This window comes from Micromonospora sp. C51, assembly GCF_018070435.1.
GTDB classification, from domain to species: Bacteria; Actinomycetota; Actinomycetes; order Mycobacteriales; family Micromonosporaceae; genus Micromonospora; species Micromonospora sediminimaris.
In genome coordinates, this window is record NZ_JAGPXQ010000001.1 from 1 (window position 1) to 57,258 (window position 57,258).

General features: G+C 72.1%; 51 protein-coding genes and 1 pseudogene (1 of these 52 only partly in view). 31 read left to right on the forward strand and 21 right to left on the reverse strand.

All coding sequences use genetic code 11. From position 1 onward, the window contains the following. On the reverse strand, positions 1 to 1,824 hold a 1,824-nt coding region (locus KBX50_RS00005), incomplete at its 3' end, for a sulfatase-like hydrolase/transferase (protein WP_374224560.1). Then, positions 1,821 to 2,642, reverse strand: a complete 822-nt coding sequence (locus KBX50_RS00010; RefSeq protein ID WP_210933501.1) for a CDP-alcohol phosphatidyltransferase family protein — start codon at positions 2,640 to 2,642, stop codon at positions 1,821 to 1,823. The genes KBX50_RS00005 and KBX50_RS00010, both read right to left, overlap by 4 nt. Positions 2,643 to 2,738: 96 nt before the next feature. Between KBX50_RS00010 and KBX50_RS00015 the strand changes: the two genes are divergently transcribed. The 7 genes from KBX50_RS00015 to KBX50_RS00045 all read left to right on the forward strand — a co-directional run bounded on the left by KBX50_RS00015 (position 2,739) and on the right by KBX50_RS00045 (position 8,402). Next, positions 2,739 to 3,719: a zinc-binding alcohol dehydrogenase gene (locus KBX50_RS00015; RefSeq protein WP_210933503.1), complete on the forward strand. Its 981-nt coding sequence runs from the start codon at positions 2,739 to 2,741 to the stop codon at positions 3,717 to 3,719. 3 nt (positions 3,720 to 3,722) lie between these two features. Further along, on the forward strand, positions 3,723 to 4,154 hold the full coding sequence (locus KBX50_RS00020) for a 6-carboxytetrahydropterin synthase (protein ID WP_093402329.1): 432 nt from the start codon (positions 3,723 to 3,725) through the stop codon (positions 4,152 to 4,154). Then, complete coding sequence (locus KBX50_RS00025; protein WP_307870769.1) at positions 4,138 to 5,190, forward strand: glycosyltransferase family 4 protein; 1,053 nt, start codon at positions 4,138 to 4,140, stop codon at positions 5,188 to 5,190. The genes KBX50_RS00020 and KBX50_RS00025 overlap by 17 nt, the downstream gene beginning before the upstream one ends. Further along, positions 5,187 to 6,011 (forward strand): class I SAM-dependent methyltransferase, encoded by an 825-nt coding sequence (locus KBX50_RS00030; protein WP_210933504.1) that lies wholly within the window; start codon positions 5,187 to 5,189, stop codon positions 6,009 to 6,011. Before KBX50_RS00025 ends, KBX50_RS00030 begins: the two co-directional genes overlap by 4 nt. A 62-nt stretch (positions 6,012 to 6,073) precedes the next feature. After that, positions 6,074 to 7,036 carry a lysylphosphatidylglycerol synthase domain-containing protein gene (locus KBX50_RS00035; RefSeq protein ID WP_307870770.1) on the forward strand — a complete coding sequence of 321 codons (963 nt, stop codon included), beginning with the start codon at positions 6,074 to 6,076 and terminating at the stop codon, positions 7,034 to 7,036. An 11-nt stretch (positions 7,037 to 7,047) separates the two neighbouring features. Continuing rightward, positions 7,048 to 7,689 (forward strand): GTP cyclohydrolase II, encoded by a 642-nt coding sequence (ribA, locus tag KBX50_RS00040; protein WP_210933505.1) that lies wholly within the window; start codon positions 7,048 to 7,050, stop codon positions 7,687 to 7,689. Next, positions 7,686 to 8,402, forward strand: a complete 717-nt coding sequence (locus tag KBX50_RS00045) for a dihydrofolate reductase family protein (protein WP_307870771.1) — start codon at positions 7,686 to 7,688, stop codon at positions 8,400 to 8,402. The genes ribA and KBX50_RS00045 overlap by 4 nt, the downstream gene beginning before the upstream one ends. Here KBX50_RS00045 and KBX50_RS00050 read toward each other — a convergent pair. The 5 genes from KBX50_RS00050 to KBX50_RS00070 all read right to left on the reverse strand — a co-directional run bounded on the left by KBX50_RS00050 (position 8,360) and on the right by KBX50_RS00070 (position 13,868). After that, a complete protein-coding gene (locus tag KBX50_RS00050) occupies positions 8,360 to 8,938 on the reverse strand; it encodes a GNAT family N-acetyltransferase (protein ID WP_210933506.1) in 579 nt (192 codons plus the stop codon). The two genes, KBX50_RS00045 and KBX50_RS00050, sit on opposite strands and share 43 nt — an antisense overlap. Continuing rightward, positions 8,931 to 10,973 (reverse strand): penicillin acylase family protein, encoded by a 2,043-nt coding sequence (locus KBX50_RS00055; protein WP_210933507.1) that lies wholly within the window; start codon positions 10,971 to 10,973, stop codon positions 8,931 to 8,933. The genes KBX50_RS00050 and KBX50_RS00055 overlap by 8 nt, the downstream gene beginning before the upstream one ends. Beyond that, complete coding sequence (locus KBX50_RS00060) at positions 10,970 to 11,779, reverse strand: ABC transporter ATP-binding protein (RefSeq protein ID WP_210933508.1); 810 nt, start codon at positions 11,777 to 11,779, stop codon at positions 10,970 to 10,972. Before KBX50_RS00060 ends, KBX50_RS00055 begins: the two co-directional genes overlap by 4 nt. A gap of 113 nt (positions 11,780 to 11,892) precedes the next feature. Continuing rightward, positions 11,893 to 12,915: an iron chelate uptake ABC transporter family permease subunit gene (locus KBX50_RS00065; RefSeq protein WP_210933509.1), complete on the reverse strand. Its 1,023-nt coding sequence runs from the start codon at positions 12,913 to 12,915 to the stop codon at positions 11,893 to 11,895. Continuing rightward, positions 12,912 to 13,868: an iron ABC transporter permease gene (locus tag KBX50_RS00070; RefSeq protein ID WP_247672905.1), complete on the reverse strand. Its 957-nt coding sequence runs from the start codon at positions 13,866 to 13,868 to the stop codon at positions 12,912 to 12,914. Before KBX50_RS00070 ends, KBX50_RS00065 begins: the two co-directional genes overlap by 4 nt. Before the next feature lie 225 nt (positions 13,869 to 14,093). On the opposite strand from KBX50_RS00070, the gene KBX50_RS00075 reads away from it, so the two are divergent. The 5 genes from KBX50_RS00075 (at position 14,094) to KBX50_RS00095 (ending at position 20,509) form a co-directional block, all read left to right on the forward strand. Beyond that, positions 14,094 to 15,122 carry an ABC transporter substrate-binding protein gene (locus KBX50_RS00075; protein WP_210933513.1) on the forward strand — a complete coding sequence of 343 codons (1,029 nt, stop codon included), beginning with the start codon at positions 14,094 to 14,096 and terminating at the stop codon, positions 15,120 to 15,122. 143 nt (positions 15,123 to 15,265) lie between these two features. Beyond that, positions 15,266 to 16,816, forward strand: coding sequence for an aspartate aminotransferase family protein (locus tag KBX50_RS00080; protein ID WP_210933516.1), 1,551 nt, complete (start codon positions 15,266 to 15,268; stop codon positions 16,814 to 16,816). Positions 16,817 to 16,851: 35 nt separating this feature from the next. After that, on the forward strand, positions 16,852 to 18,132 hold the full coding sequence (locus tag KBX50_RS00085) for a lysine N(6)-hydroxylase/L-ornithine N(5)-oxygenase family protein (RefSeq protein ID WP_210933518.1): 1,281 nt from the start codon (positions 16,852 to 16,854) through the stop codon (positions 18,130 to 18,132). Then, positions 18,129 to 18,707, forward strand: a complete 579-nt coding sequence (locus tag KBX50_RS00090) for a GNAT family N-acetyltransferase (RefSeq protein ID WP_210933520.1) — start codon at positions 18,129 to 18,131, stop codon at positions 18,705 to 18,707. The genes KBX50_RS00085 and KBX50_RS00090 overlap by 4 nt, the downstream gene beginning before the upstream one ends. Further along, the gene (locus tag KBX50_RS00095; RefSeq protein ID WP_210933521.1) at positions 18,704 to 20,509 is read left to right on the forward strand and encodes an IucA/IucC family siderophore biosynthesis protein; all 1,806 of its coding nucleotides are present in this window, start codon (positions 18,704 to 18,706) and stop codon (positions 20,507 to 20,509) included. Before KBX50_RS00090 ends, KBX50_RS00095 begins: the two co-directional genes overlap by 4 nt. Positions 20,510 to 20,583: 74 nt before the next feature. On the opposite strand, the gene KBX50_RS00100 is transcribed toward KBX50_RS00095, so the two are convergent. The 6 genes from KBX50_RS00100 to KBX50_RS00125 form a co-directional block, all read right to left on the reverse strand. Then, the gene (locus KBX50_RS00100; protein WP_210933522.1) at positions 20,584 to 21,435 is read right to left on the reverse strand and encodes an oxygenase MpaB family protein; all 852 of its coding nucleotides are present in this window, start codon (positions 21,433 to 21,435) and stop codon (positions 20,584 to 20,586) included. An 81-nt stretch (positions 21,436 to 21,516) separates the two neighbouring features. Next, a complete protein-coding gene (locus KBX50_RS00105; RefSeq protein ID WP_210933523.1) occupies positions 21,517 to 22,554 on the reverse strand; it encodes an aminoglycoside phosphotransferase family protein in 1,038 nt (345 codons plus the stop codon). A 133-nt stretch (positions 22,555 to 22,687) separates the two neighbouring features. Continuing rightward, positions 22,688 to 23,911, reverse strand: a complete 1,224-nt coding sequence (locus KBX50_RS00110) for a hypothetical protein (RefSeq protein WP_210933525.1) — start codon at positions 23,909 to 23,911, stop codon at positions 22,688 to 22,690. A 45-nt stretch (positions 23,912 to 23,956) separates the two neighbouring features. Continuing rightward, on the reverse strand, positions 23,957 to 24,811 hold the full coding sequence (locus KBX50_RS00115; RefSeq protein ID WP_210933527.1) for a phosphotransferase: 855 nt from the start codon (positions 24,809 to 24,811) through the stop codon (positions 23,957 to 23,959). Between the two features lie 33 nt (positions 24,812 to 24,844). After that, on the reverse strand, positions 24,845 to 26,371 hold the full coding sequence (locus KBX50_RS00120; RefSeq protein ID WP_210933529.1) for an alpha-N-arabinofuranosidase: 1,527 nt from the start codon (positions 26,369 to 26,371) through the stop codon (positions 24,845 to 24,847). 129 nt (positions 26,372 to 26,500) lie between these two features. Continuing rightward, on the reverse strand, positions 26,501 to 27,517 hold the full coding sequence (locus KBX50_RS00125; protein ID WP_210933530.1) for a LacI family DNA-binding transcriptional regulator: 1,017 nt from the start codon (positions 27,515 to 27,517) through the stop codon (positions 26,501 to 26,503). A 317-nt stretch (positions 27,518 to 27,834) separates the two neighbouring features. On the opposite strand from KBX50_RS00125, the gene KBX50_RS00130 reads away from it, so the two are divergent. The 3 genes from KBX50_RS00130 (at position 27,835) to KBX50_RS00140 (ending at position 31,048) form a co-directional block, all read left to right on the forward strand. Next, entirely contained in the window at positions 27,835 to 28,986 is a 1,152-nt protein-coding gene (locus KBX50_RS00130) for a Gfo/Idh/MocA family protein (RefSeq protein WP_210933531.1), read from the forward strand. Next, on the forward strand, positions 28,983 to 30,173 hold the full coding sequence (locus KBX50_RS00135; protein WP_374224553.1) for a dihydrodipicolinate synthase family protein: 1,191 nt from the start codon (positions 28,983 to 28,985) through the stop codon (positions 30,171 to 30,173). Before KBX50_RS00130 ends, KBX50_RS00135 begins: the two co-directional genes overlap by 4 nt. A gap of 77 nt (positions 30,174 to 30,250) precedes the next feature. Next, a complete protein-coding gene (locus KBX50_RS00140; protein WP_210934331.1) occupies positions 30,251 to 31,048 on the forward strand; it encodes a sugar phosphate isomerase/epimerase in 798 nt (265 codons plus the stop codon). A 61-nt stretch (positions 31,049 to 31,109) separates the two neighbouring features. Here KBX50_RS00140 and KBX50_RS00145 read toward each other — a convergent pair whose 3' ends face one another. Next, positions 31,110 to 32,018, reverse strand: coding sequence for a 5'-3' exonuclease (locus KBX50_RS00145; RefSeq protein ID WP_210934332.1), 909 nt, complete (start codon positions 32,016 to 32,018; stop codon positions 31,110 to 31,112). Positions 32,019 to 32,125: 107 nt separating this feature from the next. Here KBX50_RS00145 and KBX50_RS00150 point away from each other — a divergent pair, with 107 nt between their 5' ends. Further along, positions 32,126 to 32,506 (forward strand): VOC family protein, encoded by a 381-nt coding sequence (locus tag KBX50_RS00150; RefSeq protein ID WP_210933532.1) that lies wholly within the window; start codon positions 32,126 to 32,128, stop codon positions 32,504 to 32,506. Between the two features lie 13 nt (positions 32,507 to 32,519). Here the strand turns inward: KBX50_RS00150 and KBX50_RS00155 are convergent, their stop codons facing one another. Then, positions 32,520 to 32,747: a hypothetical protein gene (locus KBX50_RS00155; RefSeq protein WP_210933533.1), complete on the reverse strand. Its 228-nt coding sequence runs from the start codon at positions 32,745 to 32,747 to the stop codon at positions 32,520 to 32,522. 175 nt (positions 32,748 to 32,922) lie between these two features. On the opposite strand from KBX50_RS00155, the gene KBX50_RS00160 reads away from it, so the two are divergent. The 5 genes from KBX50_RS00160 to KBX50_RS33485 all read left to right on the forward strand — a co-directional run bounded on the left by KBX50_RS00160 (position 32,923) and on the right by KBX50_RS33485 (position 39,130). Beyond that, positions 32,923 to 34,038, forward strand: a complete 1,116-nt coding sequence (locus tag KBX50_RS00160) for a Xaa-Pro peptidase family protein (RefSeq protein ID WP_210933534.1) — start codon at positions 32,923 to 32,925, stop codon at positions 34,036 to 34,038. Continuing rightward, positions 34,035 to 35,177, forward strand: a complete 1,143-nt coding sequence (locus KBX50_RS00165; RefSeq protein WP_210933535.1) for an acyl-CoA dehydrogenase family protein — start codon at positions 34,035 to 34,037, stop codon at positions 35,175 to 35,177. Before KBX50_RS00160 ends, KBX50_RS00165 begins: the two co-directional genes overlap by 4 nt. An 86-nt stretch (positions 35,178 to 35,263) precedes the next feature. Further along, complete coding sequence (locus KBX50_RS00170) at positions 35,264 to 35,773, forward strand: Lrp/AsnC family transcriptional regulator (RefSeq protein ID WP_210933536.1); 510 nt, start codon at positions 35,264 to 35,266, stop codon at positions 35,771 to 35,773. A gap of 316 nt (positions 35,774 to 36,089) precedes the next feature. After that, positions 36,090 to 37,436, forward strand: coding sequence for a polysaccharide pyruvyl transferase family protein (locus KBX50_RS00175; protein WP_210933537.1), 1,347 nt, complete (start codon positions 36,090 to 36,092; stop codon positions 37,434 to 37,436). 38 nt (positions 37,437 to 37,474) lie between these two features. Next, positions 37,475 to 39,130 (forward strand): CDP-glycerol glycerophosphotransferase family protein, encoded by a 1,656-nt coding sequence (locus KBX50_RS33485; RefSeq protein WP_210933538.1) that lies wholly within the window; start codon positions 37,475 to 37,477, stop codon positions 39,128 to 39,130. Between the two features lie 107 nt (positions 39,131 to 39,237). Here KBX50_RS33485 and KBX50_RS00185 read toward each other — a convergent pair. Continuing rightward, a pseudogene (locus KBX50_RS00185) lies at positions 39,238 to 39,849 on the reverse strand (histidine phosphatase family protein). A gap of 308 nt (positions 39,850 to 40,157) precedes the next feature. Here KBX50_RS00185 and KBX50_RS00190 point away from each other — a divergent pair. Next, entirely contained in the window at positions 40,158 to 40,352 is a 195-nt protein-coding gene (locus KBX50_RS00190) for a CsbD family protein (RefSeq protein ID WP_210933539.1), read from the forward strand. Positions 40,353 to 40,455: 103 nt separating this feature from the next. Here KBX50_RS00190 and KBX50_RS00195 read toward each other — a convergent pair whose 3' ends face one another. Then, positions 40,456 to 41,859 carry a KamA family radical SAM protein gene (locus KBX50_RS00195; RefSeq protein ID WP_210933541.1) on the reverse strand — a complete coding sequence of 468 codons (1,404 nt, stop codon included), beginning with the start codon at positions 41,857 to 41,859 and terminating at the stop codon, positions 40,456 to 40,458. A 93-nt stretch (positions 41,860 to 41,952) separates the two neighbouring features. On the opposite strand from KBX50_RS00195, the gene KBX50_RS00200 reads away from it, so the two are divergent. The 9 genes from KBX50_RS00200 (at position 41,953) to KBX50_RS00240 (ending at position 52,525) form a co-directional block, all read left to right on the forward strand. Further along, the gene (locus KBX50_RS00200) at positions 41,953 to 43,062 is read left to right on the forward strand and encodes a zinc-binding alcohol dehydrogenase (protein WP_210933543.1); all 1,110 of its coding nucleotides are present in this window, start codon (positions 41,953 to 41,955) and stop codon (positions 43,060 to 43,062) included. Between the two features lie 4 nt (positions 43,063 to 43,066). Continuing rightward, positions 43,067 to 44,635 carry an amidohydrolase gene (locus KBX50_RS00205; RefSeq protein WP_210933544.1) on the forward strand — a complete coding sequence of 523 codons (1,569 nt, stop codon included), beginning with the start codon at positions 43,067 to 43,069 and terminating at the stop codon, positions 44,633 to 44,635. Next, positions 44,632 to 46,236 carry a lysine 5,6-aminomutase subunit alpha gene (locus tag KBX50_RS00210; protein WP_210933545.1) on the forward strand — a complete coding sequence of 535 codons (1,605 nt, stop codon included), beginning with the start codon at positions 44,632 to 44,634 and terminating at the stop codon, positions 46,234 to 46,236. The genes KBX50_RS00205 and KBX50_RS00210 overlap by 4 nt, the downstream gene beginning before the upstream one ends. After that, positions 46,233 to 46,988 (forward strand): OAM dimerization domain-containing protein, encoded by a 756-nt coding sequence (locus KBX50_RS00215; protein WP_210933546.1) that lies wholly within the window; start codon positions 46,233 to 46,235, stop codon positions 46,986 to 46,988. The genes KBX50_RS00210 and KBX50_RS00215 overlap by 4 nt, the downstream gene beginning before the upstream one ends. Then, on the forward strand, positions 46,985 to 47,377 hold the full coding sequence (locus KBX50_RS00220) for a hotdog domain-containing protein (protein WP_210933547.1): 393 nt from the start codon (positions 46,985 to 46,987) through the stop codon (positions 47,375 to 47,377). Before KBX50_RS00215 ends, KBX50_RS00220 begins: the two co-directional genes overlap by 4 nt. Then, complete coding sequence (locus KBX50_RS00225) at positions 47,374 to 48,705, forward strand: glutamate mutase L (RefSeq protein ID WP_210933548.1); 1,332 nt, start codon at positions 47,374 to 47,376, stop codon at positions 48,703 to 48,705. Before KBX50_RS00220 ends, KBX50_RS00225 begins: the two co-directional genes overlap by 4 nt. A gap of 668 nt (positions 48,706 to 49,373) precedes the next feature. Beyond that, positions 49,374 to 51,011 (forward strand): apolipoprotein N-acyltransferase, encoded by a 1,638-nt coding sequence (gene lnt / locus KBX50_RS00230; RefSeq protein WP_374224561.1) that lies wholly within the window; start codon positions 49,374 to 49,376, stop codon positions 51,009 to 51,011. 41 nt (positions 51,012 to 51,052) lie between these two features. Next, positions 51,053 to 51,832: a polyprenol monophosphomannose synthase gene (locus KBX50_RS00235; RefSeq protein ID WP_210934334.1), complete on the forward strand. Its 780-nt coding sequence runs from the start codon at positions 51,053 to 51,055 to the stop codon at positions 51,830 to 51,832. Between the two features lie 135 nt (positions 51,833 to 51,967). Then, a complete protein-coding gene (locus KBX50_RS00240; protein WP_210933549.1) occupies positions 51,968 to 52,525 on the forward strand; it encodes an FxsA family protein in 558 nt (185 codons plus the stop codon). Positions 52,526 to 52,579: 54 nt separating this feature from the next. On the opposite strand, the gene KBX50_RS00245 is transcribed toward KBX50_RS00240, so the two are convergent. The 4 genes from KBX50_RS00245 to KBX50_RS00260 form a co-directional block, all read right to left on the reverse strand. Further along, positions 52,580 to 52,921 (reverse strand): RNA polymerase-binding protein RbpA, encoded by a 342-nt coding sequence (locus KBX50_RS00245; RefSeq protein ID WP_046564157.1) that lies wholly within the window; start codon positions 52,919 to 52,921, stop codon positions 52,580 to 52,582. A gap of 274 nt (positions 52,922 to 53,195) precedes the next feature. Next, the gene (locus KBX50_RS00250; RefSeq protein ID WP_210933550.1) at positions 53,196 to 53,789 is read right to left on the reverse strand and encodes a pyridoxamine 5'-phosphate oxidase family protein; all 594 of its coding nucleotides are present in this window, start codon (positions 53,787 to 53,789) and stop codon (positions 53,196 to 53,198) included. A 139-nt stretch (positions 53,790 to 53,928) separates the two neighbouring features. Further along, the gene (locus KBX50_RS00255; RefSeq protein ID WP_210933553.1) at positions 53,929 to 55,086 is read right to left on the reverse strand and encodes a hypothetical protein; all 1,158 of its coding nucleotides are present in this window, start codon (positions 55,084 to 55,086) and stop codon (positions 53,929 to 53,931) included. Between the two features lie 57 nt (positions 55,087 to 55,143). After that, positions 55,144 to 57,258 carry the 3' portion of a glycoside hydrolase N-terminal domain-containing protein gene (locus KBX50_RS00260; RefSeq protein ID WP_210933555.1) on the reverse strand. Its footprint extends 84 nt past the window's final position, so only the last 2,115 of its 2,199 coding nucleotides appear in the window; the start codon falls outside the window, past its right edge — the gene reads right to left on this strand; it ends in the stop codon at positions 55,144 to 55,146.

A 57,258-nucleotide genomic window follows, 5' to 3' on the forward strand; every position in this document is an offset into this window, starting at 1 on the left:
GGGTTGGGCTTGGGGGCGGGATCCGGTGGGGCCGAAGGCGGTGAGGAAGCGGTCGCGGAACTCGTTCATCGGCCAGACCGGTGCGTTCGGGTCCGGGGTCAGGCCGTCCTGCCAGCCCCAGTCGTCGGTGCGTTGCAGCACCGACGGGTCCTTGGTCACGATGTGGATCGGCACGTCGTGGCTCGGGTTCTCGCCGGTGACCACCGGCGCGGGCTGGTGGTCACCGACGAAGACCAGCACCGTGTCGTCGTCGCCGTACCGTTCCACGTAGGAGATGAGGGTACGCAGCGTGTAGCTGACCGAGTGCCGGTAACCGGTGCGGGCCTGCGCCGTCGGCGTACCGATGATGCCCCGCCGGAACACCTCGCCGTCGTCGATGGTGTCCCAGTCGACAAGCGACGGCACCTTCGTCCAGGGCGAGTGGCTGGAGACCAGGGCCAGCTCGGCCATGACCGGACGATCCTGTTGCCCGGCCAGCTCCCGCTGATGGAACTGGTGGATGGCGAACTGGTCAGGCATCGGGGCGAAGGCGAACTTGGGGCCCTGGTAGCCCAGGTCGGGACCGCTGTAGAACTGCTCGTAACCGTAGAAGGCGCCCTCCGGCCATGCCTGGTTGACCGCCGGCATCACCCCGACGGTACGCCAGGAGGCGCGCCGGAACGCGTCGCCGAGGGTGAACCGGTCGGTGGCGAGCAGGTTCCGATAGCGCTGGTTGTTGTCGACCCACAAGCCGGACAGCAGAGTGGCGTGCGCCAACCAGCTCGCCCCGCCGATGGTCGGCGAGGTGAGGAAGCCGCTGCGGGTGGCGAACCCGGCCGTGGCCAGCCGGTCGGCGCTTTCGTCGAGCATCCGGGGGATGGACGCGAACTCGGCGTCGGTGACCGCGTCGCGACCGTAGCTCTCCACGAACGCGATCAGCACATCCTTGCCGCGCAGGCCGGTGAGCAGCTGGTCGGCGGGCACGTCCCGGAACGGGTCCACCCCGACCTCGCTGGCGAACGCCTGGCGGTCGTACAGCCGGTCCCGGACCTCGGCGGCATGCTCCTGAACGAGGATGGTGGCGTTGGTGTCGGCCATCGGCATGGCGGGCACGATCCGCGCCCCGAAGGCGGCCAGCACCGCCCAGACCACCACCAGCGTGGCAACCGCCCGGGTGCTGCCGGTGCGGTGCCGGGTCAGCAATCCGGACAGCCGTACCGCGGACAGGGCGGTCAGCAGCGGAACGGTCAGCAGTAGCAGCCCGATGCCGAGCGCGATGGCTATCGCGCCTGGCCGGCCGATCGACTCGGCCACGAAGGTGAACGCCTCGTCCAGCAGCGACCAGTCCAGCACCAGGTCGAACGGGCGACCCAGCGAGGAGTAGAAGCCCAGGTCACCGACCTTCACCACGGCGACGAGCCCGAGCAGTCCACCGGCCAGCGCGGCCACCACCCGGCGGGGCCGACCGGGCAGCGCGAGCAGCAGCGCCGCCAGCAGCAGCGCCTCCAGCGGGATTCGCAGGAACGCGCCGGGTTCCAGCTGCCACGGCCGGTTGGGCAGGGTGAACGTGACAAGCACCAGCAGCGCGGCGAGGGCCGTGGCCACCCGCGCGAGGATCCGTCGGCGCAGGGTGACCGGCGCTGGCCGGGACGCGGCGTCATCCGCCCCGGCCTGGCGCGACGCGACGGTCCCGTTCCCGGGCGCGTCGGTATCGCGCGCCTCGATCACCTCGGACGGACCCGCTGCGGCGGCGTGATCGTGGGGGGCGGTGGCGGTGCGCGGATTCTGGTCGGCGTCGGGCGTGGACGCCGGGTCGGCGATCGACAACTGGGTCTCCCGGGTCAGCGCAGCGACAGGACGGGGGCGGTGGACAGGTCGCGCTCGTCGACCCGATCGGCCCGCCGCACGCCGATCGGCACCGTCGGCATGGTCGGCACCGCCGGCACCACCAGTGCCGGCACGGTCCGGACGGGTCGGTGCCGGAACAACCAGCTGACGTCCCGCCCGAACGACTCGACCAGCAGGCCGATCGCGGCCACCAGCACAACCGTGGTCAGCATCCCGGGCAGCACCTGGGCGGCGGCGACCGCGAGCATGATCCCCTGGACCGCGGCGACCACCTTACGCCAGTACCGGTGCGGCAACTGCGCGTTCATCCAGGGCAGCACCCAGCCGGCGACCAGGAAGACATACCGCATCAGGCCGATGGCGAGCACCCAGGCGCCGACCGAGGGGGCGACGTAAAGGCTCAGCATCAGCACCAGGAACGAGTCGACCTCCATGTCGAACCGGGCGCCGAGGGCGCTTGTCGTACCGGTGCGGCGGGCCACCTTGCCGTCGACCGCGTCGAGTGCCAGGGCCACCGCGGTCATCGCCACCAGCAGCGCCACCGGCGCGGGGCGACCGCCGGTCAGCGAGTCGGCGATCAGCGCGGTCACCGCCCCGACCAGCAGGCCGCGACCCATCGTCACCCAGTCGGCCGGTCCCAGCCGGGTCGAGCCCGCGTGACGCAGCCCACGCACGAGCGCCACGCAGGTCACCGCCCCGTACGCCAGCCCAGCCAGCCAGCCCGCGACACCGAGACCGACCGTCGCGGCGAGCACCGCCAGCAGCACGATCTGGACGATCAGCCCGATTTGCGGACCGGTTCGAACTGTGGACACCGTGCCTCCGTGTTTATGATCGACGACCCCTGCCAGGGAACTACGGAAAATACGACGGATCGGTTCGGTCTGGACGCAGGTAAGGAGAAAAATCCGGTGACGCGTACCGCCCACGCCTTCTGGCTCCGGGCTCCCGGTGCGGGTGAGATCCGTCCGGTGACGTTGCCGGAACCGAACGCCGACGAGGTCCTGGTGCGCAGCCGGTACTCCGGGGTCAGCCGGGGCACCGAGACTATGGTCTTCACCGGGGGCGTGCCCGCCAGCCAGTACGCCGCCATGCGCGCCCCGTTCCAGGATGGCGACTTCCCGGCCCCGGTCAAGTACGGCTACCTCAGTGTCGGCGAGGTCGAGCAGGGCCCGGCGCACCTGCTCGGGCGTACGGTGTTCTGCCTGCACCCGCACCAGAGCGCGTACGTGGTGCCGGCGGAGGCGGTGACCGTCGTACCGGCGCAGGTGCCGGCGGCCCGTGCCGTGCTGGCCGGCACGGTGGAGACCGCCGTCAACGCGTTGTGGGACGCCCCGCCCCTGGTCGGCGACCGGGTGACCGTGGTCGGGGGTGGCATGGTCGGCTGTGCGGTGACCGCCCTGCTGGCCCGCTTCCCCGGGGTACGGGTGGAACTGGTCGACACCGATCCGTCCCGCGCCGAGGTGGCCGCCGCGTTGGGTGTCGACTTCGCTGACCCCGAGACCGCCAGCGACGGCCGTGACCTGGTGCTGCACGCGAGCGCCAGCGCCGCCGGCCTGCAACGCGGCCTGGACCTGCTCGCGCCGGAAGGCACCCTGCTCGAACTGAGCTGGTACGGCGACCGACCGGTGCAACTGTCCCTCGGCGGCGCGTTCCACTCCGGACGACTGACCATCCGCAGCAGCCAGGTCGGCATGGTGGCGCCGGCGCGACGCGGCAGTCGCAGCTACGCCGACCGGATGGCGCTCGCCCTGGACCTGCTTGCCGACCCGGCGTTCGACGTGCTGATCACCGGCCGGTCGCCGTTCGCGGAACTGCCCGACGTACTCGCCCGACTCAGCGGGGGCGACCTGCCCGCGCTGTGCCACCTCATCACCTACGACGGGGAGTGAACCGTGTTCAGCGTGACCGTCCGTGACCACATCATGATCGCGCACAGTTTCCGTGGCGAGGTCTTCGGCCCCGCCCAACGGCTGCACGGCGCGACGTTCGTGGTCGACGCCACCTTCCGCCGACCGGACCTCGACGACGACGGCATCGTGGTCGACATCGGACTGGCCACCGAGCAGCTCAAGGCGGTGCTCGGCGAGCTGAACTACCGCAACCTCGACGACGAACCCGCGTTCGCCGGGCAGAACACCACCACTGAGGTGCTGGCCCGCACCATCGCCGACCGGCTCGCCGAGCGGGTGGCCGCCGGTCAACTCGGCGGCGGTGCCCGGGGCCTGACCGGGATCACGGTCACCCTGCACGAGTCGCACGTGGCGTGGGCCAGCTACGAGCGGGCGCTGCCCGGCTCGACCGCCGTCGGTGAGGGCACCGCCTGACGTGCCGACCCTGCACGTGATCCTGCCGGGCGACATCGACGACCCGGCGTCACCCAGCGGCGGCAACGGTTACGACCGGCGGATCTGCGCCGGGCTCACCGTCGCCGGCTGGTTGGTCCGCGAGCACGGCGTGGCCGGTGACTGGCCGCGACCGTCCCCGGCGGCGCAGGCTGCGTTGGCGCGGGTGCTGGCCGGTACGCCGGACGGTGCGCTGGTGCTGGTCGACGGCCTGGTCGCCTCGGTGGTGCCGGACGTGCTCGCCGCGCACTCCGGGCGGTTGCGCCTGGTCGCACTGGTGCACCTGCCCCGGGAAGACGACACCGAGGCCCGGGCGCTGGCCACGGTCACCGCCGTGGTGGCCACCAGCGCCTGGACCCGTGACGCGTTGCTGCGGCGGTACCCGCTGCCCGCCGAACGGGTGCACGTGGCGCCGCCCGGGGTGGACCCGGCATCGCCGGCGACCGGCTCGGCGACCGGTTCGGCCCTGCTCTGCGTCGCGGCGGTCGCCCGGCACAAGGGACACGACGTCCTGGTCGAGGCAGTGACCATGGTGGCCGACCGGCACTGGACGTTGACCTGCGTCGGACCGCTGCACCGGGAGCCGGAGTTCGTCGACCGGCTGCGGGAGCGGATCACCGCCGGGCGGCTCACCGACCGGATCCGGCTGACCGGGCCGTTCGCCGGCGACCGGCTCGCCGCCGCGTACGCCGCCGCCGACCTGCTGGTGCACCCGTCGCGCGGTGAGACGTACGGGATGGTGGTCACCGAGGCGCTGGCGCGCGCCGTGCCGGTGCTCGCCACCGCCGTCGGCGGAGTGCCCGACGCCCTCGGGCGCACGGCGACGGGCGACCGGCCGGGTCTGCTGGTGCCGCCCGACGACCCGACCGCGCTGGCCAGGGCGTTACGCCGCTGGCTCGACGACGCGGCCCTGCGTGAGCAGTTGCGGCACGCCGCCGTCCAGCGACGGGACACCCTCGCGGACTGGGACAGCACGATCGCCCGGATCACCACCGCCCTGAAGGAGGCGTCGGCATGAGCATCGATCTCCCGCCCGATTTCGCGAAGTGGCTCGCGCTGCGGGAACCCGCCGACGTGGCGGCCCGGTCCACCGACCTTGTCGACACGCTTAGTGCGACGCTGCGCGCCCCCGGGCCCCTCGTGATTCATGATCTCGGTGCCGGGACCGGCTCGCTGGCTCGCTGGCTGGCCCCGCTGCTGCCCGGCGCGCAGCACTGGATCCTGCACGAACAGGACCCCGACCTGCTGGCCCGGGCCCGCGCCGGCATGCCCGCCACCGCCGCCGACGGCGCCCCGGTGACCGTCGAGACGCGCCAGGGCGACCTGACCCGCCTGACCGCCGCCGAGCTGGCCGACGCCGCACTGGTCACCGCCTCCGCCCTGCTCGACATGCTGACCGTCGAGGAACTCGACAGACTGGTCGCCACCTGTGCCGAGGCCGGGTGCCCGGCCCTGTTCCTGATCTCCGTGACCGGCACCGTGCGGTTGACCCCGGCCGACCCGCTGGACGACGAGGTCGCCGCCGCCTTCAACGCCCACCAGCGGCGTACCGTCGGTGGTCGGCGGCTGCTCGGGCCGGACGCGGTCGACGCCTGCGCCGCCGCCTTCGCCCGGCACGGGGTGGACGTGGAACGACGCCTCAGTCCCTGGCTGCTCGGTCCGGAACAGGCCGCCCTGGTGGCGGAGTGGTTCACCGGATGGCTCGACGCGGCTCGGGAGGAACGTCCCGAGCTGACCGCCCTTACCGATGAGTACGCACCCCGTCGGCTGGCGGAGGCTGAAACCGGTCGGCTCGGGGTACTGGTCGGTCACGTCGACCTGCTGGCGCTGCCCCGTTGAACCGGCAGCCCACCAGCTGCGTGCGTACAGTCAGGGAAGATCGTCATGCCGGGGAGGCACGAGTGGGGGATGAAGCTGGCGGCGCCGCGCCCACGGCGACCCCGGTGGGCCGGTCGTTCTGGGGCTGGGCCCGTCTGGTGCTGGGACTGGCCGTCCTCGTCGGGCTGCTCTGCTGGTTCGGCACCGGTCCGTTCCTGGCCGGACTGCGGCTGATCGACGCGCCGGCCCTGGCCGCCGCGCTCGCCATCGGCGTCCTCACCACCGTCTGCGCCGCCTGGCGGTGGAGTCTCGTCGCGGGTGGGCTCGGCGTACGGCTGCCACTGCGGGAGGCGGTCGCCCACTGCTACCGGGCGATCTTCCTGAACGCGACGCTGCCCGGCGGAATCCTCGGTGACGTGCACCGCGCGGTGCGGCACGGCCGCGACGTGGGTGACGTCGGACGCGGCATCCGGGCGGTGGTGTGGGAGCGGATGGCCGGGCAGGTGGTGCTGGTCGCGGTGGCAGCGGTGCTGCTGTTCGCCTTCCCGTCGCCGGTGCGTCCGTTCCTGCCGGTGGCGACCGCCGTGGCGGTGGCGGTGCTGGTCGCCGTGGTGCTGGCCGCCCGGCTGCTGCCGCAGTCCGGTGCCTCCCGGTGGGCGCGCGCGTTGGGCACCGCCGTCTCGGACGTCCGACGCGGGCTGCTCGGCCGGCGTACCTGGGCCGGGGTGCTGTTCGCCTCGGCGCTGGCCGTCGCCGGGCACCTCGCCACCTTCCTGGTGGCGGCACGCACTGCGGGTTCCACCGCCCCGTTGACCCTGCTGCTGCCTTTGACCCTGCTGGCCCTGCTCGCGATGGGGGTGCCGGCCAACGTCGCCGGGTTCGGCCCCCGCGAGGGGGTGGCCGCGTGGGCGTTCGCCGCCGCCGGCCTGACCGCCGCCGAGGGGGTGGCTACCGCGACGGTGTACGGCGCCCTGGTGCTCGTCGCGAGCCTGCCCGGAGCCGCCGTGCTGCTGGCCCGACGTATCCGTGTACCCGCCACCGTCTGACGAGGAGACCCATGTCCGAATCACTGCCTGTCGCCACCATCCGGACGCAGGTCACCGTGCCGCTGCGGTTCCCCGACGGTTACACCACCACGGCCCGGCTGTTCACCTTCGACGGGCTGGTCGACGGCCGGGAGCACCTCGCCTTCGCCCTCGGCGACACCGCCGCGGCCGAACGCGGCGGGAACGTGCCCCTGGTCCGCCCGCACAGCGAGTGTCTGACCGGCGACGTGTTCGGCAGCCAGCGCTGCGACTGCGGGCCGCAGTTGCGCGAGGCGGTGCAGCGCATCGCCGACGTCGGCGGCTACCTGCTCTACCTGCGCCAGGAGGGCCGGGGCATCGGGCTGTACGCCAAGCTCGACGCGTACGCCTTGCAGGACGCGGGGCTGGACACCTTCGAGGCCAACGTCGCGCTCGGTCACGCCGAGGACGAACGGGACTACACCGTCGCCGCGCAGATGCTCGCCGCGCTCAGCGTCGGACCGATCGCGGTGCTGAGCAACAACCCGGAGAAGACCGATCAGTTGGGTCGGCTCGGGATCACCGTGACCGAACAGGTGCCCACCGGCGTGTTCCTGTCCCCGGCCAACGCCGACTACCTCGCGGCGAAGGCCAGCCGCGCGGCCCGCACCGCCGACCTTCCCTGCGTCCGGTGACCGGCCCGCCCGGGGTGGCCCGGCCGTACGTGCTGCTCAGCTGCGCCACCTCGATCGACGGCTACATCGACGACGCCACCGAGGAGCGGCTGCTGCTGTCCAACGACGCGGATCTCGACCGGGTGGACGAGGTCCGCGCCGGCTGCGACGCGATCCTGGTCGGCGCCGGCACCGTCCGCCGTGACGATCCCCGGTTGCTGGTGCGCTGCGAACGGCGCCGGGCCGCGCGCGTCGCCCGTGGCCTGCCGGCGTCGCCCACCCGGGTGACCGTGACCGGCTGCGGCGACCTGGATCCGCAGGCCCGGCTGTTCACCGTCGGCGACACCGAGCGGATCGTCTACAGCGCCAGCGGCGCGGTCGAGAAGACCCGGCACCGGCTGGGCGGGCTGGCCACCGTGGTCGACGCCGGTGACCCGGTCGACCTGGTGCGGATGCTGGCCGACCTCGCCGAACGGGGCATCGGCCGGCTGCTGGTGGAGGGCGGCGCGGGCGTGCACGGACAGTTCCTCGCGGCGGGGCTCGCCGACGAGTTGCACCTGGTGGTGGCCCCGTTCTTCGTGGGTGACCGGCGGGCACCGCGGTTCGTCGGCGAGGGCAGCTTTCCGTGGCACCCGGGTCGGCGGGCACAGGTGGTCGAGGCGCGTCAGATCGGTGACGTGGTGCTCACCCGCTACGCCCTGTCCGAACGCTGCGAACCGACGCCGGCCGACTGACGGTCGAGGAACATCAGTCGGGCTCGCTTGTCGGCCAGATCGATCAGCGGGCCGTCGACGAAACCGGCCCGCCGCAACCGGGTGATCGCCTTGTCGTTGCGGGCGTCCGGCTCCATCACCAGACGTAGTCGGCTGCGGTCGGTGAAGACGAAGGAGACGAACTCGCCCAGCAGCGTGCCGGTGAACCCCGGTTCCGGCCGTACCGGGGTGCCGATCAGCAGGTGCCCACCGTGGTCACCGGGGCGCACCGGGTAGCACTCGCCGACCGGGTCGTGCTCGGGTTCGTAGGTCTGGAACAGCGCCACCGGGTGCCCGTCGCGCAGGGTGAGGTACGCGTGATGGGTGGAGAGCGAGCCCACGTACCGGTAGATCTCGGCGACCTGCTCCCGGTCGGCGTCGCGCATCCCCCAGAACCGGGCCCGCTCCTGACTGACCCAGGAGTGGATGACGTCGGCGTCGGTGTCGGGCTCGACCGGCCGGAAGGTGACCACACCGAATCGGGGCACGTGTCGTTCGTAGTGGTGACCGTCAGTCATCATGCTCCTCGGTCAGCCGGTCCCAGTCACAGCCGGTCTGGATCAGGTCGCCGCCCAACCACAGCGGCAGTTGGTCGTCGCGGTGCGGTCCGCTGCCGGTGGCGCCGAGCGGCACCACCCAGCGGCTGTCGTCCCGCCGGGCCAGGTCCCACACGTAGCGGGCCGCCGGCCCGCGCAGGCACAGGTCGGTGACTCCGGGGACGCTGGAGGTGGCCAGCACACAGTCGTGGTCGCCGGAGAGCTGCGGACCCGGCGGCGCGGCCGGCTCGGGCAGCGCCTGCCACGGCAGGAGCCGGTGCCGTTCGCCCCAGCACGGAGGGTCGCCGTCGGCGGCCACCTCCGTCAGGGCCTCGCTCAGCAGGTCGGCCCGATCGAGGCCGGGCAGGTCGGCGTGCAGCAGCGGGGTCACCGCGTACCCGACCCGGGGCAGCAGGGCCAGCCACGGCCGGAACACCTCGGGATAGGCGGGTGGTTCGGCCAGCACCGCCAGCGCGGGGTGGGCGGCGAGCCGACGAGTCACGGCGGCCCGCAGGTCGGCGAAGGCGGCGGCGTCCACGCTGTCGGCGGTCATCCGGCGATCCCAGGCCCGCAGACGTTCCCGCAGCCCGGCGGCGGCCGGGCCGAGCCCGTCCAGCGTGGCGAGCAGGTCCAGCAGCGGCGCGGCGGCGGCCAGATGAGTGTCGGTGTGCACGGTCGCCAACTGCTCGGCACGCCAGTCGTCGGTGGCGTCCAGCAGTTGGCGGATCCGGTCGGCCCGGTATGGCGGCGCGAACTCCACCCCGAGTTCGGCGGCGATGCCACGGTCGTTGGCCATCACCGCCACCCGGTCGACCGGTGCCTTCGGCATGTCGTGCCAGCCCTGCCAGGCGTGGCTCGCCTCCCAACCGGGGACCACCCGCAACCCGTTGTCCGGGTGGCGACGCGGCACCCGGCCGGCCACCCGGTGCAGCAGCCCGCCGGCCGTGTCGGCCGCGAGGACCACGTTCACCGGTTCGACCCAGCCGTCCAGTGCCGCGTCGACGTCGTCGACGGTCCGTGCCCGCAGCAGCGCCGGCAGGACGCTGAAGCCCAGCTCACCGAGGACGCGGGGCGGATGGCGCAGGCTGACCGTGACGGCCGGGTCGTCGTCGGGCCCACCGGAGATCAGCGGTCCCCGGTCGGTCTCGATCACCTCGACCTCGACCGGTTCGGCTCCGGCCACCTCGATCGTCTCGACGTGCCGGTGCGCGAGCCGCCACCCGTCCGGCCCGTACGCCTCGACCCGGTCGCCCCGGCGGCGCAGCCGTTCGGCGTACCCGTCCTGGTAGTCGGCCATCGCGTTGGTGATCGCCCAGGCGACGCGGCCGGCATGACCGAAGTGGGGGATGCCCGGAACGCCGGGCACGGCGAACCCGAGCACGTCGTACTCCGGGCAGGCGAGGCGGATCTGCTGGTAGATGCCGGGCGCCTCGATGATCCGGTGCGGATCGCCGGCGATCAGGGCGGCCCCGGTGGCGGTGCGGTCGGCGGCGAGCAGCCAGCCGTTGCTGCCCGAGGTGACGTGGTTGTCGACGGCGAACAGGCCGGTGGCCCGCACGCCGAGCCGACGTGCGACGTGGTCGCGCCAGAGTTTGGTGCCGAAGCCCGCGAAGAGCACGTGGTGACCGAGCCAGATCGCCAGCGGCGTCCACGGCTGCCAGCGGCCCGGTCGCAGGCCGGTGGCGGCGAACTCCGGAGCCTGCGCCGCAGCGGCGGCCAGCGCGTCGTTGACCCCGTCCACGTAGCGACCCACCCATTCGGCGGTGGCCGGGTCGAGGGCGGCGTGGCAACGTCGCGCGGTGTCGTCGAGCCGCACCCGGCGGGCGAAGCTGTCCCAGGCCACCGCGTCGGCGCCGAGGAACGAGGCGGAGGTGCCCTGGGACCGGTGCCGTTCCACCTCGAGCTGCCAGGCCCGGTCCAGGGCGGTGACCCGGCCCTGGGCGTAGGCCAGCGAGAGATGGTCGTCGGCGCGCAGGTGCGGGACGCCGTAGTCGTCGCGGTAGCGGCGGGCGCTCACCGCGCCACCGTACCGGCTCGGGCGCGGGCTGCCGGAACCACGAGCGGAGTACCCGTCTCCGGATCGTCGATGACCCGGCAGGGCAGGCCGAAGACCTCCTCGACCAGCTCGGCGGTGACGATCCGGCGGGGTTCGCCGGCGGCCACCACCCGGCCATCGCGCATCGCGATCAGGTGGGTGGCGTAGCGGGCGGCGTGGTTGAGGTCGTGCAGCACCGCGACAAGCGTGCGGCCCTGCTCTTCGTGCAGCCGGGCGCACAGGTCGAGGACCTCGATCTGGTGGGCGATGTCGAGGTACGTGGTCGGTTCGTCCAACAGCAGCAGGGGCGTCTGCTGGGCCAGCGCCATGGCCAGCCAGACCCGCTGCCGCTGGCCACCGGAGAGTTCGTCGACCAGCCGGTCGCCGAGGTCGTCGACGCCGGTGGCGGCCATCGACTCGGCGACGATCCGCTCGTCGTCGGGGGACCACTGCCGTAGCAGTCCCTGGTGCGGGTAGCGGCCCCGGGCCACCAGTTCGGCCACCCCGATGCCGTCGGGGGCGATCGGCGACTGGGGCAGCAACCCGAGCGTACGGGCCACGGCTCGGGCGGGCAGCCGACGGATGTCCGCGCCGTCGAGCAGCACGGCCCCGGCGGCCGGCTTCAGCAGCCGCGACAGCGCCCGCAGCAGCGTGGACTTACCGCACGCGTTCGGGCCGATGATGACCGTGAAGGAGCGGTCGGGCACGGCAACGGTGAGGTCCTCGGCGACGACGCGTCGGTCGTAGGCGAGCCGCAGCCCGTTGCCACCGAGCCGGGAGGTCGACATGCTGGTTGCTCCGTTCTCGGGTGTCGTGGTCGGGACCGTTGTCGTGATCGGGAACGGTGTCATGGTCGGGAACGGCACGGTGTTCGGCTGCGGTTCGCGGGACGGTCCGGGCATCACAGCCGGCCCGCCCGGCGCTCGGTGGCCAGTAGCCACACCAGGTAGCCGCCGCCGATCACGCCGGTCACCACGCCGACCGGGAGCTGGCCGGGGAGGGCGCGCAGCGCGACCTGATCGGCGACGACGGTGATCAGCGCGCCGATGAGCGCCGCCGGCAGCAGGGTGACCCCGGGTGCCCGGGTGAGCCGGCGGGCGAGGTGGGGGGCGGTGAGGGCGACGAACGGCACCGGCCCGGCGGCGGCTGCGGACAGCGCCACCAGCAGCACCGCCCCGGCGAGCAGCAGCATCCGCATCCGGTGCACGCTCACCCCCAGCCCGCTGGCGGCGTCGTCGCCCAGCTCGGTCATCCGCAGCGCCGGAGCGCAGGCCAGCAGCGCCGGCACCAGCACCACGAGGGCGACCAGCAGCGGCACGGCGTCGGACCAGCCGCGGCCGTCGAGGCTGCCGGTGAGCCAGAGCATCGCCCGGGAGGCGCTCATCAGCGGCACCCGGGTCATCAGGTAGCCGTTGACGCCGGTGAGGATGGCCGACATGCCGATGCCGACCAGGACCAGCCGGTAGCCGTGCACGCCGCGCCGCCAGGCGATCAGGTAGATGAGCAGGCCGGTGACCACACCGCCGAGGGCCGCGGAGCCGGCGAGGGCGGCGCTGCTGCCGCCGACGGCGACCACGACGAGTGCGCCGGTTGCCGCGCCCTGGGTGAAGCCGAGCACGTCCGGGCTGCCCAACGGGTTGCGGACCAGCGCCTGGAAGACCGCTCCGGCCAGACCGAGGGCGGTGCCCACGGCCAGGCCGGTGACCAGCCGGGGCAGCCGCAATTGGGTGACGATGAACTCCTCGGCGGCGCTGCCGCCACCGCTCAGGGTGCGCAGCACGTCGACCGCTGACATCGGGTACTCGCCATGTCCGACGGCCAGTACGCCGACGCCGATGGTGAGCAGCAGGCAGACCGCGCCGACGGCGAGGACGCGGGGACGCAACCGGACCGAGAGCCGGCCGGGCGTACGAATCACGATCATGAGCGGGTCGTCCTCGACCTGAGCACCAGCGTCAGGAACAGCGGGCCGCCGACCACGGCGGTGATCAGGCCGACCTGAAGTTCGCCGGGACGGCCGACGACCCGGCCGAGCACGTCGGAGCCGAGCAGCAGCACCGGGGCGAGCAGCGCGCAGTAGGGCAACAGCCAGCGCAGGTCGGGGCCGGTGAGGGCACGGACCAGATGCGGCACGAGCAGCCCGACGAAGACGATCGGTCCGCAGGCTGCGGTGGCCGCCCCGCAGAGCAGAGTGATGGCGAGGATCACACCGGCTCGGGCCACGGCCGGTCGGGCACCCAGGGCCTGCGCGGCGTCGTCGCCGAGGGCGAGGGCGTTGAGCGGCCGGGCGGCGGCCAACGCGACAAGCAACCCGACGGCGATGAACGGCAGCACCCGCAGCACCGTGCCGGTGTCGGCGCTGGCCAGTGACCCGACGGTCCAGAACCGCAGCCGTTCCAGACCGGCCGCGTTGAGCAGCATCACCGCGCTGACGTACGAGTACAGGGCCGCGTTGAGTGCCGCGCCGGCCAACGCCAGGCGGGCGGGCGTGGCCGCGCGACCGCCACCGACCGCGTACACCCCGACGGTGACGACGGCGGCGCCGAGCAGCGCGAACCACACCTGCCCGGTGCCGCCACCGAGGCCGAACAGGGCGGTGGCGGTGGCGATGGCGGCGGCGGCTCCGGCGTTGATACCGAGCAGACCAGGGTCGGCCAGGGGGTTGCGGGTGAGCGCCTGCATCGCCGCGCCGGCCACGCCGAGCGCGGCGCCGGCCAACAGACCGAGCAGCGTGCGCGGCAGCCGCAACTCGCGGACGACCGCGTACTCGGCGGCGTCGCGGTCGGTCAGGGCGTGCCAGACCTCGCCCGGGGGGATCTGCTTGGCGCCGACGGCCATGCTGAGCACCGCGACCGTGAGCAGGGTCAGCGCGGCCATGAGGAGACCGCTGGCGCGTAGGGCGGTGCGGCGGTGCCGGGGCGGTGCGGTCGACCGGGTCGGCGTCTCGTAGGGTGGCGACTCGATGACGGACAGTGTGAACTCCAGTGTGGTGCGAAACGCCGTCGGGACTTGACAGGAGCCGAGTCTAGGCACGAGGTTAGGTTAGGTTAGCCTAACCCCCGGCTGTCCATGGTCCGAGACCCTGATCGAAAGACGACACGAATGTCTGAGCACCTCTCTCCCCGTCGCCTCTCCCGCCGGGGGCTGCTCGCCGTCGGCGGTGCCGCCGTGGCCGCCGCACTTGTCGGCTGCGGCCGCGACGATGCCTCCGGAGCCAACGGCGACAACGCCTCCGGGCCCTGGTCGTTCACCGACGACCGCCCCGAGGAGGTCACCGCCGACGCCCGACCGGACCGGGTGGTCGCCTTCACCGGTTCCGCCGCGGCACTTGTCGACTTCGGACTCGGCCGCGAGATCGTCGGCGTCTTCGGTGAGACGAAGAAGGCCGACGGCAGCGTCGAGCCGCAGGCCGGTGACCTGGACGTGGAGAGCGTGGAGATCCTCGGCAACGTCTGGGGCGAGTTCAGCGTCGAGAAGTACGCCGCCCTCCGCCCGGAGCTGCTGGTCACCCACATGTACGACCCGGGTGCCTACTGGTACGTCCCGGACGAGAGCAAGGACAAGATCCTGCCGCTGGCGCCGGTGGTGACCATCACCACCGCGCGGGTGCCGATGACCAAGCCGATCGAACGGTACGCTCAGCTCGCCGAGTCCCTCGGCGCCGACCTGTCGGCGCCCAAGGTCACCGACGCCAAGGCACGGTTCGAGGCCGCCGCCGAGGCGGTACGCCAGGCCGTCGCGGCCAATCCGGGCATCAAGGTGATGGCCGCCTCCGGCAGCCCCGACCTGTTCTACGTCTCCAACCCGAAGGTCAGCACCGACCTGATGTACTTCGCCGAACTCGGCGTCGACATCGTGGTGCCGACCAAGCTGGAAGCCGGCGACTACTTCGAGGCGCTCAGCTGGGAGAACACCGGCAAGTTCCCCGCCGACCTGATTCTGCTCGACAACCGCAGCACCGCCCTGCAACCCACCGACCTGGCCGCCAAGCCCACCTGGAAGCAACTGCCCGCCGTGCAGGCCGGGCAGGTCACGCCGTGGGACGCGGTGCCCCGCTTCTCGTACGCGGGCGCGGCTCCGCTGCTGGAGAACCTCGCCAAGGCGATCCAGGGGGCGAAGAAGCTCACCTGACGCCGCCGGGCGGCCGGCCACGGTCGACCACCGCACCGGCCGCCCCGCCACCCCTCCCAGAACCGAACTGCCCGCCGCCCACCTGTCGTGCGGCGGGTTCCGGCTGCCCGAAAACCGAACCGCCGATCGTGGAGGACACGTCCATGACCCTGCCGGTGCACACCGCCGAGGCAACGCCGACCCACCCGAAGCCCGAGACCACACCCGCCCGGGCACACCTGCTCAACGACGACACGGTCGAGCAGTACCGCCGGGCGGTGGCCGCCGGCACCGACCGGGTGGCCCGTCGGGTGGCGGAGGCGAACGGACCCTTCACCGGCGTACGCCCGGACGAACTCGCCCCTCAGGTGGAGGCGATCGACCTGGACCGGCCGCTGGGCGACACCACCGCCGCGCTCGACGAGTTGGAGGACGTCTACCTGCGCGACGCGGTCTGGTTCCACCACCCTCGATACCTGGCCCACCTCAACTGCCCCGTGGTGATTCCGGCCCTGGTCGGCGAGGCGATCCTCAGCGCCGTCAACTCCTCCATGGACACCTGGGACCAGAGCGCCGGCGGCACCCTGATCGAGCGTCGGCTCATCGAGTGGACCGCCGACCGGATCGGTCTCGGCCCGGCCGCCGACGGGGTGTTCACCAGTGGCGGCACCCAGTCCAACCTGCACGCCCTGCTGCTGGCTCGGGAGGAGGCGCTGGCCGCCGCGACGCCCGCCGACCGACGGATCCTGCTGCCCCAGCTGCGGATCATCGCCTCGGCGGCAGGTCACTTCAGCGTGCAGAAGGCGGCAAAGCTGCTCGGCCTGGCACCGGATGCGGTCGTGGTGGTGGAGACCGGCCCCGACCGGCGGATGCGCCCCGGCGCGGTCCGCCACGAGATCGCCCGCTGCCGGCGCGCCGGACTGACCGTCATGGCGGTGGTGGCCACCGCCGGCACCACCGACTTCGGCACCATCGACCCGCTCGACGACATCGCCGAGGTGTGCGCGACGTCCGGCGTGTGGCTGCACGTCGACGCCGCGTACGGCTGCGGGTTGCTGGTCTCACCCACCCGCCGGCACCTGCTCGACGGCATCGAACGCGCGGACTCGGTGACGGTCGACTACCACAAGTCCTTCTTCCAGCCGGTCAGCTCCAGCGCGCTGGTGGTCCGCGACCGGCGGACCCTGCGGCACGCCACCTGGCACGCCGACTACCTCAACCCGGCCCGGATGGTCGCCCAGCGAATCCCCAACCAGGTCGACAAGAGCCTGCAGACCACCCGCCGGTTCGACGCGCTCAAACTCTGGCTGACCCTGCGGGTGATGGGGCCCGACGCCGTCGGTGAACTGTTCGACGAGGTCTGCGACCGGGCCGCGCAGGCGTGGGCGCTGGTCGCCGCTGACCCGCGCTTCGAGGTGCTGACCCGGTCACAGCTGAGCACCGTGGTGTTCCGCTGGCGCCCCACCGGACCCGGCCGGGACCTGGCCGACGCGGCCAACCTGCGGGCCCGCGAGGCGTTGGCCGCCTCCGGTCTCGCCGTGGTCGCCGGCACCAGGGTCGACGGTCGTCAGTACCTCAAGTTCACCGTCCTGAACCCGGCCACCACCACCGAGGACGTCGCCTACGTGCTGGACCTGATCGCCGAGCATGCCGGCCGTCACGTGCACGAACACGCCGGTGCGGCCACCGCCGACCTGACCTGCTCGGTCGGCTGACCATGCCACCTGCCAACCCGAGCCTGGAGGGCCGGATGGAAAGCTACGACTTCATCGGGATCGGCCTCGGGCCGTACAACCTCGGCCTGGCCTGCCTGACCGCACCCGTCGCCGACCTCGACGGGCTGTTCCTGGAGGCCCGCGACGACGTCTCCTGGCATCCCGGCATGCTGCTGGAGTCGTCCCGGTTGCAGACGCCGTTCCTGGCCGACCTGGTCACCCTCGCCGACCCCACCTCGCCCTTCTCCTTCCTCAACTACCTCAAGGAGATCGGCCGGCTCTACCCCTTCTACATCCGGGAGAACTTCTTCCCGCTGCGGGTCGAGTACGACGCGTACTGCCGCTGGGCCGCCGCCAAACTGCCCAACCTGCGGTTCGGCCACCAGGTCACCGCCGTCGAGTACGACCCGACCGACGACCGGTACGTGGTGACCGCCACCGTCGACGGCGCCACCGTCACCCACCGGGCCCGGCACCTGGTGCTCGGCACCGGCACCCCGCCACACCTGCCGGGCACCTGCGCCGGCCTGACCTCCGACGCGGTGCACAACTCCCGGTACCTGGAACACCGGGACGCGTTGCAGGCCAAGCGGAGCATCACCATCGTCGGCAGCGGGCAGAGCGCCGCCGAGATCTACCACGATCTGCTCGGCGACATCCACCACCACGGTTACCAGCTGAACTGGGTGACCCGCTCGCCCCGCTTCTTCCCGCTGGAGTACACCAAGCTCACGCTGGAGATGACCTCGCCGGACTACGTGGACTACTTCCACGCGCTGCCCGAGCCCACCCGGTACCGGCTGGAGGCCGAGCAGAAGGGGTTGTTCAAGGGCATCTCCGCCGAGCTGGTCAACGACATCTACGACCTGCTATACGCCTCCAGCATCAACGGCCCCGTGAACACCCGGTTGCTGACCAACACCGAGCTGACCGAGGTCACCCACGACCAGAGCACCGGCATGCACACCCTGCGGTTGCGCCACGTCGAGCAGGAGCGGGACTTCACCCTGGACACCGAGGGGCTGGTGCTGGCCACCGGCTACCGGTACGAAGTGCCCGCGTTCCTGGAGCCGGTCCGGGACCGGCTGCGCTTCGACCAGCACGGTCGGCTCGACGTCGCCCGCAACTACAGTGTGGACTCCACCGGGCGTGGCGTGTTCCTGCAGAACGGGGGCACCCACACGCACAGCATCACCTCGCCAGATCTCGGCATGGGTCCGTACCGCAACAGCTGGATCATCCGGGAACTGCTCGGCCGTGAGCCGTACCCCATCGAGAAGTCGATCGCCTTCCAGGACTTCGGGGTGACCGGGTGAGCCAGCTCGTCTACACCCGCCACGATGCGCGACTCGGCGTGTTCGCCCTGCGTACGCTCGACGTGGCTGCCGACGCGCCGCTGCTGCACCGGTGGGTCACCCACCCCAAGGCGGCGTTCTGGCTGATGCAGGACGCCGACGTCGACGCCGTGGTCGCCGAGTACCAGCGCATCGCCGATCATCCGCACCACGAGGCGTGCCTCGGTCTGTGGCGGGGCGAGCCGGCGTTCCTCGCCGAACGTTACGATCCGGCGCGCGTCGAGCTGGTCGGCCTGCATGACGCCCGGCCCGGCGACGTCGGGATGCACTTCCTCTGCGCGCCCGCCGACACCCCCGTGTCCGGCTTCACCCGGGCGGTCATCACCACCGTGCTGGCCTGGCTTTTCGCCGACCCTGCCACGGCGCGGGTCGTGGTCGAGCCGGACGTGCGCAACACCGCCGTGCACGCGCTCAACGCGGCGGTCGGCTTCGAGGTGGTCGGACCGGTCACCAAGCCGGAGAAGACGGCCCTGCTGAGTATCTGCACCCGGCAGCGGTTCCTGGCCGCGACCCGAGACGAAGGAGTACCGGCATGACCACCCGTGACCCGGTCGCCCACCTGCGCCCGCAGACCTGGGAGCGGGCCAACCGCCTGCTGGTGCGCAAGGCGCTCGCCGAGTTCACCCACGAGCGCCTGCTCACTCCCGAACCGGACGGCCCGGCTGCCGCCGACGGCGCCGGCCGCCGCTGGTACGCCGTCACGGCCGCCTCCGGCGCGGTCCGGTACCGGTTCGCGGCCCGGGTGATGACCCTGGAGCACTGGGACGTCGATCCGGAGAGCATCAGCCGGCACCGGGACGGCGAGCCGCTGCCGCTGGACGCGGTCGACTTCTGCCTCGACCTGCGCGACGCGCTCGGCCTCACCGACCGGATCCTGCCGGTCTACCTTGAGGAGATCACCTCCACCCTCGCCGGCCTGGCGTACAAGCTGGACCGGGCGCTGCCCAGCGCGGCGAAGCTGGTGGAGGCCGACTTCCAGACCATCGAGACGTCGATGACCGAGGGCCACCCCTGCTTCGTGGCCAACAACGGGCGACTCGGCTTCGGTGTCGACGAGTACCACCGGTACGCCCCCGAGGCGGCCCACCCGGTCCGGCTGATCTGGCTCGCCGCCCACCACGGCCACGCCACCTTCACCAGCGCCGCCGACCTGGACGAGGAGACGCTGCTCCGCACCGAACTGGGCGAGGAGACCCTCGCCCGGTTCGCCGCGACCATGACCGAGCTGGGCCTGGACCTCGCCGACTACCACCTCATCCCGGTGCACCCCTGGCAGTGGTGGAACAAGCTGTCGGTGACCTTCGCCGGCGAGGTGGCGCGTCGCCGGCTGGTCTGCCTCGGTGAAGGCCCCGACGAGTACCTCGCCCAGCAGTCCATCCGCACCTTCTTCAACGTCAGCCACCCGGAGCGGCACTACGTCAAGACGGCGCTGTCCGTGCTGAACATGGGCTTCATGCGGGGCCTGTCGGCCGCGTACATGGAGGCCACCCCGGCCATCAACGACTGGTTGGCCGACCTGATCGACGGCGACGAGGTGTTCCGGGCCACCGGGCTGACCATCATCCGGGAGCGGGCCGCCGTCGGCTACCGGCACCGCCAGTACGAGGCCGCCACCGACCGCTACTCGCCGTACCGGAAGATGCTGGCCGCGCTCTGGCGGGAGAGCCCGGTCCCCGACCTGGCTGACGGCCAGCGACTGGCCACCATGGCGTCACTGCTGCACGTCGACGCCGACGGTCGGTCGTTCGCCGCCGAGCTGATCGCCACCTCCGGGCTGGCGCCGGCGGTGTGGCTGCGCCGCTACCTGAACGCCTACCTGACTCCGCTGCTGCACGCGTTCTACGCCTACGACCTGGCGTTCATGCCACACGGCGAGAACGTCATCCTGGTGCTGCGCGACGGGGCCGTGGAGCGGGCGATCTTCAAGGACATCGCCGAGGAGATCGTGGTGATGAGCGCCGCGGCGCAGTTGCCGCCGGCGGTCGAGCGGGTCCGCGCCGACATCCCGGAGGACATGAAGCTACTGTCGATCTTCACCGATGTCTTCGACTGCTTCTTCCGCTTTCTCGGCGCGACCCTGGCCGATCAGGGCGTCATCGGCGAGGAGGAGTTCTGGCGTACCGTGGCCGACTGCGCCAGCGAGTACGCCGGCCAGGTACCCCACCTGGCCGACCGGCTGGCCCGCTACGACCTGTTCGCCCCGGAGTTCGCGCTGTCCTGCCTCAACCGGCTGCAGCTGCGCGACAACCAGCAGATGGTCGACCTGGCTGACCCGTCCGCCGCGCTGCAACTGGTCGGTGCCCTGACCAATCCGATCGCCCGCTTCGCGCCGTCCTGACCTGCGGCACACCCGGTCCCGACCAGCCGTCGCCGGTCGGGACCGGCGACAGCCGTCGCCGGAGCGGTCGCGGATCAGCCGGGGTGTGGGCCGAGCTGGTCGATGGTGTAGCCGTCCGGGTACGTCCTCGTGCTGATCACCCCGTCGGTGAACAGCGGCTCGGCGCGGGGCCGGCCGACGTGACGCAGCAGCCACGCCCGGACGCGCAGTGCGGCGTGCAGCCCGGCCCGCACCGGCCAGGCCGGCCTGGCGACCCGGGTGGCCGCGCGCAGTCGGTCGTCGTACAGCGCGGCGACCAGGGCGTCGCCGATCGGAGCCAGGGGGCGGGGCAGCCGGCCGAGCAGCAGCTCCCGGGTGGCCCGCTCGATCGCCGCCGCGTCGTCGTTGGGCCGCAGGTGTGCCGCGTCGTACGCGTCGAACCAGTCGGCGAACTCCTGATAGGTATCCGGGATGCCCGTGATCCCCATCCGGCGGCCGAGTTCCCGGTAGAAGACGTGGGTGGCGCGCCGCTCGTGACAGCAGGTACGGCGCCAACCGTACCTGTCGATCCACCGGGTCGGGATCACCACCAGGCAGCCGAGCACGTATCGGTAGTGGTCGTTGCCGATGCCGTACGGGCGGTGGATCTGGTTGACCCGACGCAGCGCGGAGCGCCCGCGCGGATGGTCGAAGCCGTTGAGCACCATCTCGTACATCAGCAGGCCGGTGTCGTCGATGCGCTTGCGGGTCCGCCGGGTCAGCTCGCCGGTGGCGGTGTGCACGGCGGCGATCTCCGGGATCGAGAAGGAGCGGTTGAACGCCAGGTTGAGCCCGAGCCGCAGGTCCCAGCAGAACTCGTGACGCAGCATCGTCTGGTAGATCGCCAGATGGTCACGCTCGGGGTCGAGCGACCGGATGCGCGCCAGGTTGGCGTGACGGTCTCGCAACGGCAGCTCCTCCAGCGGTGGTCGTCCGTCGGCCCCGCCGGCTGGTCCGGCCGGCCGCTGGGCGGCCTGCGGGCCGCCGGCTCAGGCCGCGGCCAGCTCGGTCAGGTCGCGGTCGAGCAGCTCGGCCAGCAGGGTGTGCCGGCCGGGGTCGTTCTCCGGTGTGATGCCCCGGCTGGGCATCTCCACGGTCATCAGCAGGTGCAGGTGCATCCGGTACAGCGCGAGCCGGCGGCGGGCCCCGTCGTCGAGGACCAGCGGCACACCGGTGGCCTCGGCGTACCCGCGCAGGAACGGGTGCGTCGGTTCGTCCTCGGCGCGACGGAACAGCAGCGGAGAGACCAGATCGAGCAGCGGGTCGCCGTAGAGGAACCGCTCGCCGTCGACCAGCCCACACATCCGGTGCACCCCGTCGTCGTCCAGGGTGGCGAGGACGTTGCCGTCCCAGCAGTCGAAGTGCAGCAGCGCCGGCCGGCGTACCGTGTCGAGCAGTTCGCGGTGCCGGGCCACCAGCGCCCGGAACCGCTCCGGCGGCGCGGGCAGCGGCACCTCCCAGTCGGCCGCGTCGGCGAGCAGGTCGTCGATGATCGCCGCGAACGCGGCCGACCAGGTCGCTCCGCCGGTGCGGCCGGCGTCGTAGCCGAACCGGTCGCCGGTGATCCGATGCAGGGCGGCCGTGGCCGCGCCCAGGCCGGCGCGGACCGCCGCGTCGTCGCCGTCCAGCTCGGGCAGGGCCCGGCCGGGCAGTCGGCCGGTGACCAGCCACTCACCGAGTCGCCGGTCGTGGCCGTGGTGCAGCACCGGCGGCACCGGCACCTGCGGCGCCCGCTCGGCGACCAGCCGGAAGTACCGGGCCTCGGCGGCGAGTAGGTCGGTCTCGTAGCGCAGCAGCCGGGCGGTGGGCGGCGGGGCGACCTTGAGCACGACGTCCCGGTGGCCTGGTCGCGTGCGGCCCGCCCCCGGCCGGTCGCCGTCGAGGCGGGCCCACCACACCGCGGCGAAGCCCCCGCCGGACAGCGGCCCGCAGTCGGTCACCCGCCGATGCGGGCCGAAGGACGAACCTACGAAGTCGACCACGTCGTCGGGGGAGAGGACCCGTTGCGTTGGACTTACCGGCGCCACCCGGACAGCGTAGGCCGCGCTCCGCGCGCTGTCCGTCCCGTGTCCGCCGGCCCCACCCAATGTGCGGCCGGCGGGCGGTACGGTTCAGCCGGCGGTCACCACCCCGGTCAGCACCACCTCCGCCACCGGCCCGTCAGTGGCGTGATTCGGTCGACGGGGCCGGCGCGTACTCGAGGACAACCCCCCTCAGGTAGCGCGGGTCGGTGGGTAGATCGGCCGCTCCCACCGCGAACATCAGCGGGCTGCCCGGAATGCTGTCGAGCCCGTGCAGGCTCATGCCGACCGCGTCCGACGGTTGCGGCGCCGGGACGCGGGCCCACCCGCCGGTGCGGTACGTGGCGAGCGACGCGCTCGGCGTTGGCGAGTTGTCGATCAGCCACGGCTGTCCGGCCGGGTCGGTGACCACGTCGGGCAGCGCGCCACCTTGCCCGTACCTGAGCAGCTCGAACGATCCACCGCTCGCGCGGACGGCCAACCCACCGTCGCCCACCGCCCACAGCTCGCTAGAAGATCGACCCGCGAGCGCGCCGAACGAGGACTCCTCCTTGTCGACGCCCACCTGGACGGTGCGCCAGGCTGAGCCGTTCCAGTGGAACAGCAACGGGCCCTTGAATCCCTGCCACGCGCCGTTGCCGGCGGCCCAGACGTTGTCCGGGCCGAATGCCTTGATCGCGGTGACGGTGCAGAAGTTCGGCATCCCACCGAAGGACGTGCCGCCGGTGCGGCATTCGGCGGGCGGCTGGTGCGACCGCCAGGATCGTCCGTCCCACTGCTCGATGATCACATTGCTGCCGTCGTTGCCCACCAACCAGGTCTGTCCGCCGTGGACGGTGAGCCCGGTGATGAGTGCGTGGCCTCCGCCGTCGCCCCGCGCGAACGGCACCTCGCGCCAGGCGCTGCCGTCGTAGTGCAGGACGTGCGTCACCTGCTCCTCCGGAGTGGCGGCGGCAGTGCTGCCCACCGCCCAGACATTCCCGGGCGAGTCGCCGGCGACGAGGTCGAGACGACCGTGCCACGAGATCGCCGGCAGCGGCGCGCGGGCCCAGTTTCTTCCGTCCCACTGAAGGATCACCGGGCTGCCGGTGTCGTTCGGCTGCTCGGGTGAGTATGCCTCGCTGCCGACGGCCCATGCATGCGTGGCGTCCACCGACACCACGTCCCACAGCACGCTGGTCGGCCCGGCCAGTTCCGGCAGCGCGGCCAGTCGCCAGGTAGGTGCCGGCGGGCTGGTGACGACGGCTTCGGGGGATCCGCCGGCGGCTGTCCCGGCGGGGACCGAGTTGTCCGTGCCGGCCGGTCCGCCGGTGCACCCCGACACCAGCACGACCACGGCCATCGTCACGGCAATCTTGCGCATGGCACCGATGATCGCATCGCGATGCCACAGCCTCCGCCGGACTGGTCAGCGCCGGACATTGGCGAGCGCCTCGGCGATCATGCGATGGCCCTGGGCCTCGAAGGCCTCGTCGCCCACGCGGTACGCCCACGCCGCGGTGCCGATCGCCTCGCGGACCCGGGTGCGGTGCCACGCGTCCGGCTCACGCGGATCAGGCCCGTACCCGACGAGAAAGGCCGCCTCCAGCTGCGGGTCGCGACGGAAGTCCTGGGCGGCCAGCCGGCCGAAGTCGGTGAATGCGGGGCGCATCGCGGCGCGGCCGAAGTCGATGACGCCCACCACACCGTCGTGAACGAGCCAGTTGCGGGGCTGCCAGTCACCGTGGGTGGGCACGAGGCGGGCCGGCGGGGTCGGCCAGGAGGCGATCTCGGCCCGTAATCGCCGTACGGTGTGTGCGGCGATCCGGTGTGGTCGGCACAACCAGGCCAGCGACTTCTCGTTCTCGCGTCTCTCGTGGTCGTCGTCGGTGACGACGACCTGGGCGTGCAACAGCGCCAGCAGCTCACCGGCCTGCTGGAAGACCCGTGGGTCCTCGGCCTGCGCGCTGCCGAGCACCAACTCGCCGGGCAAATAACGGGTGACGAGGAGTTTCGCTTCCGCGTCGCCATGCACCAGAGCCGGTGCCCTTCCCCGGGCGGTCCAGGGGCGCAACCAGTTGGCATGGGCGTCCAGTTCGCGCCGGATGCCATGGTCCTCGGCACCGCCGGCCTTGACGATGAAACGCGAACCGGCGCAGGTCATCTCCAGCACCGTGGTGGCCACCAGACCCCAGCTGTGGTCCGCCTCGACGGTCGCCCCCGGAAGCCACCGCGCCAGCAGCGTGCGCTGCTGGCGGGTGAGGTTTCCGAGCGCCGGTGTCACGGCGGAGACGATACGGGCCGACCGCCGCAGCGGTCAGGCCTTGCCGGGCTCGGCGTGCCCGACCGTGAGCGCGGTCCACGACACGGGCGGCAGCTCGACGGTGAGCAGACCGCCGGAGAGCCGCGCGGTGTCGTTGGTCCGCAGCCCGACCCGGTGCGGGTCACGCAGGTCGTTGGCGGCGCGTACATCGGTGTCCCAGATTCCCCGGGCCGCGACCGTGCCGGTCGGCTGGAACGCGCCGAGGTCGATCGTCACGGTGGTGGCCTCGGTGAGGTGCCGGTTCTGCAGGAACACCGTCAGCTCGGTGCCGTCGCTGGTCGCGGCGGCGGCCACCACCGGCACCGAGCCGAAGGTGGCGGTCGTCGTCTCGTCGGCGTCGGCCAGCACCCGCAGCGCGTCGCCCCGGGCGGCGTGCGAGGTCACCGAGAACGGGAAGAACGTGGTCTGCCGCCAGGCCGGCCCGCCCGGCTCGGTCATGATCGGCGCGATGACGTTGACCAGCTGCGCGAGGTTCGCCGAGGTGACCCGGTCGGCGTGGTTGAGCAGGGAGATCAGCAGACCGCCGAGGACCACGGCGTCCGCGACGGTGTACCGGTCCTCCAGCAGGCGTGGTGCGACCGGCCACTCGTCGATGGTGAACGTGCGGGCCTGTTCCTGCCACCGGCTCATGTACCAGATGTTCCACTCGTCGAACGCGAGGTCCACCCGCTTGGACGACCGCTTGACCGTGCGTACGTGGTCGACGGTCGCGACCACCGACTCGATGTAGGTGTCCATGTCGACCCCGGAGGCGAGGAAGCTCGCGAGATCCCCGTCGTGTTCCTGGTAGTACGCGTGGCAGGAGATGTAGTCGACGTCGTCGTAGGCGTGGGTCAGCACCACGCGTTCCCACTCACCGAAGGTCGGCATGCCGCGGCCGGACGATCCGCAGGCGACCAGCTCCAGATCCCGGTCCACCTGCCGCATCGCCTTCGCCGTCATCGACGCGAGCTTGCCGTAGTCGGTGGCGTCGCGGTGGCCGAGCTGCCAGGGGCCGTCCATCTCGTTGCCGAGGCACCACATGGCGATCCCGAACGGCTTCTCCCGGCCGTTGGCGGCCCGTTGCGCGGCGCGGGCGGTGCCGGCCGGCAGGTTGGTGTACTCCAGCAGCTCGACGGCTTCCTTCGGGCCTCGGGTGCCGAGGTTCACGGCCAGCATCAGCTCGCTGCCCACCAGGTCGAGCCAGTGCTGGAACTCGTGCAGGCCGACCTCGTTGGTCTCGGTGGAGTGCCAGGCGAGATCGAGCCGGCGCGGCCGCTCGGCCACCGGCCCGACACCGTCCTCCCAGTTGTAGCCGGAGACGAAGTTGCCGCCCGGGTACCGGACCGTGCTGACCCCGAGCTCCTTGACCAGATCGATCACGTCGCGCCGGAACCCGTCAGGTCCGGCGCTCGGATGCCCGGGCTCGTGGATGCCGTCGTAGATGTGGCGACCGAGGTGCTCGACGAAACCGCCGAAGAGTCGGCGACGGACCGGGCCGATGGTGAAGGCCGGGTTGATGGTGAGGTGCGCGCGGGGCATGGGGCTCCTAACGATGATCACTCACGATAACGTTTTAGGTGGCGGTAGACGAGCCCTCGGCGGGCCGCTGGGCATCGCACCGCATCGGTCGGCGACGTGTCCCCGCCCGGAGGCGGGGCCTGCGACGCGTCACCTCGGGGCGGGTCCGGAGCTGTCTCGGCGGATCAGGTCCGCGGCGAGCGACTCGACCCTGGGGCCGGCGGCTCCCGGGTCGAGGGCCAGGGCCATCGCCCGGGCACCCATCTCGACAAGTGGCAGTCGGACCGTGGTCAGCGCCGGCGTGACGTCGCGGGCGATCGGCATGTCGTCGAACCCGAAGACGCTGACCTGCTGCGGCACCGGCACCGCGCGGGCGCGCAGCAGCGCCAGGGCGCCGATGGCCATCGAGTCGTTGAGCGCCGCGATCGCGGTCAGGCCGGGCTCCGCGTCGAGCAGCGCGGCGGTGGCCTCGGCGCCGCCGTCACGGTCGAAATCGGCGTACCGGACGCGGTGTTCCGGCAGGTCCCGGCCGTGTTCGGCGAGTGCCGCGCGCAACCCGGTGAGCCGGTCGGTGATGGTGGTCAGCACGCGGGGCCCGGCCACCACACCGATGTGTTCGTGGCCGAGGCGGCACAGCTCCTGGCCGAGGAGTTCGCCACCGCCCCGGTTGTCCGGCATCACCGCGTCACCGGAGTGCTCGTGGCGGCCGATGACCGTGACCCGGCCACCGGTGGCCTCGTACGCGGCGAGCTTGCCGTTGAGCAGCCGGGTGAAGTCGGCGTCGTGGTATCCCGAGCCGGCCAGGACGATGGCGGCGACCTGCTGGCCCCGCAACAGCTCGACGTACTCCAGTTCCCGCTCCGGGTCGCGGTAGCTGTTGCAGATCATCAACAGGCGGCCCTGGTCGGTGGCGACCCGTTGCAGACCGCGGGTGATCTCCGAGAAGTACGGGTCGGAGACGTCGTGCACGATCACCCCGACCGCGCCGCGGTGCGACCGGGCCAGCAGTTGGGCGTGCGCGTTGGGCACGTACTGCAACTCGGCGACGGCCTGCAGCACCCGTTCACGCAAATCCTCGGTGACCGGCTTGCTGCTGCCGTTGATTACGCGTGAGGCCGTGGCGGGTGAGACACCGGCCCGTCGGGCCACATCGGACAGCGTCGCCACACCCGCCCCCTCACGCGTCGCGCCGGCCGCTGTCGCGGCGACCAGCGACACCGTACCGCAGCGCGGAGCCTTTTCCGGGGCGTGGTTAGCGCAGGTCAAGGCCGCGGGTCCGGGCGGTCCCGTCCGGTCTCCGCCGCGCGGTCGGGGACGGTGCCCCGGGCGAGGAGATGGACGCTCGCCGCGACCAGGGCCGGTTCCCTCGGAAGACGCGCGCGAGCCGCCGGGCAAGCCCTTGCCTGGGCGTGGAGGCACGGCCTAACCTGTTCAGGAAAGCGCTTACCTGTCCGATACGAGCGCCGTCCGACGGAAGGACCCCCATGACCCGCAGGTCGATCGGCATCATCGTGAACGGCGTCACCGGCCGGATGGGATACCGGCAGCATCTGGTGCGCTCCCTGCTGGCCATCCGTTCCGCCGGTGGCGTGCCGCTGGCCGACGCCACCACCGTCTGGCCGCATCTCGTCCTCGTCGGCCGCAGCGAGGCCAAGCTGCGCGAGATCGCCGAACGGCACGGCCTGGACGACTGGACCACCGACCTGGACGCCGCCCTGGCCCGCGACGACATCCAGATCTACTTCGACGCGCAGGTGACCCAGCAGCGGGAGAAGGCCATCCGACAGGCCATCGAGGCCGGCAAGCACATCTACACCGAGAAGCCCCTCGCCGAGGACACCGCCGCCGCCCTGGACCTGGCGCGTGCCGCCCGGGCGGCCGGCGTACGCACCGGCGTGGTGCAGGACAAGCTCTTCCTGCCGGGGCTGCGCAAGCTCAAGCGACTGCTCGACGGCGGCTTCTTCGGCCAGGTGCTGTCGGTACGCGGCGAGTTCGGCTACTGGGTGTTCGAGGGCGACTGGCAGCCCGCACAACGCCCGTCGTGGAACTACCGTGCCGCCGACGGTGGGGGCATCGTGGTGGACATGTTCCCGCACTGGCACTACGTGCTCGCGGAGCTGTTCGGCGAGGTACGCAGCGTCTCGGCCACCATCGCCACCCACATTCCCCAGCGGGTCGACGAGGCCGGGCGGCCCTACGAGGCCACCGCCGACGACGCCGCCTACGGCACCTTCGAGCTGGCGGGCGGCGTCATCGCCCAGCTCAACTCGTCCTGGTGCGTCCGGGTGCACCGCGACGAGCTGGTCGAGTTCCAGGTCGACGGCACCGAGGGCAGCGCGGTGGCCGGGCTGCGGCGCTGCCGGGTGCAGCACCGGGCGGTCACCCCGAAGCCGGTCTGGAACCCTGACCTGCCCGCCACCGAGGACTTCCGTTCGCAGTGGACGGAGGTGCCGGACAACGAGGACTTCGACAACGGGTTCAAGGTGCAGTGGGAGGCGTTCCTGCGGCACGTCGCCACCGGCGAACCGTTCCCGTGGGACTTCCTGGCCGGCGCCCGTGGCGTGCAGTTGGCCGAACTGGGCCTGCTGTCGGCCCGTGAGGGACGTCGCGTCGAGGTGCCGGAGCTGGCCCTGTGAGCGAGCGAACCAGCAGGCTCGGTAGCGGCGGTGTGAGCGGCACCGAGGTGACGCTGCCCGGCGGCCGGCGGATCCGGCTGTCCGGCGGCAGCGGGCATCCCCGCCCCGACGGCCCGCCGCGCACCCGCGTCGCGTACGCCGCCGCGCACGTGGTGGCCGACCCGGCCGCCGACAACACCCCGGGCACCCCGGCGGTCCTGGACTGGGACCGCACCCTCGCCTTCCGTCGGCACCTGTGGTCCTACGGCCTGGGGGTGGCCGAGGCGATGGACACCGCGCAGCGCGGCATGGGCCTGGACTACCCGGCCACCCGGGAACTGATCCGCCGCAGCGCGGCGGAGGCCCGCTCCGTCGGTGGGCGGATCGTCGCCGGAGCCACCACCGACCAGTTGCCGCCCGGCCCGGCGACGCTCGCCGAGGTCACCGCCGCCTACCGGGCGCAGCTCGACGACGTGCAGGCCGCCGGGGCGGTGCCGGTGCTGATGTGCAGCCGGCACCTGGCCGCCGCCGCCCGCGGCCCCGAGGACTACCTGCGGGTGTACGACGAGCTGCTGCACGCCGCCGACGGGCCGGTGGTGCTGCACTGGCTCGGTCCGATGTTCGACCCGGCGCTGTCCGGTTACTGGGGCACCGCCGACCTGGACCTGGCCGCCGACACCGTCGTCGAGTTGCTCAAGGCCCACGCGTCCCGGGTGGACGGCATCAAGGTGTCGCTGCTCGACGCCGGGCGTGAGGTGGCGTTGCGCCGCCGGCTGCCGGCGGGCGTACGCCTCTACACCGGCGACGACTTCCACTACCCGGAACTGATCCGGGGCGACGACGCCGGCCACTCCGACGCGCTGTTGGGGGTCTTCGCCGCCATCGCGCCGGCCGCGTCGGCCGCGTTCGCCGCCCTCGACCGCGGTGACCTGACCCGGTACGACGAGATCTTCGCTCCTACCGTGCCGCTGGCCCGGCACCTGTTCGCCGCACCCACCTGGTACTACAAGACCGGCATCGTCTTCCTCGCCTGGCTGGCCGGGCATCAGGAGCACTTCACGATGGTCGGCGGATTGCAGTCCGGCCGTTCACCGGAGCACCTGGGCACCCTGCTCAGCCTCGCCGACGCCGCCGGGCTGCTGCCCGACGCCGAGCTGGCTGCCGCCCGCGCCCGGGCCTTCTTCACCGTGGCCGGGGTGCCCCAGTGACCGGGCCTGCTCACAGGGCCGGGCCTGCTCACAGGGCCGGGCCTGCTCACGGGGCCGGGCCGGCGAGCCGGGCGGCCCTGCGCCGGTTCTCGTTCAACCAGGCGACCGCCCAGCACTGGCCGCTGCCGGACGTGGTGGCCGGTTGTGTCGCCGCCGGCGTACCGGGCGTCGGCCTGTGGCGGGAACCGGTCGCCGCGTACGGTCTCGGCCGCGCCGCGAAACTGGTCCGCGACGCCGGGCTGGCGGTCACCACCCTGTGCCGGGGCGGGTTCTTCACCGCCGACGACTGGCGGGAGCAGAACCTGCGCGCCATCGACGAGGCGGCCACGCTCGGCGCACCGGTGCTGGTCCTGGTCTCCGGCGGCCTGCCCGCCGGCAGCCGGGACATCGACGGCGCCCGCGCCCGGGTCGCCGACGCGATCGCCGAACTCGCCCCGCACGCCGACGCCGCCGGGGTGACCCTGGCCATCGAACCGCTGCACCCGATGTTCGCCGCCGACCGGTGCGTGATCGCCACCCTCGGTCAGGCGCTGGACATCGCCGAGCGGTTCGACCCGGGCGTGGTCGGTGTGGTGGTGGACGCGTACCACGTGTGGTGGGACGACACCGTCCACGACCAGATCGCCCGCGCGGGGGAGTGGATCGCCGCGTTCCAGGTCTGCGACTGGATCACCCCGCTGCCGGAGGGGGTGCTGCTCGGCCGGGCGCTGCCCGGGGACGGCTGTATCGAGTTACGTCGACTGCGCGAGGAGGTCGACGCGGCCGGCTACGCCGGCCCGATCGAGGTGGAGGTCTTCAACGCCGAGGTCTGGGCACGCCCCGGCGAGCAGATCCTGGCCGCCGCCATCGACGGCTACCTGCGCGAGGTCGTCTGACCCGCGACGCGACCGGTCGCCCCCGGGGCCGGATGGTCGCCCGAGCCGACCTGGAAGCGGGTCAGCTCGTCGTGGTGCGGGTGGCGAGCGCGTCGACCAGGCGTCGGGTGGAGCCGGCGAGGTTCCATCGCTCGGCCAGGTCGAGCAGCCGTTCCGGGTCGGCCGGCGACACCGGCAGCTCGGTGGCCAGCGGCGGCAGCGGTACGTCCAGCGCGACCTTGACGACCTTCGGCGCCACGGCCAGGTAGTCCCGGGCCGCGTCGAGCTTGGCGCGCAACCCGGGCGCGAAGCCGGCGGCCGGATCGTCCAGGGCAGCGAGGATGCCGGCGATGTCGCCGTACCTGTCGACCAGCCGGGCGGCGGTCTTCTCACCGACGCCGGCCACCCCGGGCAACCCGTCGGACGGGTCGCCGCGTAGCGCGGCGAACTCGGCGTACCGGTCGGCCGGCACGCCGTAGCGGGCCCGCACGGCGGCGTCGTCGCAGTCGTCCAGCTTGGCCACCCCCCGCCCGACGTAGAGCAGTCGTACGCCCCGGGCGTCGTCGATCAGCTGGAACAGGTCCCGGTCTCCGGAGACCACCTCGACCGGCCCGGGCTGGGTGACCGAGAGGGTGCCCAGCACGTCGTCGGCCTCGTAGCCGGTCGCGCCGACCACTGTCACACCCAGTGCGTCGAGCACCTCAAGGATCATCGGCACCTGCGGGGAGAGGGTGTCCGGCACCACCTCGCCACCCTCGGGCGCCACCCGGTGCGCCTTGTACGACGGCAGCAGCGCGACCCGCCAGTCGGGCCGCCAGTCGTGGTCCATCGCGCACACCATCCGCCCCGGCCGCCGGGTGCGCACCAACTGGGCGAGCATGTCGAGGAACCCGCGCACCGCGTTGACCGGCTGGCCGTCGGCCGTCCTCGCGGCGGACTCGGGAATGCCGAAGTACGCCCGGAAGTAGAGACTGGGCGCGTCGATGAGCATGATCGGGGTCTGCGCTGTCACGTCCGACAGCCTGGCACACCGCACCGACTTTCACGGCGCACGGCAGGTCGACGGTGCGAGCCGGCGCAGCGACGAAGGAGGAGCCGATGACCGTACCGACCCGGCTGACGCTGACCACGGTCAACCTCGACACGCCCGACCCGGCGGCCCTGGCCCGCTTCTACGCGCGCCTGCTCGGCTGGGACATCGCGGTCGAGGAGGCCGACGACGTGATCCTGCGTGCCGCCGACGGTGGGGTCGGGCTGTCCTTCCAGCGGGAACGCGCGTACGTGCGGCCGAGTTGGCCGGCGCAGGCCGGCCAGCAGCAGATGATGATGCATCTGGAGATCGGGGTGCACGACCTGCCGGCGGCGCTGGAGCACGCGTTGGCCTGCGGTGCGAGCCTTGCCGATTTTCAGCCGCAGGAGGACGTCCGGGTCTGCCTGGACCCGGACGGCCACCCGTTCTGCCTCTGGCTGATGGATTGATCCGGTCGCGCCGTCAGCTCGCACCGGCCGTACCTCGCCCGCCGCGTCGCCTGACGACGTACGGCAGCACGAACAGGTACAGGCCGGTGATCAGCAGCAGGGCGAGCGGCAGCAACGGTACGTAGGAGATCCAGACGACCGGATTCTCCTGCGCGAGCGCGACGAAGGTGACGATGACGGTCACCGTGAACGTGATCGCCAGCCACCGGTGGGCCTGCCGGATCCAGTTGTGCCAACTCATCAAGAACCTCCCGGGCGAATCGCCACACCGGCCCGAGCGGTTGCCCGGCCGGGCATCTACCCTGGTCAAGCTAGTGACGTCCCGCTGGTTGGTGCTTCTCGATTCCTGACCGTTTCTGCGCGACGGCTCGGCACCGGCCGCGCCGACCGGCCCAAACGACCGTTAAGCTAGCGGTGTGGGGTTCGAGGAGTTGTATCCGCCGGGGCGGCTGGCCGCCGCGCAGCGTGCCGTCACCGCCGCCGGGCTGGACGCGCTGTTGCTCAGCCCCGGCTCGGACCTGCGCTACCTGACCGGTTACGACGCCCACGCCGGTGAGCGGCTGACCCTGCTGGTGCTGCCCGCCGAAGGCGAGCCGACGCTGATCGTGCCGACCCTGGAACGACCGGCGGCCGAGGCCTCCCCGGCACCGGCCACCGGGGTACGCATCGTCGACCATGCCGATGGCACCGACCCGTACCCACTGGTGACCGCCGCTCTCGGCGGGCCGGTCGGCGCGGTCGGGCTGGCCGACCGGATGTGGGCCGAGCAGGTGCTGGCGCTGCGTGCGGTGCTCCCCGACGCCCGGCAGCGGCTCGCCTCGGCGGTCCTGCGGGAGCTGCGCATCCACAAGTCGGCCGCGGAGGTGGAGGCGCTCGCCGAGGCCGGCGCGGCGATCGACGCGGTGCACGCCCGGATGGGGGAGTGGCTGCGCCCGGGGCGGACCGAGGTGGAGGTGGCCACCGACATCGCCGCCGCGATCAGGGCGGAAGGCCATGTCACTGTCGACTTCGTCATCGTGGCCGCCGGGCCGAACGGCGCCAGCCCGCATCACGGCACCTCCGACCGCCCGATCGGCGCGGGTGAGCCGGTCGTGGTGGACATCGGCGGCACCATGCCCTCGGGTTACCGCTCCGACTGCACCCGCACCTATTGCCCAGGTGGGCCACCACCGGCCGAGTTCGCGGACTACTACGGGGTGCTGCACCGGGCGCAGCTCGCCGCCGTCGAGGCGGTCCGCCCCGGGGTGAGCGCCGCCGCGGTCGACGCCGCCGCCCGCGATCCGATCACGGTGGCCGGCTACGGGGACGCCTTCCTGCACCGCACCGGCCACGGCATCGGCCTGGACGGCCACGAGGAGCCGTACGTGGTGGCCGGCAACAACCGCCCACTGGCGGCGGGAATGGCCTTCTCCGTCGAACCGGGCATCTACCTGGCCGGGCGGCACGGCGCCCGGATCGAGGACATCGTCGTCTGCACGACGGACGGCGTACGACGGCTCAACACCACCCCCACGGAGCTCATCGCGCTATGACTGTCGACCGGATCCTGCCCACCGACGAGGCCCGCGACCTGCTGGAGTTGACCACCGAGCTGGCCGATCGGGAACTCGCGCCGAAGGTGGCCGAGTACGAGCAGCGGGCCGAGTTCCCCCGGGAGGTGCTGCGCACGCTGGGCCGGGCGGGACTGCTCGGCCTGCCGTATCCGGAGGAGTACGGCGGCGCCGCCCAACCGTACGAGGTCTACCTGCAGGTGCTGGAGATCCTGGCCGGCCGCTGGCTGGCCGTGGCCGAGGCGGTCAGCGTGCACACCCTGTCCTGTCACCCGGTCGCCGCGTTCGGCAGTGAGGAACAGCGCAAGCTGCTGCCCGACATGATCGGCGGCGAGTTGCTCGGGGCGTACTGCCTGTCGGAGCCGCAGGGCGGTTCGGACGCCGCGGCGCTGACCACCAGGGCGGTGCGCGACGGCGACGGCTATGTGGTCACCGGCACCAAGGCGTGGATCACCCACGCGCAGGTGGCCGACTTCTACAACGTCTTCTGCCGCACCGGCGGCCCCGGTCCGAAGGGCGTCTCCTGCCTGCTCGCCGACCGGGCCACGCCGGGCATCCACCCGCAGGCCGCGGAGCGCACCATGGGGCTGCGCTCCTCTCCGGTGGCGCAGGTCGTCTTCGACGAGGCCCGGGTGCCGGCCGACCGGCTGATCGGCGGCGACGGGGCGGGTTTCCCCATCGCCATGTCGGCCCTGGACTCGGGTCGGTTGGGCATCGCGGCCTGCGCGGTCGGGTTGGCCCAGGCGGCGCTGGACTACGCGGTGGACTACGCCCGGCAACGCGAGCAGTTCGGCCGGTCGATCATCGACTTCCAGGGGCTCGGGTTCACCCTGGCCGACCTCGCCACCCAGATCTCCGCCGCGCGGGCGTTGACCCTGGCCGCGGCCCGGCTACGCGACGCCGGGCGGCCGTACTCGATCGAGGCGGCCAAGGCGAAGCTGTTCGCCACGGACGTGGCGATGCGGGTGACCATCGACGCGGTGCAGGTGCTCGGCGGCGCGGGGTACGTCGCCGACCATCCGGTCGAGCGGTACCTGCGGGAGGCGAAGGTGCTGCAGATCGTGGAGGGGACCAACCAGATCCAGCGGCTGGTGATCTCCCGGGCGCTGGCGAAGGGCTGACCGAACGCGACCATCCGCCCGCCGAACGCGACGGTGGGCGGGTTTGTCAGTCGCGTCGGCCTGTCGTACCCGGTAGGTTGCACGCCGTGGAGGAGATCGACCGCGCCATCGTGGTGGCGCTGACCGCGGACGGCCGACTGTCGTACACGGACCTGGCGGAGAAGGTCGGCCTGTCGGTCTCGGCGGTGCATCAGCGGGTGCGTCGGCTGGAGCAGCGTGGGGTGATCAAGGGCTACGCCGCGCGGGTCTCCTTCGAGGCGCTGGACCTGCCCCTGACGGCGTTCGTGGCGATCCGGCCGTTCGATCCGTCCCAGCCGGATGACGCGCCGGAACGGCTGGCTCACCTGCCGGAGATCGACTCGTGCTACTCGGTGGCGGGAGAGGATTTCTACCTGCTGCTGGTCCGGGTGGCCGGTCCGGTCGACCTGGAGCGGGTGCTCCAGGAGATCAGGACGGCGGCCAACGTCACCACCCGGACGACAGTGGTGCTGTCCACCCCGTACGAGCACCGACCGCCCAAGATCATCCTCGACCCGGCGGCGCTACCTCGCACCCGGGGCGTACCGCCCGCCGCAGCGGGCGCGCAGGCGGACTGACCCGGAACACCCGGTGCCGCCGCGACCCAGGAGACGGGGCTAGGATCCATCCCTGATTCGGCGGAAGGCGAGACCCGGATCATGACCGGGACGCGGGGACGGTTCGTGCCGCCCGATGTCCGGGTCGCCTCGCGTGTCTCGAAGGGGAGGATGAGATGTACCGATCGATGCGATCGCGTTCCAGCCAGCCGGCGGCCGGAGTCCGCTCATGACACGCATTCTCATCCGCGCCGGCAAGAGCCCGTTGACCGTGCTGTCCCACGAGCAAAGCCTGTCCACCTCTCGGTTGGGTGTCTTCGGGTCAAACTCTGGGAACATGCTGTTTTACAGCGCGGTGTTCCGGGTCCTGAGCGTGCCCGGCGCCGAGGTGGTCGCCAACTCGTACGTGCATGAGCGTCCGGTGCACCTGGGCACCTACATCAACCGGACCAACGAGGAGTTCGACCGGTTCGTCCTGCCGATGGCGAACTCGTACCGGGACACCTTCCTGCCGCACCTGGAGCGTCTCGCCAAGGTCATCGAGCGGTTGAAGATCCCGGTCACGGTCGTCGGCATCGGCGCGCAGCTGCCGTACGGCACCGAGTTCGACTCGCTGCCCGACAACTACAAGAAGATCGTCACGCGGTTCACCCGGGCCGTTCTCAACCGGTCGGCCTCCATCGGTGTGCGCGGTGAGTACACGGCACGCATGCTGAAGTACCTCGGCTTCGGCGACGAGCACGTGCGGGTGATCGGCTGCCCGTCGATGTTCGGTAACGGGCCGCTGGGACCATTGGTGCGCAAGGTGGACCGGCTGACCTACGACAGCCCGATCGCCATCTCGTACACGCCGAAGGTCAAGGGCGTTGACCGACTGGTCGAGGCGAACACCGACCGGTACCCCAACAGCGTCATCGTGCCGCAGCAGCATCATCGGCTGGCGCTCATGCTGTGGGGCGAGAATCCGGCCAAGGTCCCCAACAAGCGGATGCCGATCCACACCGACCATCCGCTGTACGAGAACGACCGGATGCGGTTCTTCGTGGATGCCTCGACCTGGGTCGACTTCATGGCCGAGCAGCACTTTGCCTTCGGCACGCGCATCCACGGCAACGTCGCGGGCGTGCTGGCGGGCACGCCGTCCGTGGTGCTGGCGCACGACTCCCGCACCGTCGAACTCTCCGAGTACCACGGCATTCCGTACCGCCTCTACTCGGAGCTGCCGCCGGATGTCGACGCGCAGCGGCTCTACGAGGAAGCGGATTTCGACGCCTTCGGTCCCCGTCAGGCCGAGACCTTCGAGACCTACGTGCGGTTCCTCGAGCACAACGACCTCGAGCACGTGTTCCAACCGGGCAAGGAGAACCCGGCCTACGACGAGGCGCTCGCCGCCGCCCCGTTCCCCGGCCCGGTGCACACGCTGATGGCCTCGGACGTGGTTGGGCGCCGCCAGGTGATGTCCCGGCTGCGCTGGCTGCGGCAGGGGCACGAGGGCGACCTGGAGCGCCGCGCCTACGAATTCGAACCACCGTTCCGCGAACCGCGCGGACAGAGGACGCTTGAGGAGCGGGTAACCGAGTTGGAAAAGGAACTCAAGGTGCAGCAGGAGTCGCTGGCGAGCTGGCGGGGTCGGATGGGCCGGGTGCTGCGGATCAACCCGTTGTCCACGGGGGGCCGGCGGTGACGACTGCGGCTCCGAACACGTCCCGACTAGGGGCATGGGTGGCGTCGAAGACGGGAGGGCGCATCACCTCCACGGCGATCGACGTGTCGGCGCTCGCCGCGCTGCTGCTGGCGGCGGTGGGCGGTTCCCGGCTCTGGGCGTTGCCGCCGGCCGTGCTGGCGGCCGGGTTGCTGGCCTGGACGTGGCGCGCGGGAGCGGTGTCCACCTCGAAGGGCGCCGTACCGCGCGTCCTGCTGCTGGCCAGCGCGTACCTGCTCGGCGCGGTGCACGGCGGCGTCGATCCCGTGCTCGCCGTCGGCGTGGCCCTGGCCGGCTTGGCGGTGCTCAGCGAGACACCGATGGGGTTCATCTCCCGTGCCGCGTACCCGGTGACGGCGAATCTGCCGGGGATCGGCGCGCGGCCCTACCGGCGTCCGAACACGAGCCGCGCGGTGCTGGTCAACGGTGCCGCGGTGCTGGTGGCGCTCGTCTGCGCCTTCGTCGGCAGCCTCGGGGTGATCGCCGCGGCGGTGTCGGCGGTCGCGCTCGGCCTGTCGCTGTTCACCATGTGGCAGGGGCTGGGCCGGGTTCGGGCGCGGCGGACCAGTGAGCAGAACCTCACCAAGGCGTTGACCGCCTACGAACCGGCGTTCGTGGTGCACTGGACCGCACCGGCCGGCACCGCGTACCAGATCGCGATGTGGCTGCCCTACCTGGAGCGTCTCGGTCGCAAATTCTTCGTGCTGGTGCGCGGTGAGGCCAACTTCAACGAGGTGGCGGCGCTGACCAAGGCCCCGGTGGTGCTGCGCACCGCCCTGGAGGACATGGACGCCGTGGTCACCCCGTCCATGCGGGCCGCCTTCTACGTGAACACCGCGACGAAGAACAACCACCTCCTGCGGTACACGAACCTGACGCACATCCAGCTCAACCACGGCGACAGCGACAAGGTGCCGAGTCACAACCCGGTCTTCCGGATGTACGACAAGAACTTCGTCGCCGGCCAGGCCGCGATCGACCGCTTCGCGGCCAACGGCGTGAAAATGCCGATCGAGATGTTCAGCGTCGTCGGGCGACCCCAGGTGGAGAACGTGGCGGTGGCGGCCAAGCCGATCGCCTCGATCGCCAATCCCCGGGTGCTCTACGCGCCGACCTGGGCGGGTTTCTACGCCGACTCCAACTACTCGTCACTGCACGTCGGTTACGACATCGTCAAGGCGCTGGTCGAGCGCGGTTGCAGCATCGTCTTCCGGCCGCACCCGTACAGCAACCGGAATCCGGCGCTGGGCCGTGAGTGTGAGCGGATCCAGGCGCTGCTGGCCGAGGACCGCAAGGCCAACGGGCGGCCGCACGTGTTCGGCAAGCAGGCCGAGGTGAAGATGTCGGTGATGGACTGCTTCAACGCGTCGGACGCGATGGTGTCGGACGTGTCGAGTGTGGTGGCCGACTACCTGTACTCGGAGAAGCCCTTCGCCATGGTGGCCGTCTCGACGCCGGCGGACACGTTCACCGACGAGTTCCCGCTGGGGCGGGCCAGCTACGTCATCGACGCCCACAGCGGCCGGGTCAAGGGGCTCGACGCGATCCTCGACGATTTCCTCGGCGCCGACCCGCTGGCCTCCACCCGACAGGACATCAAGAAGTACTACCTCGGCGACATCCCGCCGGAGCGCTACGCCCAGCATTTCCTGGACGAGGCGTCACGCTACCTCTGAGTTCGACTGCGGTTGCCGTACCGGCTCCGGCCTGGCCTCGCGCCGGCCGGAGCCGGTGCTGTTCGGGCACCGCTCCGGCCTGCTTGCCGGAGCGGCAATCCGACGGGTCAGTGCCGACCGGTTGACCCGGCGGCCGGCTCGGCCGGCTGGGTGACGGGTTGGTTCCAGCGGAGGATCACCCGCCGGCCGTGTTCGTGGCCGAGCAGGCTGAGGGTGGCGGTGTCCAGGCGGAGCAGCCCGCCCGCGGACGGTGGCAGGCCGACCCACCGGGCACCCAGCACGCGTAACGCGTGCGCGTGTCCGACCAACGCGACGGGGCCTCGGTCGAGCAGGGGGTGCAGCCGGGCGAGCAGCCGGTCCAGGCGTTCTCCCACCTCGCTGGGCGACTCGCCGCCCGGGCATCCGTCGGTCCAGACGCTCTACCCGGGCCGTTCGTCCTGAATTTCCGCGGTGGTGCGGCCCTCGTAGTCGCCGTAGTTCCATTCGGCGAGGTCGTCGTCGGAGCCGCTGACGGCCAGTCCGGCCAGCTGCGCGGTGCGCAGCGCCCGGATCCGTGGGCTGGTCAGCACCGCGACGAACCGCCGCCCGGCGAGGACCGGCCCGAGCGCGCGGGCCTGCCGCTCACCGTCGGGCGTGAGATTGAGATCGGTGTACGAGGTGTGGCGGCGGCTCGCGCTCCACGTGGTCTCGCCGTGCCGGACGAGCAGGATGTCGTTCATGCCGTCGCACCCCGCCGCTGCCCGGCCCGGAAAGAGCGCACCGCGTCGACCGGGTGGATTCGTTGGCCCATGCCCCCCAGTCAACCAGGACACCCGGTCCGATGCCGGGCGGCGACGGGATCGCCCCTGACCAGCCGGCACCGTGGATCCGACCAGGTTCCACCATACCCCTAGTGTCCTAGGACGGCTTAGCGGATGTGCCAGCCACCACTGGGCTGGCCAGGCCGTTTCAGGCCACAACACCGGGGGACACCACAGAGAGCGGAGCGATCTGCTCCGCTCTACCGCCGAACAGGCAGGGAGGCGACATGAGCTTCACCGACAAGGCGAAGAACAAGGTCGAGGAACTGAGCGGTGCCGCCAGGGAGCGGATCGGCGACATGGCAGACAACGAGCGCATGCGGGCCGAGGGCGCCAGCCAGCAGAGCGATGCTCGCGCCCGTCAGGCCGGTGAGAACGTCAAGGAGGCCGGGCGCAACGCGAAGGACGCTTTCAACAAGTGATCGCTCGGTACGGAAGCGGGCCGCCGGAATGATCCGGCGGCCCGCTTCGCGGTGTGGCGCGGGTCGGCGGAGGAGGTGCCGCCCGGCCGGGAGCTGAGCTGGTTCAGTCGTCGCGGTGGACGCGCCACCACTGCTGACCGGCCTCCGGGAGGGTGTCGATCGGGTCGTAGTAGGCGTAGCGCTTGCTCAGTGCCTCCAGGTCGGCGGATTCGATGGAGGTGCGGTAGTTCTTCGTCCAGTAGGAGATGCCGCGCTCCCGGTCGTACTCGGTGACCATGTGCACCCAGCGCTTTCCGACGAAGGGCACGTCGCAGACGATCCGTGGGGTGGCGTACCCGGGCAGGTAGCCCATGATGTCGTGCTGGAGCTGCTGGGCGTGCCAGACCGGCACCCGCCAGTGCTCGGCGTTGGGGATCATGTCGCACATGTAGAAGTAGTAGGGCAGGATGCCCGCCTCGCCCTGTAGTGCGAAGCAGAGGTCGAGCAGGTCGGTGCTTGTCGCGTTGACTCCGCGCATGAGCACGCCCTGGTTGCGTACGTCGCGGACGCCGATGTCGAGGGCGGTCTGGGCGGCCCGGGCGACCAGCGGGGTCAGCGACTGGGCGTGGTTGACGTGGGTGTGGATGGCGAGGTTGACGCCGCGGCGGGCGGCGGTGCGGGCGACCCGTTCCAGGCCCTCGACGACGTCGGGTTGCAGCCAGTGCTGGGGCAGGCCCATGAGGGCCTTGGTGGCGAGCCGGATGTCGCGGATGGTTTCGATCTCCAGCAGGCGCATCAGGTACGACTCAAGGTTGCGCCAGGGCACGTTGGCCACGTCACCGCCGGAGACCACGACGTCGCGTACGCCGGGGTGGGCGCGGAGGTAGCTGATGTGGGCGTCGTAGCGGTCCACGGGCTTCAGGCTGAGCTTGAGCTTGTCCACCGTGGGGGTGGAGTTGCCGACCAGGTCCATGCGGGTGCAGTGCCCGCAGTACTGCGGGCAGGTGGAGAGCAGTTCGGCGAGGACCTTTGTGGGGTAGCGGTGGGTGAGGCCCTCGGCGACCCACATGTCGTGTTCGTGCAGGGAGTCGCGGGTGGCGTAGGGGTGGGACGGCCAGTCGGTGCGTCGGTCGGAGGCGACGGGGATCATGTAGCGCCGGATCGGGTCGGCGAGCAGCGCGTCGGTGGTGGGTGGGCCGTGCGGCGCCATGGTGTTGATCATTTGTGGGGTCACCAGCATGGACATGGTGGCCAGGGCGCGCTGGTCGGCTTCGAGGTCGGCGTAGAAGGTGTCGTCGACGGTGTCGCCGAGCACGGTGCGCAGCTGCTTGATGTTCTTGACGCAGTTGACGCGTTGCCACTGGGCGCTTTCCCACTGGTCGCGGGTGACGTCACGCCAGCCGGGGAAGCGGGTCCAGTCGGGTTCGACGAGTGGTCTGCGGCGGTATTCGTAGGGCTGGCCGCTGAGGGTGGTGGGGGCCGGCGGGGGTGCCGGGATGGTCTGCACCGGCGGTCGGGTCTGGGTCACGGCCCCTCCTCTGGTCTGCCTGGATGATCGGCGAACCGAAGGCTACTGGAAAAATTTCGGTTGAGAAATTATTCTGCCGTAAGTTTTCCCGCCATGCGAGTCCAAGGCGAAGCTTCAGGCGGTCAGACAGGGGAGGTTGGCGTGACGTCACCGGTGGGTCTGCATCGCGTCCTGGAGCCCGGGGGCGTGTTGCCGCAGGCGGCCTGGCGGCTCGACACGCGTCCGGAGATCGCGCCGAACGAGGTGCGGATCCGGGTGGAGCGGCTGAACCTAGACGCGGCGAGTTTCCGGCAGCTGTCCGTCAAGCACGACGGGGACGGCGACGCGATCCGGGCCGAGGTGCTCGACATCATCGCGACCCGGGGAAAGATGCAGAACCCGGTGACCGGGTCGGGCGGCATGCTGATCGGCACGGTCGAGGAGGCGGGTCGACGTTCGCCGTTGGGGCTCAAGGCGGGCGAGCGGGTGGCCACGCTGGTGTCGCTGACGTTGACTCCGCTGGTGGTGACCGACGGGTTGGCCGGCTGGGATGGCCGGAGCGAGCAGGTGCCGTGTGCGGGGTGGGCGATTCTGTTCGCCCGGTCGGTCGCGGCGGTGCTGCCGGGGGATCTGGATCCGCAGCTGTCTCTGGCGGTTTTGGACGTGTGCGGCGCGCCGGCGTTGACGTCGCGGGTGGTGTCCCGGTACGTGACCGAGCGGGCGGTCGAGGGGGATGCCCGACCGGTGACGGTGGCGGTGGTCGGCGGCGCGGGCAAGAGCGGTTCGTTGGCGCTGGCGGCGGCGCGGCGGGCGGGCGCGGGCCGTACGGTCGGGGTGGTTCCGGTGGTCGCGGAGCGCGACGCGCTGGTGGCGGCGGGTCTGGCCGATGCGGTGGTGTTGGCCGACGCCCGTGATCCGGTGGCGTTGTCGACGGCGGTGACCTCGGCGCTCGGGGTGCCGGCGGACGTGACGGTGGTGTGCGTGGACGTGCCGGGTTGTGAGCACGGTGCGGTGTTGGCGACCGCGGACGGCGGCACGGTGATCTTTTTCTCGATGGCGACGAGCTTCGCGGCGGCGGCGTTGGGCGCGGAGGGTCTGGCGGCGGACGTGACGATGCTGGTCGGCAACGGGTACGTGCCGGGGCACGCGGAGTTGGCGTTGGGTCTGCTGCGGGGTGAGCCGGGGGTGCGTGGGCTGTTCGAGGCTCGGCTGGCGGCAGACTGAGCTCATGACGAACAACCCCTCGACGTTGTACCGCGCTGGTGTGTTGCACTGCCCGGCGGATCCGTCCGCGACGGCGTTGCTGGTCCGTGACGGGCGGATCGTGTGGCTGGGTTCGGATGCCGACGCTCCGTCGGCGGACCGGGTGGTGGAGCTGGACGGTGCGTTGGTGACGCCGGCTTTCGTGGACGCGCACGTGCATGTCAGCGACACGGGTCTGGTGTTGTCTGGGCTGGATCTGTCCGGTGCGCGGTCGGCCGGTGAGTTGTTGGACGCGGTGTCGGCGTACGCGGCGGGGCTGCCGGCGGACGCGGTGGTGCTGGGTCACGGGTGGGACGAGTCGACGTGGGCGGTGGCGCAGCCGCCGTCGGCGGCGCAGTTGGGGCGGGCGGCCGATGGTCGGCGGGTGTACCTGTCGCAGGCGTCGATTCATTCGGCGTTGGTGTCGGAGGCGTTGTTGGCGGCGTGTCCGGAGGCGGTGGCGGCCCCGGGGTACGACGAGTCGGGTTGGCTGCGTCGGGACGCGCATCATGTGGTGCGGGCGGTGGCGCGGGCGTCGGTGACGCGGGCGCAGCGGGTGGCGGCGCAGCGGGTGGCGTTGGGGCATGCGGCGTCGGTGGGGATCGCGGCGGTGCACGAGTGTGGTGGGCCGGAGATTTCCGACGAGGAGGATTTCACCGGCCTGTTGGCTGTTTCCGGGGCGGGGGTGCCGGAGGTGTACGGGTACTGGGGTGAGTTGGGTGGTGCGGCTCGGGCGCGGGAGTTGGGTGCGGTCGGTGCCGGTGGTGATCTGTTCGCCGATGGTGCGTTGGGTTCACGGACGGCGCATCTGTCGCAGCCGTATGTCGATGGTGACGGGTGTGGTCACGGTTATCTGAGCGCGGATCAGGTTCGTGATCATTTGTTGGATTGTGCGGCGCACGGGATGCAGGGCGGGTTCCATGCGATCGGTGACGCGGCGGTGTCGACGGTGCTGGAGGGTTTCGCGGGGGCGGCGCGGCGGTTGGGTACGGATCGGTTGCGGGCGGCGCGGCATCGGGTGGAGCACGCGGAGATCGTGGATCGGCGGTTGATCGCCGGGTTCGTGGAGTTCGGGGTGGTGGCGTCGATGCAGCCGGCGTTCGACCGGTTGTGGGGTGGCGCGGGCCGGATGTACGAGTCGCGGTTGGGGTTGGCGCGGTCGTTGGCGTCGAATCCGATGGGTGCGATGCACGGGGTCGGGGTGGCGTTGGCGTTCGGGTCGGATTCGCCGGTGACGCCGTTGGATCCGTGGGGTTCGGTGCGGGCGGCGGTGGCGCATCACAACCCGGTGCAGCGGATGAGTGTGCGGGCGGCGTTCGCGGCGCATACGCGGGGTGGTTGGCGGGCGGTGCATCTGGACAACGAGGGAGTTCTGGCGTTGGGTGCGCCGGCGACGTTCGCGGTGTGGTCCACGCCGGGTGGGGTGGAGCGGGGGTTGCCGGTGTTGCAGGCCGCGGATCCGGAGGCGCGTGGCGCGGGTGATCCGACGCCGTTGCCGGTGTGCCGGCGCACGGTGCTGCGCGGTGAGGTGATCTATGAGGAAGGGTCCGCGTGACGGGGAAGCTTGATCTGGATCCGGTGCTGGTGGCGCGGGCGCGGGAGTTGGCGCGGCGGGCCGGGCGGCCGGTGGTGGAGTTGGCGCGTAGCCACACCACGGTGTCGGTGGAGCGGGCGGTGTTGCGGCTGGCCGGGGTGGTCGGCGCGGATCCGGACGGTATTCCGTGGGTGAACCGGCTGGTGGATGCGGTGGTGGCGGATGTCGGGTTGGGTTCCGGGGTGGCGTTGCCGGTGTTCGACGCGTTGCTGCGGGAGCAGACCACTGATGTGACGTTGCTGGCGCAGAAGGCGGCGGCGGGGTCGGTGCGGTTCCAGGTGCCGTCCGGTCGGGCGGCGACGGCGGCACGGCGGGCCGCCCGTAAGGCGGTGGCGGCGGGGGTCCGGCGGATCGATCGGCGGCGGGCCGAGCGGGACCGGCTGGTGAAGCGGTACGGGGATCCGAGGCAGCGGCCGTGGATCTATCTGATCGTGGCGACGGGGGACATCTACGAGGACATTCCGCAGGCGCAGGCGGCGGCGCGGGCCGGGGCGGATGTGATCGCGGTGATCCGGTCGACGGGGCAGTCGTTGCTGGACTATGTGCCGGAGGGGGCGACCCGGGAGGGGTTCGCGGGCACGTACGCGACGCAGGAGAACTTCCGGTTGATGCGGGCGGCGTTGGACGAGTCGTCGAAGGAGTTGGGTCGGTATGTGCGGCTGACGAATTACGCGTCGGGGTTGTGCATGCCGGAGATGGCGACGCTCGCGGGTCTGGAGCGGTTGGACATGATGCTCAACGATTCGATGTACGGGATTCTGTTCCGGGACATCAATCCGGTGCGGACGTTCGTGGATCAGCGGTTTTCGCGGCAGGTGCACGCACGGGCGGGCATCGTCATCAACACCGGTGAGGACAACTACCTGACCACTGCGGATGCGGTGGACGAGGCGCACACGGTGACGGTGTCGCAGTTGCTGAACGAGTATTTCGCGCATGAGGCGGGGCTGGCGGACTGGCAGTTGGGGTTGGGGCACGCTTTTGAGATCAACCCGGATGTGCCGGAGTCGTTTCGCTTGGAGTTGGCGCACGCGTTGCTGGCGCGGGAGTTGTTTCCGGATGCGCCGTTGAAGTGGATGCCGCCGACGAAGCACATGACCGGGGACGTGTTCCGGGGGAATCTGCTGGACGGGTTCTTCAATCTGGTGGGCACCATGACGGGGCAGGGCATCCTGCTGGTGGGGATGATGACGGAGGCGGTGGTGACGCCGTGGTTGTCGGATCGGGACATCGCCCTGCAGAACGTGCGGTACGTGCTCGGGGCGGCGGGTGGGTTGCACGAGGATTTCGTGCCGGCGCCGGGTGGGTTCATCCAGCAGCGCGCCCATCGGGTGCTGGCCGAGGCGGTGGAGTTGTTGGAGCGGGTCGGTGCGCAGTCGTTGTTGACGGCGATCGCCGAGGGGACGTTCGGGATCATGAAGCGGCCGGCGGATCGGGGTAAGGGTCTGGACGGGGTGGCGCGGCATGAGGCGGGTTACTACAACCCGGTCACGGAGATCCTGGAGCAGCCGGGTGTGGGCGGTCGGGTGCCGTTGTCGCGGTCCGAGGAGGTCCGGCCGTGAGCGAGCAGAAGATCGTTCGGCCGTACGGGGACACCACCGGTGACGGCATGGTGCAGGTGTCGTTCACGTTGCCGGTGCCGCATGACAAGCGGGCCGAGGGTGCGGCGGTGCAGTTGGCGAACAAGATGGGCATGGACCCGGCGTTGCTGGTGCACGCGAAGCCGATCGGTGACGGGTTCACCTTCTTCGTGGTGTACGGGCGGGTGAACCATCTGGTGGACCTGTCGGCGGTGCGGGTGGTGGAGCGGGATTTTCCGTTGCTGGGCGCCAAGGAGGTCAACGCGGTCGTCAAGCGGCGGTTGCGGCGGAAGTTGTCGGTGGTGGGGGCGTGTATCGGCACGGACGCGCACACGGTGGGCATCGACGCGATTCTCAATGTGAAGGGGATCGCGGGGGAGAAGGGTCTGGAGTATTACCGGGAGTTGTCGGTGACGAACCTGGGTGCGCAGGTGAGTGTGCCGGAGTTGGTGGAGGCGGCGCGGGTGGCGCGGGCCGATGCGGTGCTGGTGTCGCAGGTGGTGACGCAGCGGGATGCGCATCTGCACAACACGCGGGAGATGTCGGCGGCGTTCCGGGAGGCGATGCCGGTGGGGCGGCGGCCGTTGTTGATTGTGGGTGGGCCTCGTTTCGACGAGTCGCAGGCCGCTGAGCTGGGGGTGGATCGGATCTTCGGTCGGGGTACGACTCCGGGTGAGGTGGCGTCCTACCTGGTCCACGCGTTGATCACGGGTAGGAAGGCGACGGTGGCATGACTGACCGGCGGTTGGGTGTGACGGTGACGCATCGGCGTTATGTGCCGTACGCGCACGCGCACTACGCGGGTGATCTCGTCGACGGGGCGTACGCGTTGGGTCTGTTCGGGGATGCGGCCACCGAGGTGTGTATCCGGACCGACGGGGACGAGGGGTTGTTCGCGTCGTACTCGGATGTGCAGTTCAGGGCGCCGATGCGGGCCGGTGACGTGCTGGAGGTGGTGGCGACGGTGACCCGGGTGGGTACCCGGAGCCGGACCATCGACTTCGAGGCGCGGGTGGTGTGTCGGGGTCGGCCGGATCGGGGTTCGTCGGCGGCGGAGGTGTTGGCGGAGCCGTTGGTGGCGGTGACGGCGACCGGCACGGTGGTCGTGCCTGCCGCGGTGTGAACGTCGCGGTCTGCGCCGACGTCGGTTCGACGTACACGAAGGTGGCGGTGGTCGATCTCGACGGTGGTGGGCTGGTGTCGGCGGCGGCGGCGCCGACCACGGTGGGGTCGGATGTGCTGCGCGGCCTGGACGCGGCGGTGGGTGCGGCCACGGTCGGGCTCGGGTCGGGTGAGGCGCCGTGGCTGGTGTGTTCGTCGGCGGGCGGCGGGTTGCGGCTGGCGGTGATCGGCTACGAGCCGTTGGTGACCGCGCAGGCGGGTCGGCGGGTCGGCCTGTCGGCGGGGGCGGACGTGGTGCATGTGGCGGCCGGGCGGCTGGGTCGGGCGGAGTTGACGGCGTTGCGGGCGGCCCGCCCGGACGTGGTGCTGCTGGTGGGGGGCACCGACGGCGGCGACGCGGAGACGCTCACGCACAACGCGACGCGGTTGGCGCGGGCCCGGTGGCGGGTGCCGGTGGTGTTGGCGGGCAACGTCGATGTCCGTGCCGATCTGTACGGGTTGTTGGCCGGGGCGGGGGTGCCGGTGACGGTGGCCGACAATGTGCTGCCCCGCATCGGGGTGTTGGCGCCGTTGTCGGCGCGGTCGGCGATCCGGCAGGTGTTCCTGCGGCATGTGATCGGCGGTAAGGGGTTGTCGCGGGGTGGCCGGTTCGCCCGGTTGGTGCGGGCGGCGACGCCGGATGCGGTGCTGTCGGGGGTGGAGGTGCTGGCCGACGTGGCCGGCGGTGATCTGGTGGTGGTCGACGTGGGTGGCGCGACGACGGACGTGTATTCGGTGCTCACGCCGGATGAGCGGGCCAGTGGGCCGGGCCGGGAGGTGGCCGGTGAGCTGTGGCGGGCTCGGACGGTCGAGGGGGACCTGGGGGTGCGGTGGAGCGCCCCGGGGGTGGTGCGGGCGGCCGTCGAGGAACGTCTGCTCGCGGCGGGGGCGGTCGACGGGTTGGCGGCCGAGGCCGCGGTGCGGGCCGCCGATCCCGGGTTCCTGCCGGGTGACGCGGCTGGGCGGGCCGTCGATGCGCGGATCGCGGCGTTGGCGGCGACGGTGGCGTTGCGTCGGCATGCCCGTGGGGTGGGTACCGGTGAGCGGGCCGGCCGGGATCTGCGGGACGTGCGACTGCTGGTCGGTTCGGGTGGGGTGTTGCGGCATGCCCCGGCCACCGACGGGGCCGGGGTGTTGGAGGCGGTGTTGACCGACCATGCCGGTGGGTGGGCGTTGCCGCGGGCGGCCCGGCCGGTGGTGGACACCGACTATGTGCTGGCGGCGGCCGGGTTGCTCGCCGAGGAGCACCCGGTGGCGGCTCGGGGGCTGGTGCGGTCGTTGCTCGTTTGACCAGGGTGGACGGCGGTGGTCGTGGGGGTCGGCGTGCGGTGGTTCGGGTTTGCCGTCGCGGTGGTGCCGCCGCGACACGCCGGGGCGGGTGCGACGACTCGTCGGGGGTGGGTTGACAAGGCCGGGGGTGGGCCACGTACCGTCTTTGAGTCCTACCACGGGAAGCGGCTGTTGTTCGCTTCGTCCCTTCGTCCGCTGGCCGAGCGACATGGTGCATGTTCAGTCGCGGCGGCCAGGTCCAGCGGGCGGGGGTCGGCGGGGCGGCGCGAACCGGCCGCGGTTACCGGTGTACGGGCAGGATGGGGTGCACGGCCAGTAGACAACGGTCAGGCGGGGACAGCCAGTCATCGTCGGGTCGGTCCGAAGGTCGGCGTGCCACATTCCGCCGCACCGGCCGGGAGGGGCCTGGGAGCATCGGGGCGCGGCATATGCCGCGCCCCGACTTCGTATCTGGTTCAGGTGCCGACCCACGTCGAGGCGCTCACCGCGCGGGCCTGGCCCCGCCGCCGCGAGGGATCCGGACGGCCGCGAGGTGGTCCATCACGACGCGGTGCTGCTGACCCGCCGCCGCTGACGGGCACCCTACGACCGGGGCAGGGGGTCGGGTCGTCAGCGGACGATCATGGCGGGCGGGTAGCCTTCGGCGCGTGATCGCGCCCGACCCGCCCGTGACGACCGTGGACCGTACCGCCGGGTCCGACCCTCCGCCACCTGCCTCGGCGGCGGCCGGCCCGGTGCGCCTGCCGGTGGCCGTCGCCATGGCGGTGGCCGCTGGCCTGGCGTTGCTGCTGGCGTTTCCCCCGTACGGGTGGTGGCCGCTGGCGCCGGTCGGGGTGGCCCTGTTGGCCGCCGCGACCCACCGGCGGCGGCTGCGGGCCGGTGCCGGTCTGGGCTTCCTGACCGGTCTGACCCTGTTCGCCCCGTTGCTGGCGTGGACGAACCTGCACACCGGCTACCTGCCGTGGGTGCTGCTGTCGTTGTTGCAGGCCGGCTACCTGGCGGTGCTGGGGATGGCCACGGCGTGGGTGTCGCCGCTGGCCGACCGGTTCCCGGCGGCGTGGCCGGCGCTGACCGGCGTGCTGTGGGTGGGGCAGGAGGCGCTGCGCGACCGGACGCCGTTCGGCGGGTTCCCGTGGGGGCGGCTGGCGTTCGGTCAGGACGAGTCGCCGCTGCTGCGGCTGGCCGCGCTCGGTGGTGCGCCGCTGGTGACGTTCGCGGTGGCGCTGGCCGGTGGGTTGCTGGTCGCCGGGGCGTGGTGGACGGCACGGGCCCGCCACGGCACCGGTGGCCCCCGCTGGTGGGCGCCCGCGGCCGGGTGCGCCGCGGCGGTGCTGCTGCTGCTCGCCGGTGGGCTGGCGGTGCCGGTGGCCACCACCCGTGACACGGCGAGTGTGACGGTGGCGATCGTGCAGGGCAACGTGCCACGGCTCGGGTTGGATTTCAACGCGCAACGGCAGGCTGTGCTCGACAACCACGTCGATGCGACCATCGCCCTGGCCGGCGAGGTCACCGCCGGCACCCGGCCCCGACCGGATCTGGTGGTGTGGCCGGAGAACTCCAGCGACATCGACCCGCTGCGCAACGCGTCGGCCGGGGCGCGGATCTCCGCCGCCGCGGACGCCGTCGGGGTGCCGATCCTGGTCGGCGCCGTGCTGTTCGGGCCGGAACGGGGGCAGGTGCGCAACGCGGGACTGCTGTGGCGTCCGGGCAGCGGACCCGACCTGGAGCAGCTGTACATCAAACGGCACCCGGTGCCGTTCGCCGAGTACGTGCCGCTGCGTCGGATCGCCCGGATGGTCAGCGACCAGGTCGACCGGGTACGGGCCGACTTCGTGGCCGGCACCGAGGCGGGGGTGGTCGACAGCGGGCCGGTGGTGCTCGGCGACGTGATCTGCTTCGAGGTCGCCTACGACGGGCTGGTCCGCGACACCGTCGTCGGTGGGGCGCAGCTGCTGGTGGTGCAGACCAACAACGCCACGTTCGACGAGGCCGAGGCGCGTCAGCAGTTGGCGATGGTGCGGCTGCGGGCCGTCGAGCACGGGCGTGCGGCGTTGATGGCGTCCACGGTCGGGGTGTCCGGGTTCGTCGCCCCGGACGGGCGGGTAAGCGACGCCACCGGGTTCAACACCCGCGCGGTCGTGGTGCGGCAGCTGCGGCTGACCGAGGGACGCACGCTGGCCACCCGGGTCGGGGTGCTGCCTGAGATGGTGCTGGCCGGGCTGGCGGTGGCCGCGTTGGCCGGCGCGGCGGTGCTGCGGCGTCGGCGGGACGGCCGACCCGTGCCGGGGGCCGCCCACCCGGGGTGAAGGGGGCAGCGGTGGTACGCGGAACCGAGATCCGTCCGGTGATGACCGGGGTGCCCGGCGTGGGTCGGGTGTTGGTGGTCATCCCCACCTACGACGAGGCCGACAACGTGACCGCGATCGTGCGGCGGGTCCGCGAGGTCGCGCCGCAGGTGGAGATCCTCATCGCCGACGACAACAGTCCGGACGGCACGGGCGACATCGCCGAGGGACTCGCCCGCGCCGACCGGCGGGTGCACGTGCTGCACCGGGAGGGCAAGCAGGGGCTCGGCGCGGCGTACCTGGCGGGGTTCGCGTGGGCGCGGCGGCGTGGCTTCGACGCGGTGGTGGAGATGGACGCCGACGGTTCCCACGCCCCGGAGGACCTGCCGGCGTTGCTGGGCGCGGCCCGCGACGCCGACGTGGTGATCGGATCGCGGTGGACCCGGGGCGCCCGGGTGGTGAACTGGCCGTTGCGGCGGCTGCTGCTGTCGCGGTGCGGGAACCTGTACGCGCGACTGGCGTTGGGGATGCCGGTCGCCGACGCCACTGGTGGCTACCGGGTCTACCGGGCCGGGGTGCTGGATGCCCTGGACCTGGATTCGGTGTGCTCGCAGGGCTATTCGTTCCAGGTGGAGTTGTCCCGGCTGGCCCACCGTGCGGGTGCGCGGATCGTGGAGGTGCCGATCACGTTCGCCGAGCGGGAACGCGGCGCCAGCAAGATGAGCCCGTTGATCGTCGTGGAGGCGCTGTGGCGGATCACCGGCTGGGCGGTCCGCGACCGGCGTACGGCGGTGCGGCGTGGGCTGCACGCGGCCACGGCTGGACAGGCGCGGTGGCCCTGAGCGCGACTCGGCTCGCTCCGGGCGGGCCTCCTCGAACCCGCGCTGAGCGGCGGCGTGTCATGCTGGACGAACGGGACGGCTGCGCCGCCGGGGCGGGGCCGACACGACGAGGCGCCGTGAGGCGGTTGGGATGATATGCGCCGAGCACTGAGGTTCGTACCGTTGGCTCTGCTGGTGTCCGTGGCCGTGGAAATCGCCGTGTTCGTGGTGGTGGGTCGGACGCTCGGGTTCGGTGCGGCGACGCTGCTGGTGTTCGCGGCCTCGCTGCTGGGTCTGGTGTTGCTGCGCCGGGAGGGCGTGCGGGCGTGGCGGGGTTTCCGGGAGGCGGCGCAGTCGGGTCGGCCGCCCGGTCGGCAGGTGACCGACGGGCTGGTGGGACTGCTCGGTGCGTTGCTGCTGGCGACTCCGGGGCTGGTCAGTGGCCTGGTGGGGTTGCTGTTGCTGGTGCCGCCGGTGCGCCGGTTGGCCCGGGGTGGGGTGCAGCGGGCCGCTGAGCGTCGAGTGTCCTCGATGACCGCTGGTGACCTGTTCGGTCCCCGTCGGGTGCGGGTGTACCGGGGTGGGCCGCAGCAGCCGGGGCAGGCTCCGCCGTCACAGGGCCCGACGACGCCACCGCCGCAGACCTCCGCTACCGGGACGCGTCCGGCGGTGGCGGGCGAGGCCATCGAGGGTGAGATCGTGGAACCGCGCTGACGTACGCGAAACGGCGCCCCCGGGAGTTCCGGGGGCGCCGTTGACGTGAACGGGTCAGGCGCGACCGCGACGGGTGCGAACCTCCTGCAGCCGTTCGGCCAGGATGTCCTCAAGTTCGGCGATCGAACGTCGCTCCAGCAGCATGTCCCAGTGGGTGCGCGGCGGCTTGGCCTTCTTCTGCTCGGGCTCGCTGCCGTCGACCAGTCGGGCCACGCTGCCGTCGAACTTGCACTCCCAGGTGGTCGGCACCTCGGCGTCAACGGCGAACGGCACCTCGAACTGGTGACCCTTGGCGCACAGGTACTCGCGGGTCTGCCGCGGCGCGAGCTCCGTGTTGCGGTCGGATTCGTAGCTGACCGCGCCCAGCCGGCTTCCGCGCAGCATACGCTCGCCCATGATCGACTTCCCCTCTTCGGTGGTGCAGGTCCTATCGGTGTAACGGTCCGTCTCCGCCGGGCCATTCCCGCTTCCCGCGCCTCGACATCCCTGTACACCCGGGTGCGCAGTCCAGGGTAGCCGGCCATGACGTACGCCCGGCGGGGGTCGTCCCGGCCGGGTCGTCTCGGCGGACCGTCACCGCCAGCGGGAATGGTAACCGGCCGAGGTCGTCGCCCGGCGACGCGGTGGTTCGACGCGCCGAGCGGGCACCCGTTGGTGTGGAGCAGCCCGGTCAGCCGGCCCGCGGTGTCGGTGGCAGCGGCAACGGCAGTCCCGGCAGGCCGTCGATGCTGGTGGCGATGTCGTCCTTGCCGGCGAAATAGGCGTCGAGCGACGTGTCGTCCTCCCGGGCGAAACGGCGGCCGTGCAGGTCCCGGTCGGTGTCGTAGGTCATCAGTGGCACCGCGTAGCCGCAGGTGTCGCGGATCAGCCGGGCGTGCACCACGATGATCGCCCGGAGGCCGTGCTGGGTGACGTCGATGTCGGGGAAGTGCGCCAGCAGGTCGGGGAAGCGGGGGTCGTCACGGAACACCGGCTCGCCCCGGCCGTGTACCCGCACGATGTTGGGCGGGCCGGTGAAGGCGCACCACATCAGCGTGATCCGGCCGTTCTCCCGCAGGTGGGCGATGGTCTCGGCGTTGCTGCCGGCGAAGTCCAGATAGGCCACCGTCTGGGTGTCGAGCACCGCGAGGCAGCCGCGCAGGCCCTTCGGGGAGAGGTTGACGGTGCCGTCGCCGGCCAGCGGGGCGGTGGCGGTGAAGAACATCGGCTGCGCCTCGATGAACTCCCGCAACCGCCCCTCGATGCGCTCATGCGTCTTACCCATACCGCCATCCTCCCCCACCCACGCCCGCCGCCCGTCGCCCGCACCCGCCGATCATGCAGCTATGGCAGTCGATTTGTCTGGATAGGGCGTTTCCTGCGGTGCCACAACTGCATGATCGGCAACCGGTGGGAGGGGTGGGTCAGGGGGTGGTGCGGGTGAGGGCGGTGGCCAGGTCGGCGACCTTCGCGGCCAGCTGCGCCACCCGCTCGCGGGCATCGTCGCGGTCTGCCTCGGTGGCGCGTAGGCGTACCGTCAGCTCGCTGATCTGACGCTCGGCGGCGTTGAGCGTCGCCCGCACGCCGGCCAGTTCCTCGCCCAACCGGTCGGCGCGGCCGGCGAGCGCGGCCTGCTGCTCACCGGCCTGCCGGGCCTGCGTCCGGGCCCGCTCGCGGTCGTCCTCGGCCTGCGCCCGCGCCTGCTCCGCCCGTTCGGCCTCGGCCCGGGCGGCGACCAATTCCGCCCGGGCCTGCTCGGCCTCGGCGCCAGCCCGGGCAGCCTCCGCCCGGGCCTGCTCGGTGTCCAGTCGGGCCTGCTCGGCTGCGGCTCGGGTCTGGTGCAACTCGGCCCGCAGCCGGTCGGCCTCGGCCTGCGCGGTGGCGGTGGCGGTGGCGGCCCGCTCCGCCTCGGTACGGGCGGCGTCACGTTCGGCGACCAGGTCACCGTTGCGGCGACGCTCGGCGGTCAGGTCGGCGCGCACCGAGGTCACCTGGGCGCGGGCGGCGTCCCGATCCGCCTCGGCCTGTGCCCGCAACGCCTGCGCGGCGGCGGCCTCCCGCCGCGCCTCGTCCCGGGCGGTCTGCGCATCCTGCGCCCGCTGGGCGGCCGATTCCGCCTGCTCGGTCGCGCGGGCGGCCTCGTCGCGGGCGGCGTCACGTTCGGCGGTCGCCGCCCGAGCCTGCCGACGTTGCCGCTCGGCGTGGGCCGTCGCGTCCTCGGCGGCCCGCAGCGCCTCGTCGCGCTCACCCTGCGCCGCCGCGATCTCCCCGGCGGTCTCCGCACGTAGCTGCGACAGCTGCCGCTGCACCCCGGCCGGGGACAATTCGGCGTGCAGCGCCTCGGTCAGGGTGTCCACGATCTGGTCGAGCCGGTCCACCGCCTCCCAGGTCCGGGCCACCTGCCCGGGCAGACCCGGGGCGTTGCGGTGCCGCATACGGCTGTTCCGGGAGGCCCGCTGGCAGGCACCGTCGTTGTCCCGGCAGTACCGGAACGGGCGGCCGGCACCGACCCGCTGCGGCACGTCACGCCCACAGTGGGCGCAGGGGCGGGTGTCGGCGGCGGAAGTCGACTGAACGTCCATCGAACGGGCAGTCTAGTGCGGTGTCCAGCGCCGCCGACCAGGCGCGGCGACACCGGGCTACCCGGTGAACGACACCTCGATCGGCTCGCCGGCGGGCATCTGCCGCACCGTCTCGCCGTACGGGCTGCGGACCCGCAGCCGTCGGGGGACCGCCGAGACCAACCGGGCCCGCACCGCACCCGGCCGCCACGCCATCTCCTCGACGGTGACCCGCCCGGGACAGCGCACCCCACGCAGAGTCCCGCGGGGCAGCCCCGGCAGCGGCGCCGGCAGCAGCCGCAGCCGACCCGGCCGCCCCTGCACCAGCGACTCGATCAGCACCGCCGGCAGGGCGTGCGCGGCGTCGGCGTTGTAGGTGACCCGACCCGGGTTGTGCGCGCTCATCAGCGACCGGAAGAACATGTCGTTGCCGACGATCTTGAGTAGGTTCGCTTCGACACGTGGCCCGTCGTGCAGCCGGGCAGCGACCAGCGCCCGGTGCAGGCTGCCGTGCGCGGACAGGTTCTCCTCGCCCCGGCGGCGCAACGCCCGGTGCGCGGCGGCGGCCAGTTCCGGAGTGTCCTCGGGGTTGATCTCGTTCAGTGGCCACACCGGATACAGGTGGCTGACGTGGCGGTGGTTCTCGTCGGACCGGTAACCGGGCCACGCCCACTCGGTCAACGCACCGTCGGCATCGAGGCGGTACGGCGGCAGCCGCGCCGCCAACCGCGACCACCGCCGTTCGCCGGTCAGCGCGGCGGCCACCGTGAACGCGTGCCGCGCCGCGGCGATGTCCATGGTGGCGTTGACCGCCACGTGCACCGCCGTGCCCGAGTCGTCCAGCGGCCCGGTCTCCGCCGAGTACGACGGCACGAACCCCCACGTCCCGTCAGCGTCGGTGGCCGTCAGCACGTCGGCGAAGAACTCGGCCACCTCCACCAGCCAACCCGCCACCTCACCCAGCGGCTCCCCGGTCACCAGATGCCGCTCGTAGAGCGGGAACAGCAGCCAGTGCGCGCCCGGCAGCCACGCCGCGAACGGCCAGTCCGGATGCAGATGGAACAGGTGGCCGTGCTCGCCGTCGGTGCGGCTGGGCGCCAGCAGGCCGCGCGCACCGTAGATCGCGCGGGCGTTGTGTCGCCAGTGTTCGACCTGGGCGCGTACCAGCCGGGCGTGCGCCTCGGTGACCTCCGGCAGGGCGGCCACGTTCGCCGAGGCCAGTTGCAGGTTGAGGTTGGCGTCGGTGGTGAAGTCGCCGGCCCAGGCCGCGTCCCACGAGGCGAGCCACAACCCGGTCAGCCGGGGCGGCAGCACACCACTGGCGCTGAGCACCAGGTAACGCCCGGCGTGGAACAGCCGCTCCAGCAGGGCCACGTCCAGGGTGTGCGGGTCGGCGGCCTGCCGGGCCAGCAGGTCACCGACCGGCAGCGCCCGCTGCGCCGCCGGCACCGCCAGGTCCAGCTCGACCCGCCGGTACGCCGGGGTGTGCCGGGCCGTGTGCCGGGCGAGCAGGTCACCGTAGCGGGCGTCGCGGTGGGCGGTCAGCCGGCGCTGCAACGCGCCGGTACGCCACCGGTCGCGCGGGCGGTCGAGGACCGTCACCAGCAGGGCGGGCCCGTCGACGTGCACCTCGTCGCCGTCGATCTCGACCGCGCCGCGCAGCAGGGTCAACCCCTCGAAGCCGTACGCCGCGCCGGCCGTCGGGTAGCGGGCCCGCACCCGCAGGAAGACCAGCCCGTCGCGGCGGTACGCCGACACCGCGTAGCGCAGCCCGGCGGGGCGGCCGGGCAGTTCGCCGGTCGCCCCGACCCGGCAGGCCCCCATGTCCAGCCGGGTGACGATCAGCCGGTCGGTACGCGAGACGAACGAGCGGCGGCTCCCGCCGGCCCACCGCACCACGACCTCGCCGGTGTCGAAGTCGGTGTACCGGCGGTAGTCGCTCACCGGTGGGCCGTCGGCGTCGATGGTGAGCGCGAAGCCGGGATGAAACGACTGCGTCCAGCGCAGCACGCCGTCACCGGCCAGCAGCCGGCTGGCCTGCGCCCGCCGGCCGGCCAGGATCAACCGCCGGATCCGGGGCAGCAGCGCGGCCAGCTGTGGGGCACGGGCGTCGTGGGTGCCGTTGGGCAGCACGAACCGGTGATGGTTGACCACGATGCGTTCGGCCCACGGCTGTCCGTGCACCATGATCCC

Bases quoted from the DNA above. Each gene is read 5' to 3' on its own strand.
- KBX50_RS00030 (WP_210933504.1), top strand. From the start codon at position 5,187: ATGAGCATCGATCTCCCGCCCGATTTCGCGAAGTGGCTCGCGCTGCGG.
- ribA (WP_210933505.1), top strand. From the start codon at position 7,048: ATGTCCGAATCACTGCCTGTCGCCACCATCCGGACGCAGGTCACCGTG.
- KBX50_RS00050 (WP_210933506.1), bottom strand. From the start codon at position 8,938: ATGACTGACGGTCACCACTACGAACGACACGTGCCCCGATTCGGTGTG.
- KBX50_RS00060 (WP_210933508.1), bottom strand. From the start codon at position 11,779: ATGTCGACCTCCCGGCTCGGTGGCAACGGGCTGCGGCTCGCCTACGAC.
- KBX50_RS00065 (WP_210933509.1), bottom strand. From the start codon at position 12,915: ATGATCGTGATTCGTACGCCCGGCCGGCTCTCGGTCCGGTTGCGTCCC.
- KBX50_RS00070 (WP_247672905.1), bottom strand. From the start codon at position 13,868: ATGGCCGCGCTGACCCTGCTCACGGTCGCGGTGCTCAGCATGGCCGTC.
- KBX50_RS00075 (WP_210933513.1), top strand. From the start codon at position 14,094: ATGTCTGAGCACCTCTCTCCCCGTCGCCTCTCCCGCCGGGGGCTGCTC.
- KBX50_RS00080 (WP_210933516.1), top strand. From the start codon at position 15,266: ATGACCCTGCCGGTGCACACCGCCGAGGCAACGCCGACCCACCCGAAG.
- KBX50_RS00085 (WP_210933518.1), top strand. From the start codon at position 16,852: ATGGAAAGCTACGACTTCATCGGGATCGGCCTCGGGCCGTACAACCTC.
- KBX50_RS00095 (WP_210933521.1), top strand. From the start codon at position 18,704: ATGACCACCCGTGACCCGGTCGCCCACCTGCGCCCGCAGACCTGGGAG.
- KBX50_RS00110 (WP_210933525.1), bottom strand. From the start codon at position 23,911: ATGCGCAAGATTGCCGTGACGATGGCCGTGGTCGTGCTGGTGTCGGGG.
- KBX50_RS00120 (WP_210933529.1), bottom strand. From the start codon at position 26,371: ATGCCCCGCGCGCACCTCACCATCAACCCGGCCTTCACCATCGGCCCG.
- KBX50_RS00130 (WP_210933531.1), top strand. From the start codon at position 27,835: ATGACCCGCAGGTCGATCGGCATCATCGTGAACGGCGTCACCGGCCGG.
- KBX50_RS00145 (WP_210934332.1), bottom strand. From the start codon at position 32,018: ATGCTCATCGACGCGCCCAGTCTCTACTTCCGGGCGTACTTCGGCATT.
- KBX50_RS00150 (WP_210933532.1), top strand. From the start codon at position 32,126: ATGACCGTACCGACCCGGCTGACGCTGACCACGGTCAACCTCGACACG.
- KBX50_RS00155 (WP_210933533.1), bottom strand. From the start codon at position 32,747: ATGAGTTGGCACAACTGGATCCGGCAGGCCCACCGGTGGCTGGCGATC.
- KBX50_RS00165 (WP_210933535.1), top strand. From the start codon at position 34,035: ATGACTGTCGACCGGATCCTGCCCACCGACGAGGCCCGCGACCTGCTG.
- KBX50_RS00175 (WP_210933537.1), top strand. From the start codon at position 36,090: ATGCTGTTTTACAGCGCGGTGTTCCGGGTCCTGAGCGTGCCCGGCGCC.
- KBX50_RS00190 (WP_210933539.1), top strand. From the start codon at position 40,158: ATGAGCTTCACCGACAAGGCGAAGAACAAGGTCGAGGAACTGAGCGGT.
- KBX50_RS00200 (WP_210933543.1), top strand. From the start codon at position 41,953: ATGCGAGTCCAAGGCGAAGCTTCAGGCGGTCAGACAGGGGAGGTTGGC.
- KBX50_RS00205 (WP_210933544.1), top strand. From the start codon at position 43,067: ATGACGAACAACCCCTCGACGTTGTACCGCGCTGGTGTGTTGCACTGC.
- KBX50_RS00220 (WP_210933547.1), top strand. From the start codon at position 46,985: ATGACTGACCGGCGGTTGGGTGTGACGGTGACGCATCGGCGTTATGTG.
- KBX50_RS00235 (WP_210934334.1), top strand. From the start codon at position 51,053: ATGACCGGGGTGCCCGGCGTGGGTCGGGTGTTGGTGGTCATCCCCACC.
- KBX50_RS00240 (WP_210933549.1), top strand. From the start codon at position 51,968: ATGCGCCGAGCACTGAGGTTCGTACCGTTGGCTCTGCTGGTGTCCGTG.
- KBX50_RS00245 (WP_046564157.1), bottom strand. From the start codon at position 52,921: ATGGGCGAGCGTATGCTGCGCGGAAGCCGGCTGGGCGCGGTCAGCTAC.
- KBX50_RS00250 (WP_210933550.1), bottom strand. From the start codon at position 53,789: ATGGGTAAGACGCATGAGCGCATCGAGGGGCGGTTGCGGGAGTTCATC.
- KBX50_RS00255 (WP_210933553.1), bottom strand. From the start codon at position 55,086: ATGGACGTTCAGTCGACTTCCGCCGCCGACACCCGCCCCTGCGCCCAC.